General features: G+C 58.5%; 54 protein-coding genes and 1 pseudogene (2 of these 55 cut by a window edge). 28 read left to right on the plus strand and 27 right to left on the minus strand.

The annotated features are described in order from the left end of the window. From F8N21_RS03920 to fabI, 7 genes are all read left to right on the plus strand, one after another. Window positions 1-201, plus strand: the final stretch of a protein-coding gene (locus F8N21_RS03920) for a transglycosylase SLT domain-containing protein (protein ID WP_150640875.1). Its footprint begins 1218 nt before the window's first position; the window shows 201 of its 1419 coding nt (coding positions 1219-1419); its start codon lies beyond the left edge, outside the window; it ends in the stop codon at window positions 199-201. A gap of 225 nt (window positions 202-426) precedes the next feature. Beyond that, window positions 427-2256 carry an extracellular solute-binding protein gene (locus F8N21_RS03925; RefSeq protein WP_150640876.1) on the plus strand — a complete coding sequence of 610 codons (1830 nt, stop codon included), beginning with the start codon at window positions 427-429 and terminating at the stop codon, window positions 2254-2256. Beyond that, on the plus strand, window positions 2253-4106 hold the full coding sequence (locus tag F8N21_RS03930; protein ID WP_150640877.1) for an extracellular solute-binding protein: 1854 nt from the start codon (window positions 2253-2255) through the stop codon (window positions 4104-4106). Before F8N21_RS03925 ends, F8N21_RS03930 begins: the two co-directional genes overlap by 4 nt. 1 nt (window position 4107) lies before the next feature. Then, window positions 4108-5181, plus strand: a complete 1074-nt coding sequence (locus F8N21_RS03935) for a microcin C ABC transporter permease YejB (RefSeq protein ID WP_150640878.1) — start codon at window positions 4108-4110, stop codon at window positions 5179-5181. Window position 5182: 1 nt separating this feature from the next. Continuing rightward, window positions 5183-6202: an ABC transporter permease gene (locus F8N21_RS03940; RefSeq protein WP_150640879.1), complete on the plus strand. Its 1020-nt coding sequence runs from the start codon at window positions 5183-5185 to the stop codon at window positions 6200-6202. 1 nt (window position 6203) lies between these two features. Continuing rightward, window positions 6204-7814: an ABC transporter ATP-binding protein gene (locus F8N21_RS03945; RefSeq protein ID WP_150640880.1), complete on the plus strand. Its 1611-nt coding sequence runs from the start codon at window positions 6204-6206 to the stop codon at window positions 7812-7814. 20 nt (window positions 7815-7834) lie between these two features. Beyond that, entirely contained in the window at window positions 7835-8629 is a 795-nt protein-coding gene (fabI, locus tag F8N21_RS03950) for an enoyl-ACP reductase FabI (RefSeq protein WP_150640881.1), read from the plus strand. 178 nt (window positions 8630-8807) lie between these two features. Here fabI and F8N21_RS03955 read toward each other — a convergent pair whose 3' ends face one another. Together F8N21_RS03955 and F8N21_RS03960 are read right to left on the minus strand one after the other, a co-directional pair. Next, window positions 8808-9773 carry a sensor domain-containing diguanylate cyclase gene (locus tag F8N21_RS03955; RefSeq protein WP_150640882.1) on the minus strand — a complete coding sequence of 322 codons (966 nt, stop codon included), beginning with the start codon at window positions 9771-9773 and terminating at the stop codon, window positions 8808-8810. Between the two features lie 42 nt (window positions 9774-9815). Then, on the minus strand, window positions 9816-10166 hold the full coding sequence (locus F8N21_RS03960; protein ID WP_150640883.1) for a hypothetical protein: 351 nt from the start codon (window positions 10164-10166) through the stop codon (window positions 9816-9818). A gap of 234 nt (window positions 10167-10400) precedes the next feature. Between F8N21_RS03960 and F8N21_RS03965 the strand changes: the two genes are divergently transcribed. Then, the gene (locus F8N21_RS03965; RefSeq protein ID WP_150640884.1) at window positions 10401-10904 is read left to right on the plus strand and encodes a VOC family protein; all 504 of its coding nucleotides are present in this window, start codon (window positions 10401-10403) and stop codon (window positions 10902-10904) included. Window positions 10905-10941: 37 nt separating this feature from the next. Continuing rightward, on the plus strand, window positions 10942-11775 hold the full coding sequence (locus tag F8N21_RS03970; protein ID WP_150640885.1) for an AraC family transcriptional regulator: 834 nt from the start codon (window positions 10942-10944) through the stop codon (window positions 11773-11775). Between the two features lie 230 nt (window positions 11776-12005). Here F8N21_RS03970 and F8N21_RS03975 read toward each other — a convergent pair whose 3' ends face one another. Next, on the minus strand, window positions 12006-12593 hold the full coding sequence (locus tag F8N21_RS03975; protein ID WP_150640886.1) for a LysE family translocator: 588 nt from the start codon (window positions 12591-12593) through the stop codon (window positions 12006-12008). Between the two features lie 231 nt (window positions 12594-12824). On the opposite strand from F8N21_RS03975, the gene F8N21_RS30730 reads away from it, so the two are divergent. Next, a complete protein-coding gene (locus F8N21_RS30730; protein WP_150640887.1) occupies window positions 12825-13109 on the plus strand; it encodes a hypothetical protein in 285 nt (94 codons plus the stop codon). A 96-nt stretch (window positions 13110-13205) separates the two neighbouring features. Here the strand turns inward: F8N21_RS30730 and F8N21_RS03985 are convergent, their stop codons facing one another. The 17 genes from F8N21_RS03985 to F8N21_RS04065 form a co-directional block, all read right to left on the minus strand. Further along, complete coding sequence (locus tag F8N21_RS03985) at window positions 13206-13682, minus strand: hypothetical protein (RefSeq protein WP_150640888.1); 477 nt, start codon at window positions 13680-13682, stop codon at window positions 13206-13208. Between the two features lie 89 nt (window positions 13683-13771). Then, complete coding sequence (locus F8N21_RS03990; RefSeq protein ID WP_150640889.1) at window positions 13772-14986, minus strand: hypothetical protein; 1215 nt, start codon at window positions 14984-14986, stop codon at window positions 13772-13774. 12 nt (window positions 14987-14998) lie between these two features. Then, on the minus strand, window positions 14999-17032 hold the full coding sequence (locus F8N21_RS03995) for a hypothetical protein (protein ID WP_150640890.1): 2034 nt from the start codon (window positions 17030-17032) through the stop codon (window positions 14999-15001). A gap of 8 nt (window positions 17033-17040) precedes the next feature. Continuing rightward, window positions 17041-17895 carry an SH3 domain-containing protein gene (locus tag F8N21_RS04000; protein ID WP_150640891.1) on the minus strand — a complete coding sequence of 285 codons (855 nt, stop codon included), beginning with the start codon at window positions 17893-17895 and terminating at the stop codon, window positions 17041-17043. A 24-nt stretch (window positions 17896-17919) separates the two neighbouring features. Next, entirely contained in the window at window positions 17920-19179 is a 1260-nt protein-coding gene (locus tag F8N21_RS04005) for a hypothetical protein (protein ID WP_150640892.1), read from the minus strand. A gap of 329 nt (window positions 19180-19508) precedes the next feature. Further along, the gene (locus tag F8N21_RS04010; protein ID WP_150640893.1) at window positions 19509-20087 is read right to left on the minus strand and encodes a TerD family protein; all 579 of its coding nucleotides are present in this window, start codon (window positions 20085-20087) and stop codon (window positions 19509-19511) included. A 99-nt stretch (window positions 20088-20186) separates the two neighbouring features. Then, on the minus strand, window positions 20187-20762 hold the full coding sequence (locus F8N21_RS04015) for a TerD family protein (protein ID WP_150640894.1): 576 nt from the start codon (window positions 20760-20762) through the stop codon (window positions 20187-20189). 31 nt (window positions 20763-20793) lie between these two features. Beyond that, entirely contained in the window at window positions 20794-21828 is a 1035-nt protein-coding gene (locus F8N21_RS04020) for a TerC/Alx family metal homeostasis membrane protein (RefSeq protein ID WP_150640895.1), read from the minus strand. Window positions 21829-21839: 11 nt separating this feature from the next. Further along, complete coding sequence (locus tag F8N21_RS04025; protein ID WP_150640896.1) at window positions 21840-22289, minus strand: tellurite resistance TerB family protein; 450 nt, start codon at window positions 22287-22289, stop codon at window positions 21840-21842. Between the two features lie 47 nt (window positions 22290-22336). After that, window positions 22337-23518, minus strand: a complete 1182-nt coding sequence (locus F8N21_RS04030; RefSeq protein ID WP_150640897.1) for a TerD family protein — start codon at window positions 23516-23518, stop codon at window positions 22337-22339. Further along, the gene (locus tag F8N21_RS04035) at window positions 23518-24102 is read right to left on the minus strand and encodes a TerD family protein (RefSeq protein WP_150640898.1); all 585 of its coding nucleotides are present in this window, start codon (window positions 24100-24102) and stop codon (window positions 23518-23520) included. The genes F8N21_RS04030 and F8N21_RS04035 overlap by 1 nt, the downstream gene beginning before the upstream one ends. An 89-nt stretch (window positions 24103-24191) precedes the next feature. After that, window positions 24192-24863 (minus strand): HAD family hydrolase, encoded by a 672-nt coding sequence (locus tag F8N21_RS04040; RefSeq protein WP_150640899.1) that lies wholly within the window; start codon window positions 24861-24863, stop codon window positions 24192-24194. Next, the gene (locus tag F8N21_RS04045) at window positions 24860-25810 is read right to left on the minus strand and encodes an HpcH/HpaI aldolase/citrate lyase family protein (RefSeq protein WP_150640900.1); all 951 of its coding nucleotides are present in this window, start codon (window positions 25808-25810) and stop codon (window positions 24860-24862) included. The genes F8N21_RS04040 and F8N21_RS04045 overlap by 4 nt, the downstream gene beginning before the upstream one ends. Beyond that, on the minus strand, window positions 25810-26904 hold the full coding sequence (locus tag F8N21_RS04050; protein WP_150640901.1) for a cysteine protease StiP family protein: 1095 nt from the start codon (window positions 26902-26904) through the stop codon (window positions 25810-25812). The genes F8N21_RS04045 and F8N21_RS04050 overlap by 1 nt, the downstream gene beginning before the upstream one ends. Beyond that, entirely contained in the window at window positions 26897-27655 is a 759-nt protein-coding gene (locus tag F8N21_RS04055) for a trehalose phosphatase (RefSeq protein ID WP_150640902.1), read from the minus strand. Before F8N21_RS04055 ends, F8N21_RS04050 begins: the two co-directional genes overlap by 8 nt. Further along, window positions 27645-28772, minus strand: a complete 1128-nt coding sequence (locus tag F8N21_RS04060) for a phosphoribosyltransferase domain-containing protein (protein ID WP_191624183.1) — start codon at window positions 28770-28772, stop codon at window positions 27645-27647. The genes F8N21_RS04055 and F8N21_RS04060 overlap by 11 nt, the downstream gene beginning before the upstream one ends. Before the next feature lie 197 nt (window positions 28773-28969). Beyond that, window positions 28970-29968, minus strand: a complete 999-nt coding sequence (locus F8N21_RS04065; protein ID WP_150640904.1) for an ATP-grasp domain-containing protein — start codon at window positions 29966-29968, stop codon at window positions 28970-28972. Between the two features lie 507 nt (window positions 29969-30475). On the opposite strand from F8N21_RS04065, the gene F8N21_RS04070 reads away from it, so the two are divergent. Further along, on the plus strand, window positions 30476-31015 hold the full coding sequence (locus F8N21_RS04070) for a DUF1523 family protein (RefSeq protein WP_150640905.1): 540 nt from the start codon (window positions 30476-30478) through the stop codon (window positions 31013-31015). 284 nt (window positions 31016-31299) lie between these two features. On the opposite strand, the gene F8N21_RS04075 is transcribed toward F8N21_RS04070, so the two are convergent. Beyond that, a complete protein-coding gene (locus tag F8N21_RS04075) occupies window positions 31300-32070 on the minus strand; it encodes a phytanoyl-CoA dioxygenase family protein (RefSeq protein ID WP_150640906.1) in 771 nt (256 codons plus the stop codon). Between the two features lie 157 nt (window positions 32071-32227). Between F8N21_RS04075 and F8N21_RS04080 the strand changes: the two genes are divergently transcribed. Next, window positions 32228-32440: a DUF1059 domain-containing protein gene (locus F8N21_RS04080; protein WP_150640907.1), complete on the plus strand. Its 213-nt coding sequence runs from the start codon at window positions 32228-32230 to the stop codon at window positions 32438-32440. Window positions 32441-32594: 154 nt separating this feature from the next. Continuing rightward, window positions 32595-32789: pseudogene (locus F8N21_RS04085) on the plus strand (EamA/RhaT family transporter); the annotation flags it as partial. Window positions 32790-32874: 85 nt separating this feature from the next. Here F8N21_RS04085 and F8N21_RS04090 read toward each other — a convergent pair. Beyond that, window positions 32875-33225: a BON domain-containing protein gene (locus F8N21_RS04090; protein WP_150640908.1), complete on the minus strand. Its 351-nt coding sequence runs from the start codon at window positions 33223-33225 to the stop codon at window positions 32875-32877. A 264-nt stretch (window positions 33226-33489) separates the two neighbouring features. On the opposite strand from F8N21_RS04090, the gene F8N21_RS04095 reads away from it, so the two are divergent. The 3 genes from F8N21_RS04095 to F8N21_RS04105 all read left to right on the plus strand — a co-directional run bounded on the left by F8N21_RS04095 (window position 33490) and on the right by F8N21_RS04105 (window position 34962). After that, window positions 33490-34107: a DNA-3-methyladenine glycosylase family protein gene (locus F8N21_RS04095; RefSeq protein ID WP_150640909.1), complete on the plus strand. Its 618-nt coding sequence runs from the start codon at window positions 33490-33492 to the stop codon at window positions 34105-34107. Next, window positions 34104-34367 carry an Ada metal-binding domain-containing protein gene (locus F8N21_RS04100; protein WP_224788155.1) on the plus strand — a complete coding sequence of 88 codons (264 nt, stop codon included), beginning with the start codon at window positions 34104-34106 and terminating at the stop codon, window positions 34365-34367. Before F8N21_RS04095 ends, F8N21_RS04100 begins: the two co-directional genes overlap by 4 nt. Window positions 34368-34473: 106 nt before the next feature. Then, window positions 34474-34962, plus strand: coding sequence for a GFA family protein (locus tag F8N21_RS04105; RefSeq protein WP_150640911.1), 489 nt, complete (start codon window positions 34474-34476; stop codon window positions 34960-34962). Between the two features lie 43 nt (window positions 34963-35005). Here the strand turns inward: F8N21_RS04105 and F8N21_RS04110 are convergent, their stop codons facing one another. Beyond that, on the minus strand, window positions 35006-35614 hold the full coding sequence (locus tag F8N21_RS04110) for a tRNA-(ms[2]io[6]A)-hydroxylase (RefSeq protein ID WP_150640912.1): 609 nt from the start codon (window positions 35612-35614) through the stop codon (window positions 35006-35008). Window positions 35615-35840: 226 nt separating this feature from the next. Between F8N21_RS04110 and F8N21_RS04115 the strand changes: the two genes are divergently transcribed. Continuing rightward, window positions 35841-36704 (plus strand): universal stress protein, encoded by an 864-nt coding sequence (locus F8N21_RS04115; RefSeq protein WP_150640913.1) that lies wholly within the window; start codon window positions 35841-35843, stop codon window positions 36702-36704. Between the two features lie 64 nt (window positions 36705-36768). Here F8N21_RS04115 and F8N21_RS04120 read toward each other — a convergent pair whose 3' ends face one another. After that, window positions 36769-37242 (minus strand): DUF1289 domain-containing protein, encoded by a 474-nt coding sequence (locus F8N21_RS04120; RefSeq protein ID WP_150640914.1) that lies wholly within the window; start codon window positions 37240-37242, stop codon window positions 36769-36771. A 406-nt stretch (window positions 37243-37648) separates the two neighbouring features. Between F8N21_RS04120 and acnB the strand changes: the two genes are divergently transcribed. Then, window positions 37649-40249: a bifunctional aconitate hydratase 2/2-methylisocitrate dehydratase gene (acnB, locus tag F8N21_RS04125; protein ID WP_150640962.1), complete on the plus strand. Its 2601-nt coding sequence runs from the start codon at window positions 37649-37651 to the stop codon at window positions 40247-40249. A 180-nt stretch (window positions 40250-40429) separates the two neighbouring features. On the opposite strand, the gene F8N21_RS04130 is transcribed toward acnB, so the two are convergent. Next, the gene (locus tag F8N21_RS04130; RefSeq protein WP_150640915.1) at window positions 40430-41710 is read right to left on the minus strand and encodes a serine/threonine transporter; all 1281 of its coding nucleotides are present in this window, start codon (window positions 41708-41710) and stop codon (window positions 40430-40432) included. Between the two features lie 395 nt (window positions 41711-42105). On the opposite strand from F8N21_RS04130, the gene F8N21_RS04135 reads away from it, so the two are divergent. From F8N21_RS04135 to F8N21_RS04165, 8 genes are all read left to right on the plus strand, one after another. Further along, window positions 42106-43056 (plus strand): 2-hydroxyacid dehydrogenase, encoded by a 951-nt coding sequence (locus tag F8N21_RS04135; RefSeq protein ID WP_150640916.1) that lies wholly within the window; start codon window positions 42106-42108, stop codon window positions 43054-43056. 158 nt (window positions 43057-43214) lie between these two features. Beyond that, window positions 43215-44282 carry a phosphotransferase family protein gene (locus F8N21_RS04140; protein ID WP_150640917.1) on the plus strand — a complete coding sequence of 356 codons (1068 nt, stop codon included), beginning with the start codon at window positions 43215-43217 and terminating at the stop codon, window positions 44280-44282. Window positions 44283-44320: 38 nt separating this feature from the next. Further along, window positions 44321-45088, plus strand: coding sequence for an SDR family oxidoreductase (locus tag F8N21_RS04145; protein WP_150640918.1), 768 nt, complete (start codon window positions 44321-44323; stop codon window positions 45086-45088). A 342-nt stretch (window positions 45089-45430) separates the two neighbouring features. Continuing rightward, the gene (locus F8N21_RS30735; RefSeq protein WP_224788156.1) at window positions 45431-46552 is read left to right on the plus strand and encodes a hypothetical protein; all 1122 of its coding nucleotides are present in this window, start codon (window positions 45431-45433) and stop codon (window positions 46550-46552) included. Window positions 46553-46561: 9 nt separating this feature from the next. Then, a complete protein-coding gene (locus F8N21_RS30740) occupies window positions 46562-48043 on the plus strand; it encodes an S-type pyocin domain-containing protein (protein WP_224788157.1) in 1482 nt (493 codons plus the stop codon). Next, complete coding sequence (locus F8N21_RS04155; RefSeq protein ID WP_150640919.1) at window positions 48040-48318, plus strand: bacteriocin immunity protein; 279 nt, start codon at window positions 48040-48042, stop codon at window positions 48316-48318. The genes F8N21_RS30740 and F8N21_RS04155 overlap by 4 nt, the downstream gene beginning before the upstream one ends. A gap of 136 nt (window positions 48319-48454) precedes the next feature. Next, window positions 48455-50314 carry a bacteriocin immunity protein gene (locus F8N21_RS04160; protein ID WP_150640920.1) on the plus strand — a complete coding sequence of 620 codons (1860 nt, stop codon included), beginning with the start codon at window positions 48455-48457 and terminating at the stop codon, window positions 50312-50314. Between the two features lie 384 nt (window positions 50315-50698). Beyond that, window positions 50699-51814 (plus strand): Gfo/Idh/MocA family protein, encoded by a 1116-nt coding sequence (locus tag F8N21_RS04165; RefSeq protein ID WP_150640921.1) that lies wholly within the window; start codon window positions 50699-50701, stop codon window positions 51812-51814. Between the two features lie 71 nt (window positions 51815-51885). Here F8N21_RS04165 and F8N21_RS04170 read toward each other — a convergent pair whose 3' ends face one another. After that, a complete protein-coding gene (locus F8N21_RS04170) occupies window positions 51886-53169 on the minus strand; it encodes a Zn-dependent hydrolase (RefSeq protein WP_150640922.1) in 1284 nt (427 codons plus the stop codon). Between the two features lie 274 nt (window positions 53170-53443). Next, window positions 53444-54931 carry an NCS1 family nucleobase:cation symporter-1 gene (locus F8N21_RS04175; protein WP_150640923.1) on the minus strand — a complete coding sequence of 496 codons (1488 nt, stop codon included), beginning with the start codon at window positions 54929-54931 and terminating at the stop codon, window positions 53444-53446. Between the two features lie 632 nt (window positions 54932-55563). Between F8N21_RS04175 and hydA the strand changes: the two genes are divergently transcribed. After that, window positions 55564-57003 carry a dihydropyrimidinase gene (hydA, locus tag F8N21_RS04180; RefSeq protein ID WP_150640924.1) on the plus strand — a complete coding sequence of 480 codons (1440 nt, stop codon included), beginning with the start codon at window positions 55564-55566 and terminating at the stop codon, window positions 57001-57003. A 192-nt stretch (window positions 57004-57195) separates the two neighbouring features. Beyond that, window positions 57196-57314 carry the 5' end (the start) of an NAD(P)-dependent oxidoreductase gene (locus F8N21_RS04185; protein WP_150640925.1) on the plus strand. The gene runs 1249 nt beyond the window's last position, so only the first 119 of its 1368 coding nucleotides appear in the window; it begins with the start codon at window positions 57196-57198; its stop codon lies beyond the right edge, outside the window.

A 57314-nucleotide genomic window follows, 5' to 3' on the forward strand; every position in this document is an offset into this window, starting at 1 on the left:
ATGCAGGACACTGGCAAAGGCAAAGGCAACAACGTTGCCAGCAACAAGAAGTCGACCCAGTACAAGGTCAAGCAAGGTGATTCGCTGTACATGGTTGCCAAGCGTTTCAATGTCGAGATGCAACACCTCAAGCGCTGGAACCCGCGCACCGGCCAGGCACTCAAGCCAGGGCAGATGCTGACGGTTTATCTGCCGCATTGAGTTGATGTGTGGCCGAAAAGATCGCAGCCTGCGGCAGCTCCTACAGGGATTTACATGCACCCACAACATCTCGGGTGTATTCGGTCGGCGCGTAGGAGCTGCCGCAGGCTGCGATCTTTTTGAAGCACCCCCAGGTGCTTCGGTGCACAGTCTTTTTCCTGTCGATACAAGCTGTTACTGTACCGATCACTAAGCCCAAGCCGCCCGGATCGGATCTCTGACTTGATGCGTCCCCTCCTCCTGCTCCTAATCAGTCTGGCCTTGAGCTTTCCCGCGAGCGCAACAATCAGCGAAAGCCACGGTTACGCGCAGTTCGGCACGCTCAAGTACCCGGCCAAATTCACCCATTTCGATTGGGTCAATCCTGCAGCGCCGAAAGGCGGCACTTTGCGGGTCATGGCATTTGGCACCTTCGATACGCTCAATCCCTATACCTTCAAGGGCTCCAGCCCGGTTTCGACGTCCAATTTCCTGCAATACGGCGTCAACGAGCTGAACGAAACCCTGATGGTCGGCACCGGCCAATACGCCCCTTCGGGTGACGAGCCGACTGCCAGCTATGGGCTGATCGCGCAATCGGTGGAATACAGCGAAGACCGCAGCTGGGTGGTGTTCAACCTGCGCCCGCAAGCGCGCTTTCACGACGGCACGCCGATCACCGCTTACGACGTGGCATTTTCCTACCGCCTGCTGCTCAAGGAAGGCCACCCGCAATACCGGACCAACCTGCAGGAAGTCCTGCGGGTCGACGTGCTCAACCCGCAACGCGTGCGCTTCGTGTTCAAGCGTGCCGGCAATCCGCTGCTGATCCTGCGCCTAGGTGAACTACCGGTACTGCCCCGGCACTACTGGAAAGACCGCGACTTCAAGGCCACCACCTTCGAACCGCCACTGGGCAGCGGGCCTTACCGTATCACGCAGGTGCAACCGGGCCGGCAACTGCGGTTCGAGCGGGTCAAGGATTACTGGGGCAAGGACCTGCCGGTCAATCGCGGCAAGTACAACTTTGACCGGGTCGAGGTGGAGTTCTATCGCGACAGTGATGTGGCTTTCGAAGCGTTCAAGGCCGGCGAATTCGACATCTATATCGAGCACCAGGCGAAGAACTGGGCCAATGGCTACAACTTCCCCGCGGTCCGGCGTGGGGAAGTCATCAAGGCGCAGATCGCCCATCAGATTCCGACCCAGACCCAAGGGCTGTTCATGAACAGCCGCCGCAGCACCTTCGCCGACATCAAGGTGCGCGAAGCACTGGGCATGATGTTCGATTTCGAGTGGACCAACCGCACGCTGTTCAGCGGCGCCTATAAACGCGCCATGAGTTACTACCCCAACAGCGAGTTTTCCGCTACCGGGCTTGCGGTCGGCCATGAATGGCTGCTGCTCTCGCCGTACCGCAGCCAGTTGCCGGCCAACCTGTTTACCCAAGCCTTCAGCCTGCCGCAGACCGAGGGTCGAGGCATTCCGCGGGACACCCTGCGCCGCGCCCTCGGGCTACTCGACGAAGCCGGCTGGAAGCTTAATGGCCAACGCCTGCAGAACAGCGCCGGCCAGCCCCTGCGCCTGGAAATCCTGCTGGTCAATCCCAACCTGGAACGGCTGCTGCAACCCTACGCCGAGAATCTTGCCAGCATCGGCATCGAAGCACGTCTGCGCACGGTGGACCGTGCCCAGTACAAACAGCGCCTCGACCAGTTCGATTTCGACATGATCCTGATGACCCTCGATCAAACCCTCAGCCCGGGCCTGGAGCAATGGCAGTACTTCCACTCCAGCCAGGTCGGGGTCAAGGGCAGCAAGAATTACGCGGGCGTCGCCAATCCAGTGGTCGACCATTTGCTGGAACAGTTGCTCGCGGCGAAAACCCGCGACGAACAACTGGCCGCCGGCAAGGCCCTGGACCGGGTCCTGCTGTGGCAGCACTACATCATTCCCAACTGGTACATCAACTATCATCGTATGGCGTACCGCAACCGGTTCGCCTTCGTCACTACGCCGCCCTACACCCTGGGCCTGAGCGCGTGGTGGCTGAAGTCTTCGGAGAAAGCCCAATGATGCCTTTGCGTGCCCTGCTCCTGCGGGCCTGCGGCCTGTTGTTCACGGGACTTGCGTGCGCCGCCCAAGCCGCCCCGCAGCATGCCCTGACGCTGTACAACGAGCCGCCGAAATACTCGGCCGATTTCAAACATTTCGATTACGTCAACCCGGATGCGCCCAAGGGCGGTATCTTCCGCCAGGCCGGTTTCGGTGGCTTCGACAGCCTCAACCCGTTCATCAACAAGGGCGTACCGGCCGACGATATCAATCTGATCTACGACACCCTGGCCAAACAGAGCCTGGACGAACCCTTCACCGAATACGGACTGATTGCGGAAAAAATCGAAAAGGCTCCGGATAACAGCTGGGTGCGTTTTTACCTGCGCCCCGAGGCCCGCTTCCACGACGGTCACCCGGTGCGTGCCGACGATGTGGTGTTCAGCTTCCAGACCCTGATCAAAAGTGGCGCGCCGCTGTACCGCGGGTACTACGGCGACGTCGAAGAAGTGATCGCCGAAGACCCGCTGCGGGTCCTGTTCAAGTTCAAGCACACCAACAATCGCGAATTGCCGCTGATCCTCGGGCAACTGGCGGTACTGCCCAAACACTGGTGGGAGAGTCGTGATTTCACCAAAGGCAATCTTGAGATGCCGCTGGGCAGCGGTCCTTACAAAGTCAGCGCGGTGAAGGCTGGACGCTCGATTCGCTACGAGCGGGTCAAGGACTATTGGGGCAAGGACCTGCCGGTCAATCGTGGCCAATACAATTTCGACGCCATGACCATCGACTACTACCGCGACAACACCGTCGCACTGGAAGCCCTCAAGGCCGGTCAGTTCGACTACTGGATGGAGATGGCGGCGAAGAACTGGGCCAATGCCTACAACACCCCGGCAGTGGCCGAAGGCCGGCTGATCAAGGAACAGATCCCCAATGGCAACCCTACCGGCATGCAGGGCTTCGTCTTCAACCTGCGCCACCCGGTGTTCCAGGATGTGCGGGTGCGCGAAGCCCTGAGTCTGTTGCTGGACTTCGAGTGGACCAACAAGCAGCTGTTCAACGGCGCCTACGCGCGCACCCGCAGTTATTTCGAGAATTCGGAAATGGCCGCCACCGGTCTGCCGGATCCGGAGCAACTGGCGATACTCGAACCGCTGCGCGGAAAAATCCCCGAGCAGGCGCTCACCGAGGCCTTCCAGCCCTCGAAGACCGACGCCAGCGGCATGATCCGCGCCCAGCAGCGCAAGGCCTATCAGCTATTGCAGGAGGCCGGCTGGCGCATCGTCGACGACAAGATGGTCGACGCCACCGGCAAACCGGTGACCATCGAGTTCCTGCTGGCCCAGACCGAGTTCGAGCGGGTATTGCTGCCGTTCAAGCGCAACCTGAGCGACCTGGGGATCGAGTTGGTGATCCGCCGGGTCGACGTGTCTCAATACATCAACCGCCTGCGCTCACGAGACTTCGACATGGTCGTCGGCAGCTTCCCGCAGTCCAGCTCACCGGGTAACGAACAGCGCGAATTCTGGAAATCGGAAAGCGCCGACAAACCTGGCAGCCGGAACTACATCGGCCTGAAGGATCCGGCCATCGACCAGCTCGTCGAGCAACTGATCAATGCCGATTCGCGCAAGAGCCTGGTGGCCCATGCCCGCGCCCTCGACCGGGTCTTGCAGTGGGGCTACTACGTGATCCCGAACTGGCACATCAAGACCTGGCGCGTGGCGTACTGGAATCATATCGGTCACCCGAAAGTCTCACCCACCAACGACGTCGGCATTTCCACCTGGTGGATCAAGCCCGACGCCGCACCGGCGGTAGAAATTCAAACCCAGGTGCAAGCCGAACCCGCAGGCGGGGAGCAATAAGATGCTGGCGTATATCTTTCGGCGACTGTTGCTGATTATCCCGACCCTGTTCGGCATTTTGCTGATCAACTTTCTGATCATCCAGGCCGCCCCCGGTGGCCCGGTGGAGCAGATGATCGCCAAACTCGAGGGCTTCGAAGGCGCCACCAGTCGTATCGCCGGCGGCGGCGCCGAAGTCTCGGTGGCCGGCTCCAGCTACCGTGGCGCCCAAGGCCTGGACCCGGCGCTGGTCAAAGAGATCGAGCATATGTATGGCTTCGACAAATCGGCGCCGGAACGCCTGTGGATCATGATCAAGAATTACGCCAGCCTGGACTTTGGCGACAGTTTCTTTCGCGACGCCAAGGTCATCGACCTGATCAAGGAAAAAATGCCGGTGTCCATTTCCCTCGGGCTCTGGAGCACGCTGATCATGTACCTGGTGTCGATCCCGCTGGGGATCGCCAAAGCCACGCGGCACGGCAGCCATTTCGACGTCTGGACCAGCTCGGCGATCATTGTCGGCTATGCGATCCCGGCGTTCCTGTTCGCCATCCTGCTGATCGTGGTGTTCGCCGGTGGCAGTTACCTGGACTGGTTTCCGCTGCGCGGCCTGACCTCGAATAACTTTGACGAGCTGAGCTGGAGCGGCAAGATCCTCGACTACTTCTGGCACCTGGCGCTGCCGGTGACCGCGCTGGTGATCGGCAACTTCGCGACCATGACCCTGCTGACCAAAAACAGCTTCCTCGACGAGATCAACAAGCAGTACGTGATTACCGCCAAGGCCAAGGGCCTGACCCAGCGCCGGGTCCTTTATGGCCATGTGTTCCGCAACGCCATGCTGCTGGTGATCGCCGGTTTCCCCTCGGCCTTTATCGGCATCTTCTTCACCGGTTCCTTGCTGGTGGAGGTGATCTTCTCCCTCGACGGCCTGGGTCTGATGAGTTTCGAAGCGGCGATCAACCGCGATTACCCGGTAGTGTTCGGCACCCTGTTCATCTTCACCTTGCTGGGTCTGGTGGTGAAACTGATCGGCGACCTCACCTACACCCTGGTCGATCCGCGCATCGACTTCGAAAGCCGGGAGCATTGAGATGACTCTATCCCCCCTCAATCGCCGCCGTTTCGAACTGTTTAAAGCCAACAAGCGGGGCTGGTGGTCGCTGTGGCTGTTCCTGATCCTGTTCGGCCTGAGCCTGGGCGCCGAGCTGATCGCCAACGACAAACCGCTGGCGGTGCATTACGACGGCGACTGGTATTTCCCGGCGCTCAAGCGCTACCCGGAAACCGCCTTCGGTGGTGAGTTCCCGCTGGAGGCCAACTACAAGAGCCCGTACATCCGCGAACTGCTGAAGGCCAAGGACGCCTGGATCCTCTGGGCACCGATCCCCTACAGCTACCAGAGCATCAACTACGACCTGAAAGTCCCGGCCCCCGCGCCACCCTCGGCCGATAACTGGCTGGGCACCGACGACCAGGGCCGCGATGTGCTGTCCCGGGTGATCTATGGCTTTCGGGTCTCGGTGCTGTTCGCCCTGACCCTGACCATCCTCAGCTCGATCATCGGCGTGATCGCCGGGGCCTTGCAGGGTTTCTACGGCGGCTGGGTCGATCTTGCCGGGCAGCGCTTCCTGGAGATCTGGTCCGGGCTGCCGGTCCTGTATTTGCTGATCATTCTCGCCAGCTTTGTGCAGCCAAACTTCTGGTGGCTGCTGGGGATCATGCTGCTGTTCTCCTGGATGAGCCTGGTGGACGTGGTGCGCGCCGAGTTCCTGCGCGGGCGCAACCTTGAATACGTGCGCGCCGCCCGAGCGCTGGGCATGCAGAACGGCGCGATCATGTTCCGGCACATCCTGCCCAATGCCATGGTCTCGACCATGACCTTCATGCCGTTCATCCTCACCGGCGCCATCGGCACCCTGACCGCCCTGGACTTCCTCGGTTTCGGCCTGCCGCCTGGCGCACCGTCCCTCGGCGAACTGGTGGCCCAGGGCAAATCCAACCTGCAAGCGCCGTGGCTGGGCATGAGTGCCTTCGCCGTGCTGGCGATCATGTTGAGCCTGCTGGTATTTATCGGCGAGTCCGCTCGCGATGCCTTCGACCCGAGGAAGTAAAATGAATCAGAACACTCTGATCGAAGTCCGCGACCTCTCCGTCGAATTTATCGTCGGTGAGCGCCGTCAACTGGTGGTCGAAAACGTCAGCTTCAAAATCAGGCGCGGTGAAACCCTGGCCCTGGTGGGCGAAAGCGGTTCAGGCAAATCGGTGACCGCCCATTCGATCCTGCGCCTGCTGCCCTACCCCTTGGCCCACCATCCGACCGGCGCCATCCTGTATGCCAACCAGGATTTGTTGAGCCTCAGAGAGAAAACCATCCGCCACATCCGCGGCAACCGGATCGCGATGATCTTCCAGGAGCCGATGACCTCGCTGAACCCGCTGCATTCGATCGAGAAGCAGATCAACGAAGTGCTCGGCCTGCATAAAGGCCTGACCGGCAAAGTCGCGACCAGACGCACCCTGGAATTGCTCGAACTGGTGGGCATTCCCGAGCCGCACAAACGCCTCAAGGCCCTGCCCCACGAATTGTCCGGCGGCCAGCGCCAGCGCGTGATGATCGCCATGGCCCTGGCCAACGAGCCGGAACTGCTGATTGCCGACGAGCCGACCACCGCCCTGGACGTGACCGTTCAGCTGAAAATTCTCGAATTGCTCAAGGAATTGCAGGCGCGCCTGGGCATGGCATTACTGCTGATCAGCCACGATTTGAACCTTGTGCGAAGAATTGCGCATCGCGTATGTGTCATGCAGCGTGGTTGCATCGTCGAACAGGCATCATGCGAAGAATTGTTCCGCGCGCCGAAGCATCCTTACACTCAGGAACTGCTGGCAGCGGAGCCCAGCGGCAAGCCTGCGAACAATGTCATCGGCCCGCCGCTGCTGGAAGTCGAGGACCTGAAAGTCTGGTTCCCGATCAAGAAAGGCTTTCTGCGCAGCACCGTCGATTACGTGAAAGCGGTGGACGGCATCAATTTCAGCCTGCCTCAGGGTCAGACCCTGGGGATCGTCGGTGAAAGTGGTTCCGGTAAATCCACCCTGGGCCTGGCGATCTTGCGGTTGATTGGCAGTAATGGAGCGATCCGTTTCGAGGGCAAACAGCTAGACTGCCTGACGCAGCAACAGGTTCGACCGCTGCGGCGGGAAATGCAGGTGGTCTTTCAGGACCCCTTCGGCAGCCTCAGCCCAAGGATGTCCGTGAGCCAGATTGTCGGTGAAGGGTTGCGGATCCATAAGATGGGCACGGAGGCAGAGCAGGAACAAGCGATTATCGCGGCACTGGTGGAAGTAGGTCTGGACCCGGAAACCCGGAACCGCTACCCCCACGAGTTCTCCGGCGGGCAACGGCAAAGAATCGCCATTGCCCGGGCATTAGTGCTAAAACCGGCGTTGATTCTGCTGGACGAGCCCACTTCGGCGCTCGACCGGACAGTCCAGCGCCAGGTGGTGGAGCTGCTGCGCAAGCTGCAAACCAAGTACAACCTGACATATTTGTTTATCAGCCATGACCTGGCGGTAGTCAAAGCGCTCAGCCACCAGTTGATGGTGGTCAAGCAAGGCCAAGTGGTCGAACAGGGTGACGCGCAAAGTATTTTTGCCGCCCCGCAACATCCCTATACACAGCAGCTGCTGGAGGCCGCTTTCCTGGCCCCAACAGCTGTCGAATAACCTGAAGAGAGGAGCAACACATGGGTTTTCTCGCCGGTAAGCGCGTACTGATCGTCGGTGTCGCCAGCAAGCTGTCCATCGCATCCGGCATCGCTGCCGCCATGCATCGCGAGGGCGCTGAGCTTGCCTTCACTTATCAGAACGACAAGCTCAAGGGTCGTGTCGAAGAGTTCGCACAAAGCTGGGGTTCCAACCCTGACCTGTGCTTCCCGTGCGACGTGGCCAGCGATGAAGAAATCACCAAGGTTTTCGTTGAGCTGGGCAAGAAGTGGGACGGCCTGGATTGCATCGTGCACTCCGTCGGCTTCGCCCCGGGCGACCAACTGGACGGCGACTTCACCGAAGCCACCACCCGTGAAGGTTTCCGCATCGCTCACGACATCAGCGCCTACAGCTTCGTGGCCCTGGCCAAGGCTGGCCGCGAAATGATGAAAGGCCGCAACGGCAGCCTGCTGACCCTGTCGTACCTGGGCGCCGAGCGCACCATGCCGAACTACAACGTCATGGGCATGGCCAAGGCTTCCCTGGAGGCTGGCGTGCGTTACCTGGCCGGCTCCCTGGGCCCGGATGGCACCCGCGTCAACTGTGTGTCGGCTGGCCCGATCCGCACCCTGGCCGCCTCCGGCATCAAGAACTTCCGCAAGATGCTGGCCGCCAACGAAGCGCAAACCCCGCTGCGTCGTAACGTCACCATCGACGAAGTCGGCAATGCCGGCGCCTTCCTGTGCTCGGACCTGGCGTCCGGCATCAGCGGCGAAATCATGTACGTGGATGGCGGCTTCAACACCACCGCCATGGGTAGCCTTGAAGAGTGATGCCCCTGCTGTGAAAAAACCCGCCGATTGGCGGGTTTTTTTATGGCTGAAAGATCAAAAGATCGCAGCCTGCGGCAGCGAGTCACCCGCGACGTTCGGTTGAAACTCGATCCGTAGGAGCTGCCGCAGGCTGCGATCTTTTGGCCGCCCACGCAGGACCAAGCCTGAGGATGAGGGACTAACGTCTTCTGAAAACTTGCTTATGGGCATGTATCGCCCAGTCGGCATCGGCCAGCAGACCCTCGATCGATTCGTGGCGCTGCAGGTCATATTCGATCTGGCCGACGCTGAAGCGGATGGCGTAGTCGCGCTGCAAGGTCGAGTTACGCTCATCCAGAATCTTTTGCAGGCGCGCCATGATCACTGAAGTCTCCACGTGATGGGAGCCGGTCAGCAACGCCACGAACTCATCCCCATCCAAACGGCCGATCACATCGCTTTCACGAAACGCGATGCGAAGCATGTCAGCGAAGGTTTTAAGCGCGTTATCACGCTCGGCATGGCCGTACAGGTCGTTGATCTGCCTGGAATCGTCGAGATAAAAAAATAGCAGCGTCGCCGGTTTTTTCAACCGTTCACAGGCGCTCAACCCGTGTCGGGCCAGGGCCTCGAAACCATGGCGATTGGACAGCAGCGTCAGTTCATCCATGCTCGCCACCTGCACTGCCGCCAACTCCTGCTCAGCCATGCGCGCAAGCTCTCGTAGCAACTCGCGCTCTTCGTCGTCCAGTTGGCGGGGTTTCGTGTCGATCAAGCACAAAGTGCCGAGCGTGCTGCCATTGGCGGCGGTCAGCGGGCAGCCTGCATAAAAACGAACGCCTGGATCGCCGACTACCAGCGGGTTGTCATGGAAGCGCTCATCGTGCTGCGCATCCGACACCATCAGGATGTGGTTCTCGAGGATCGCATGGCCACAAAAAGAAATATCACGCCCAGTCTCACTGGCCGCCAGCCCATCACAGGACTTGAACCACTGCCGGTCTGCGTCCACCAGACTGACCAGGGCGATCGGCACATTGAACACGCGCCTGGCCAAACGGGTCAGGCGATCGAAGCGCTCCTCCGGGGAAGTGTCGAGGACATTCAGCGAGCGTAAAGTCTCTACGCGGGCATTCTCATTGACAGGTTTGATTGGGGTCAGCATCACGCACTCCCTTGGCATGTATGTTCCTTTGACCAGTCCACACTACTCCTCGACATCTCTCACACTTGGCTGGGTCGTCTCCAGGCCGAACTGCAACGGCGAGTCGCCGGGGATGTGGCAGTTCTGGCAGCGCGGGCTCTGGAAGACTTTCTGCACAGTGGTAAAGGCTGCCAACGCCGCCTCATTGGCGGCAAACAAGTCCGGGGCATAGCCGCCCAGGCCGATTAACATTATCGATCCGAGAAACAGATGTCTTTTCATCTCACACCCCGCCAGTTGCAATGGCAATTCGCGCAGGCGTTGACCGGTCAAGGCAAACACCGCGCTGGCCACCACCGAAGCCGGGATGACACAGGAGCGCAACGGTGCGCCATTGCGCCATGCCACAGCCAAACGTGGTGCCGTGGCCGTTTCCGGTCTACGCGCGCATTGGGTTATCCATACAGCTAAGCGCACTTTGCTGCGCAGGCCACCTTCATCGACCATCGGTCATGCCAAGGCCGCCTTATTCGGGCGGTCTTTTTTCACTCAGGGGTGAAGCTGCCTTTGTCGATCTACGGCACGGCCAGACGACTATCCGCAGGCTACGCTTTACTTCAGCGTGCCTACCGGAAGAGGGAAACCGCCATGCAACGCATTCAGAAGATCACTCCATGCCTGTGGTTTGACGATCAGGCCGAGACCGCTGCCCGGTTTTATTGCTCGTTGTTCGATCACTCGAAAATCACTGGCATCACTCACTATGGCAAAGCCGGATTGGAGATTCACGAGCGGCCCGAAGGTTCGGTGATGACTGTCAGTTTCGAGCTCGATGGTCAGACGTTTACCGGGCTCAATGGCGGTCCTGTGTTCACCTTCAGCGAAGCCATTTCGCTGCAGGTCAATTGCCAGAACCAGGAGGAAGTCGATCATTTCTGGAACAGCCTGTCTGAAGGCGGCGACAAGCAGGCTCAGCAATGCGGCTGGCTCAAGGATAAGTTCGGTTTGTCCTGGCAGATCGTTCCAGTCGCCATGATGGACATGCTCAAAGATCCCGACACGACAAAGTCGCAACGGGTCATGCAAGCCATGCTGCAGATGAAAAAGCTCGACATCTCCACGCTCCAGCGAGCCTTTACCGGTGAGAGCTAATACACTGCAGAACCGGCCTGCCGATGGACGCCCGACGATGACCCGAAACCTTGCGAAAGAGGCCGCCAAGGCGCCGCGCTTCTGGCGTGACCCAGCCCTGCCGTTCATCGAGGCGCGCTCCATCGCGGACGGCCGCGAGGTCTGCTATTCCCGGCATTCCCACGAGCACTTTTCCATCGGTGCAATCACCGCGGGGCAAAGTACGTATATCCATGAAAACAGCCAGCTGCGGGTCGGCGCCGGCACGGTGGTGCTGATGAACCCTGGCGATGTCCACGCCTGCAATCCGATTGACGACCAGCCCTGGTCCTATCGCATGTTCTACGTCGATACGCCGTGGCTGACCGAGCTTCAGCACCGACTGGGTCTCAGCCCGGAGCTGGGCTTCAGGGCCTTTTCAACCACCCACAGCACCGACGCCCGCCTGTATGCAGGGCTGAACCGGCTGTATGAGGTGCTGATCGACGAACAGCTTGAAACACGGCACAAACACAAGGCCGCGGTGGCGTTTTTTGCCGAACTGCAGCAAAGACTCAACCCGGTAGAGCTCCCCGCTCGCGAAATCAACCTCAAGCTGGAACGGGCCGCAGCCTACATTCGCGACAACTGTACGTTGGCTTTGAAGCTCGAAGATATCTGCGAAGCGGCACAGCTCTCGGCCTCCTACCTGATCCGCGCCTTCAAACAGCACTACGGCATGACGCCCCATGCGTTCCTGGTTAACACCCGCATCCAGTTCGCCCAGGCGCAACTGCGCAGCGGCAAGTTGATTGCCGATGTCGCACTGGAGGCAGGGTTTGCCGATCAGGCGCATTTTCAACGAGCCTTTAAACAGCACATGGCCGCGACGCCGGGGCAGTATCGGGGTTGAGCCACACCCGAGATTTCACTGGTACAGCACAAGACCTTGTGGCGAGGGGGCTTGTCGGAACGCCGCACCGCCCCGTTGGGTCGCGCAGCGGCCCCAAAACCGCCCACCGTGATTCTTCAGCTAAAATGCATCAGCCGGATTACGACTACTTCGTAGCCGAGCGGGAGCAAGCTCCCTCGCCACAGGGGGCAGCGTACAACTTGGTTTAATTTGCCCAGAGCTCTCTGCGCCTACGGCAACACCAAATAAACCGCACTCGCCGCCAGCAACAATGCCATCAACCGATTGAACAACCGCATCCCCTTCGGATTGCTTAAATAGTGCCGCAGAAAAGTCCCTGCATAAGCCCAGCACCCCACCGAGACATAACAAACCACCAGATACACCGCGGCAAATTTCCAGATCAGCGACGCCTCGCCATTCGCCGCGAACGCGCCCATACCCGCCACGCAAGCCAGCCAGGCTTTCGGGTTGAGCCATTGCATGAGCGCACCATAGAACATCGACGGCGCCCTGCCCGTTCCATCCGTACTCAGCCGGCCATCGTCGATGGCCAGTTTGAAGGCCATGAACAACAGAAACGCCACCCCGGCCAGCTGCACCACTCGCCTCAACGACGGCCAGAGCAGCAGCACTTCATGCAGGCCCAGGCCCATCAGGACCAACAGCAGAACAAAGCCCAGGGTCGCGCCGGCCACATGCCGCAGGCTGGCGCGAAACCCGAATTGCGCGCCCGAACTCAAGGCGATGATATTGACCGGTCCAGGGGTAATCGAGGAGGCCAGCGCAAACGCGGCCATGGAAACAATCAAGCTCATTGCACACCTTCTTCACTTCAGTGGAGGGTTATTCCTGAGCTCAAGTTAAAAGAGCGCTGCACCACCTGTATTGAAGAAAATACCCCTCGGGGCCCGGCAGCGAACGTGCCCCATACACTGATGTCTAACTATTGGATGGGATCGCGACCAGGCAAGGGCCTTAAGCTTACTTCAATCCGTCAACCCGGCTGCGAATCCCTGCACCGCACTCACTGCGAAGGAGATTCACAGATGGTTACCCACTACAGGACCGCCGGGCATCTTGCCTGCGGTCACCATGGCGACAACCTCAGCTCCACCACTGAATTTGCGCGGGTCAAATGCCGCAGCTGCCGCAACACCGACGCCTTCAAAAATGCTCGAAAAGATAGCCGCAACGCAGCGCGCAGGGCCGCTCGCAAAGCCAAGATCCCTCATGCAGCGGTTGACTGGCGCGTGTCCTGGATACAAAGACTTACCGACATGCCCGGCCAGCAACGCCTCCCTAGAGGTTTCAGTGGTCAGCCTTACGTCTAGCGTCCATGCACACATTCACCGGCGGAATGAGTGATGCCCGCCATCCATGAAAAAGCCCGGCGATTCGCCGGGCTTCAGAGACAACGAACCGCCAGGTCAGCTGCGGGATTCATTGTTCAGGTCGGCCAGCTCTTCCTGGATGTCCTCATCGACATCAGTGAACGCTTTCTGCATATCAGCCATCAGACTGTTCTGAACCTTCACGGCTTTCTGGGCAAGCGCACGCCCATCCTCGGAGTTCATGATTATTGCCATCGCATTCGCCGGATCCTTGTTGGCCTTGATGATGAGTTCGAGCTCATCGTCATCGAAACTGGATGCATAGGACTCTACGAAAACGTCCTTCAAGTCGTCTTTGGATACGTGTTCCTGGATGACCTTCTTGATCGATGCCGCGGGCACATGGCTGTATTGGGTGGAGTAGCCAGCAGTTGCCATATTGACAACCATCTTGTACTGCCCGTCCATATCGAGGCTGTCGGCGAGCTTTTCTGCTGTGTCAGTACTGCCGCCGCAACCAGCCAGGAGCGCAGCACAGAGTGTCGTCAGCGCCCATTTGGAAATATTGATCATGAAAGGTCCTGTTCTTTGGCTTGCAGGGATTAATGATGTGCGCCCGGGAGCCCGGAGAACCGCGCTCCCGGGATTGCGACTTGAGCCGATCAGTTCGTCTCAAGGGTGTAGCTTTTGCTGACGAACAGCCCGGCGAAGAGCGACTTGTCTTCCTTGAACATATAGCTCTCTTCGAACTTGCCCTCGGTGACAAGCTTCCCGGCGATCGCACACTCCGAGTCACTGTGGTCTTTACCCTTGGCACCGAAGTCGTTCTGGAACGTCGAAAGGCCGGCTTGCGCACAGTAGCCAGCGAAATCCTGTTGCTTGGTCGCCGTCTTGTACTCGTCGAACCCGTCCTTCAGCTGGTCGAATCCTTTGTAGGTCAACGAGTAGTTGGCCACCTTGGCTTTGCGCGCAAAGTTGCTGGTGGCATCGGCGAGGACTGATTGTCCCATGGAGGTATTGTAAGCCCCCATGATGAAGCCACTGAAGGCACCCTTGAGCTGTTCCTGTACGTCGTCCAGCTGCGCAATTGACGCGAACTCAGCCTCGCGAACAATCCGGCCAACTTCGCTGCCGTCGTTGCGGTGAACAACCACGAACTTCATGGAGCCGGCGCCATCGTCCGACCGTTTGATAGTGAAGTCGAGGTCAACCTTTACTCCGATATCGCCAGTAGCGCCGTTCAGGAACGCCCCGGTGAACGGCAGGCGGGCGACCATGTTGCTGCCCCACGAATAGTCGGAATTCACTACACGGCCGTACTGATCGACTTCGGCCCGCGGCTGGATCTCATCGCTGACTTCAGACACCAGAACCACATCAGCGCCTTTGTGGGAGATGTAGGGGTTGCTCATGTCCATGCCCAGCAGTTGGACATGGATCTCGCCGTCCTTGCTGTCACCCGATCGGCTGAGCTTCAGGGCGTCGGCTTTGAGGTAAACCCCGCCAGCACGGCCACCACCGGTTGAGGAGTTGAGCAAGTACCGGGACCAGGCTGCCAGACCGGTTTCGGTAGTCGACCCGTTTGTCCCGCCCAGCAATGCCAGCATGCCCTTCAGGAAAGTTTCGGCGCCGTTCGTTTGTGCTGCAACCAAGCGAATCTCCGGCGATTCCACAGTGAGGTTGCCAGACAAGAAGGAATACGACACCTCCCCCTCAGTCAGGACGTCATCAAGGAAGAATTGCTCCTTCAGTTCCTCGTAGTAGCTCAGCGTTTCCTTCTTCCCGGCGCCCGACAGCATCGAACCCGCAATGCCAAGGACGACAACACCGGCGGCCGCAGCGGCAATGAGAATTTGCTTCTTGTTCATCGATTTCATAGTGGCGTGGCCTCACTCAATTTGGGCAGATGCTTGCTGCCAGGCAGTCACGTACTGCTGGGAAACTTCCGGGGTCCAACTGAAGTCGATGCCGGCGTTCGGAAATTCCTTGGCCAACACCGCGCCGAAGGACACTCGGTCTGCGCAGTGATCCTGCTTGCAGGCCTCAGGGGGGCCGGCGGCATACACGCGGAAGGTCGCAATTGCACGGCCGTCTTCGAGAGGAAGATACGGGGTCATGTTGGCGGCATGAATCACGTACCACTGATTTTCCAGATCGGCGTCAGCCTGTACCCGGCCTTTACGCGGAAAGTCGATCTCGTAGAAATCGCCGCTTTTGCCCGTGACGTGGATCATCATTGGCGTCGCCGACTTCGAGGTCGACGGGTCGAGCATTGCCATCGGGGACGGGAACGTAACACTGATGCCTGCCATCTGGGCCAGGGCTTCAGCCTCACGGCCTGCGAATTCCTTCATCCCTTCTTTCAGCTGCTGGTAACGATTGAGCACGCGGGTGTGCAGTTCAGCCTTCTGCTCTTGCAGACGGCGGGCTTCACGCAAGCGGACTTCTTCACGACGCAGCGCGTAGTTGGTCCCTTCGCGGACGTCAAAGAAGAACTCGCCACGGTTTTCACCCATACGGTTGCGAACGATCTTTAAACTGTCACTGGAGGAGTAGCCGGAGTCCGGATAGAGGGTTTCCAGGGTTTTCGCGATGTACAGGTTCTGGACGTCCACGGTCGATGGCGAGGTCGCCTTCACCAATTGATACACCTCAAGCACTGCTCGCTTGTACTCGGCCGGATCAAGGGCAAAGTCTTCGTTAACCGTTTCTACTACATAGTAGGGGTCGCTACTGAACGGTGTGAGTATGCGATAGGTGGGACGCTGGAATGCCAGGTAGACCTTCATGCGCCGGGCTGGAATCTCGCCCAGCAGGAAAAGGGCCTGGTCGGCGTTGCCACTCAGATAAGACAGTGACTTGCCTTTCACTGCCGAACTGATGGATTGGTTGAACATCAGGCCGCTCGGGTGGACATATGTCCGGGACCAGGAATCGCCGCGATAGGTGTTCGGGATCGACCAGCGCAACTTCTCGAACGGACCTTCGGCATAACCGGAGGCAGCACACGGCATCACAGGCGTGGAGGCGAAGGCGAAGCTCGGTTCACTCTCGTCAATCGCCGACTTGCTGACCAGCCATTTGCAACCGGCGCCGTCGGTGATTCCAATAAGGTTCTTGTTGGCCAGAGCCAAAGAACGGCCGAAGTCAGCGGTCGGTACTGCAGCAATGGCGGCCTGTGGCGCTACTGGCGCAGCAGGAGCTACTGGTGCTGCAACAGTTGGTGAAGAGGCCACCGGTGCTGCAACGGTAGGGGCTGGGGCTGCAGGTTCTACAGGAGCTGGAGCTGCTACTTCTTTTGCTGGGGCAGGAGCTACCGGCGCAACAGATACTGGGGCAGTGGCCGCTGGCACTGCAGGAGCTGATGCGGGCTCTACCGGCTGGACGGCAGTAGAGGCCGGGGTCGCTGGTGCTGCAGGTGCTGGAGCTGGTTCTACCGGCGTGGCAGGAGGTGCCGGGGCTACCTGTGTTGGTGCTACCGGTGCGGCTGCTACTGGTGCAGGAGCTGCTGGTGCTGCTTCTGCTGGTGCCGGAGCTGCTGCTGCTGGAGATGGTGCTACTGGCGCGGCAGCAGGTGCGGGCGGTGCAGTCAAAGTGGCGATGCCCAGGTTGGTCGCATTGCCCAGCCCAGTGGCGTAAACAGCCCCCTTCGCGTCGACAGCTTTCCAATTGACCTTCGCGGTCGGACATTCTTGTCCAAGGATGAAGGGCAGCTTACTGAGCAGCGTATTCAACGGCTTCTGGTCATCCCAGGCTGGCCGCTGGATGGTGATGGCAACTTCTGGTTTGCACCAGTTGGTTGCATCACCCTCAACGATGACGTGGATCTGCTCTGTTTTCGAATAGGCAAGCTCGTGTGCAAATGCTTGCGGCGCGATGCCGCAAGCACTCACTACAGCGAGAGCGAGTGCGCGGTTTTTCATGGAGATCCTTAGATGAGTTCCCAGGTGCCGTTGGCTTGCTTGCAGAAGGTGTTATTTTCCTGCTGGCTATTACCGTCTGCCGCTTTCAGGCTCACAGTCACCGGACGGCAGGAGGTTTCTGCTGCAACTTGCTGCGTTGGCAGGGTCGGGATCGAATCCAGGTCGAAAGCCTTGGTTTCTTTATCAGCGGCCACGTTCATTTCGTCGAGGTTGTGGGCCGGTTTGACGTTCCTGGCTATAGCGTCAGCTTTAGGGGTAACGAGATCCTTGTGTATGTAGCCTACGGTCACACCCTTACGGCCTACCAGAATCCAATCGCCGGTGGAGCCAACTGCAGTGAACTCTGTACCGGACTGCAGACCACCGACCTTGTCGGCACTTTTGTCTGGTGCGGCACGCACGTTCGAACTGCTCTTGGTCAGATACGGTTCGTTGATGAGCTTCATCGACGGGACCGCTGCGATCTTCGGAGCGCGCTTCACTTCAACAGTTTTGGTCTCGGTGTATTCTTTGCCCTGGACGATCTGCGCAGTCGCGCCCGAGTGCGCAGAGGTCCAGGTGACCGGTTGGGCCGAAGCACTTGTCGGCAGGCTCAGGGCTTCCTGAGTGCGCAGTGCCAGCGCTTGCTTGTCCTTGTCATCGAGCATTGCGCCAATTTTATTTCCGATGTAGCCACCGATCGCACTGGTGAGCAGAACAGCAACAATCTGACCATTGCCTTTACCCATGAAGGAGCCCGCAACCGCCCCGGCAAGGACGCCAATCGCAGTACCGGCCTGTTGCTTGTTGATGCCCAGTTGGGCACAGCCAGAGCTTGCTCCGATAGCTACTGCCAGGATGGAAACGATAAGCTTTTTACGCACGGTGAATCTCCCTTTTGTGTGAGTTCACTCTGCTTTCAGCAGAGGCTTTGTCAGGTTGTAAAGCATTGCTTCTGAGGACATGGCCCAGTTGAATACCGAGGCCAGTAGTAGGGGTTGCTTGCCCAGACTTTGGAACGCATCCCGGTATCCGGTGCTTTCGACAATCCCATTGCCGACGGCTAGCGGGAATATAACGATCGAAGCAATTGCGATCGGGCGCACAAAGCGAATTCGACGCGGCCTGCTCCGCAGGGCTTCAACACCCGAGATGATCAGAACCACAAGACTGATGGCACCGAAGAACAAACCGCTCAGAAGTGAGAACGGGATAAACCACATGTTCTTCACCACATTCAGGCCTTCTGCACCCTGGATGTCGGTATGCGCTACGTCGAACGCCATGTTGTCGGCAATGCCGGGGAGGTAGCTCTGAAATTGCTGGCGGGTCGCCAACAGATTCATACCTCGCACATAAAGAGGGCCTAGAGCGCTCTTGGCCATGTAGCGGACTTCGGTAGTGTTGGCGAGAGCGTCCCGGCTTCTTACACCCGGATTGATCGATCTGGCGTACTCGTCAATGCCTGGTTGATAGCCCAGGTCCACCCCGGCACTTGGCCACTGGATAGGTTTCCATTCGTTCCCGGGAATTCCAGCCGCGCGAAAGCCTTCAAGCTTTGCGTACGTTCTGATGATGTCGTCGATGTTGGGCACAACGGTTTCTTGCAGGCGCTCGTAGAGAGCATCTCCATTTCGGGACGTATAGCCCCGGAATACAGCAGCGCAGAAGCCTCGGAAGTTTTTGTCGATGCGCTCGACATACGCACCTTGAACGCTCATTAGAACCCCAAGGTTTGCGATGAATGCCTTGCCCTCACCCTGGTCTTTGTATTCCTTGTAGGGAATCTCGGGAATGTTCAGCGAGTCGTAGAGCAGACCCTTTTTGGTGACGTATGCGTACAGACTGCTGACGCGCAGCGATCCAGGGAATTTTTCGGCTATCCAGTCGGGGGCTGCACCCTGGAACGACCAGGTGGCAGGAGCGACGATCACAGTCGAAGCGGCAAGCCAGTACCAGAGCACCCTGCCCTTGCCTTGATAGCGGCGATAGCAGAGGCGCCACACAAGCAGGCACATACTTGTGGAGGCCAAAACCTGGCTATAGGTCTCAAGGACTTCGAGTTTTTTCAGCGGAATGTCGGCCCCCGCCATGTTCAAAAGTTCAGCATTGAACAGGAGGCTGCAGATCAGATAGATCGCGTTCAAAACAACAAGTGCGACGAGCATCCAACTGTTCCTTGTCAGAATTCAAGCGTTAGACCCTGGATGATCAGGGGTACGCAAAGAGGTGTAGCATATTGCCATCTTGGAAAAGGACGCACCACCCAAAATAGGCTGGAAATACGTAATCCAGAGGGTTTAAGTCGATTTTTATCCAGTATTCGCGGGGGCGAGTTCAGGAAGTCGTCAATCGGCTGAGTTCCCGACCTGGATCAAAGAAGCCACAGCGAAAGGCATCATCCAGTAACGCCCCTCCCCTCGGGTATTCCCGCGCCGGCATTTCTGCAGGCAAGAAAAAGCCCCCGTCTCCGGAGGCTTTCTCAACCCTTTTCGGGTTAGCCGATGCTCACACCGTGGGATTCAGCCAGAGGCTTCAGGCCGCCGGCGAAACCTTGGCCGATCGCCTTGAACTTGAACTCTTCACCACTGCGATACAGCTCGCCAAAAATCATGGCGGTCTCGGTCGAGGAATCTTCACTCAGGTCATAGCGAGCCAGCTCTTTGCCGTCAGCCTTGTTCACAACGCGGATGTAGGCATTGGAAACCTGACCGAAGCTCTGCTTACGCTCTACCGAGTCGTGGATGGTCACAGCGAAGACAAGTTTCTTCACTGCAGCGGCCAGGCCATTCAGCTTGACGGTGGCTTGTTCATCGTCGCCTTCGCCGTCGCCCGACTGGTTGTCGCCCATGTGCTCGACCGAACCGTCGGCAGACTTCTTGTTGTTGTAGAAGATGAAGCTATTGTCGTCGAGAACCTTGCCGTTCTCGCCAACGATGAAGATCGAAGCGTCGAGGTCGAACTTGGAGCCATCAGTAACGCGTGGGTCCCAGCCAAGGCCAACGGTTACTTCGGTCAGGCCCGGGGCTTCTTTGGACAGCGAGACGTTACCGCCTTTAGACAGACTTACAGCCATTTTCAGATTCCTTGTTCCGTGGGTTCGATCAAGCTTTCATGCCGGTGATCTCGCCAGCGACTCTAGGCCGATAGCGAAATATTGTCCAACGGCACTGATTCAGAAATTCATGCCAAACGAATTCGCAAGCGCCTTCAGGCCGCCAGCGAAGCCTTGGCCAACGGCACGGAATTTCCACTCGCCGTTGTTGCGGTACAACTCTGCGAAGATCATCGCAGTTTCGGTCGAGGCATCTTCGGCCAGGTCGTAACGAACGACCTCAGCGCCGGTCACTTCGTTGGCGATGCGGATGAACGAGCCGCCCACTTGGCCGAAGTTCTGCTTGCGACCATCTGCATCGTGGATGGTCACGATGAATGCGATCTTGTCTACGTCAGCCGGAACGCGGCTCAGGTCGACCTTCAACACTTCATCGTCGCCATCACCAGCACCGGTACGGTTGTCACCGGTATGCTCAACCGAGCCGTCGGTGCTCTTCAGCTGGTTGTAGAAGACGAAGTCAGCTTCACTGCGTACCTTGCCGTTTGCACCCAGTAGAAAGGCGCTGGCGTCCAGGTCAAACTCAACGCCATCGGTGGCGCGAGGATCCCAACCCAGACCGATCAGAAGCTTGTTCAAGCTTGCATCGGTTTTCGTGAGAGACAGATTGCCGCCTTTTTGAAGTGTCAGTGCCATGGGTAGAGCTCCTTGTGGTAAATGCTATTGCTCAGTTGCTTTCGGGTTGGGTTTCTTCTTTCTCAGGGAAGATCCAACTCGCGACGACGCCGATAACCAGGACAATCATGACGATCAGCAAGCTGGTGTTCGCGTCAATGTTATAGCCGTGGTGGAACATGTGGTCGGTCGCATTCAAGCCGAGCTTGACTGCGATGAAGAACAGCAGTGCGACGACCGCTTTCTCCAAGTGGACCAGGTAGCGTTTTGACGCTTCGAGGACGAAGTACATCGTCCGCAAGCCGAGAATGGCGAACAGCATGGCCGAATAGACGATCAGGGGCTCACGGCTCACCGCGATAATCGCCGGCACGGAGTCAAATGCGAACAGCACATCAGACACTTCAGCAACCACCAGGCAGAGGAACAGCGGGGTAGCGAAAATTGTGCCTTTTGCCGCCAGAGTCATACCTTTGTTTTCGGGTTTCTGGAGTTCTACCTGCAGGGCCTTGCGAGTCACAAAGAAATTGTGACCGTACAGCTTTGGCCATACCGGGAACAGCTTCTGTGCGAAGCGATACGCCATGTGCTTGGAATAGTCTTCTTCCTCTTCGGCATCGCCGCCGGCGCGCAGCATCATGACTGCAGTCCACGCAACGATCAGCGCAAATACGATCTCGACCCAGGGTCCGAAGGCCAAGAGGCCGGTGCCGATGGCAACGAAAATGCCGCGGAACACGATAGCGCCGATGATGCCCCAGTACAGAACCCGGTGGCGCAAGCCATCCGGCACTTTGAACCAGGCGAAGATCGCCATGAATACGAACAGGTTGTCCACGCTCAGGACTTTCTCCAGGGCGTAGCCGGTTACGAAAAGACTTGCGACTGCCGGGCCATGCTGGACGTAAAGGAAGCCTGCAAACACCATCGAGATGGCGATCCAGAACACCGACCATATCGAGGCTTTAGCCAGCGAAATTGGCTTGTCGCCACGGTGAGTGACCATATCGAGCAGAAGCGCTCCGAGCGCGATCCCGACGAATACAGCCATGGTCAGCGGAGGGAATCCGATTTGAGTAGCTTCCACGGTACGGCTCCTTAGAGTTCGAAATCAGCTGGGTTGAGGCCCAGCTCAAGGCAGATCAAACGGCAGGCCGCTTTTTCCTTGTCGTCGAAGTTGCCATCCGAGGCGCCGACAGAACATACGACACGTACCAACAGGCGAGCAGCGCCATCGTTGCCTTTGAGCTTGCCGACAACCTTCAGAGCTTCAGCCCGACCGATCTGTAGGTCGAACTCGAACTTCGCGCAGTGGTCGTTGAAGGAATTGATCACGTCCTTGAGGTCGAAGACTTTCAGTTCAGGCGAGTTGGTGATAAATCCAACCATCTTCGACTTCTCAACCGCCGAGATGTCGTCATCAGCCGCAGCGACAATTGCGCAACCCGCGGTGGTGGCGTCCATGAACTTCTGGTTCTTGAATTTCGCGACCTCAGTGGTCAGCGTGTCACGGGCTTTCGCCGCGTTCGTTTTAAGCCATGCAAGCATTTTGAGTTCCCCTCAAAAGGCGGGGTCAGAGGACCCCGCCAAGATTTTTATTTCGAGCCAGAGGACCAGCGCATGCCCCAGTCATATGCTTTGTCCATCACAGCTTGCCCTCGGTGGAAGTCCACCCGCCGGGAGACCTTGACGGCACCGTTGACATTTTCCAGCAAAGCGATAGCGCACGTGCCTTCACGCCCACCCTCCTCGTTAAGCCTTACCTCAATGTCTGGCTGGCCAGGGATGTAGATGGTCACAACTCCATCGGTCTCTTTCCAGTCAGGTACCCCTTCGTAAATGAAGGCGTAGATCAAGATGCGCCGGACCTCACTCCACTGCGTCCCGTTAATGTGCAGCCACTCCCCTCCCGCAACAGAGCCGGTACGGTCGTCGCCCATGAGTTGGATATAAGGCTCGCGTTTCAGGCTACCAAATGCTTTGCCCAAGGCTTGCACCACGCCCTTGCGACCATCCTGAAGTTCATAGAGACAGCCGACGTCGAGGTCGATGGATTTGCTACGGCTGAAGAAACCGCCACCTTTACCCTGGTTCCAGTTCAAGTTCACTTTGATCTCGCCGAAACCAGCAGCGGTTTTCTCGAGGCTGATCGAGGAGCGTGTCTTGTCGAGCGTGACCTTGCTCAGGCTGATCGAAGACTTCGGTGCGGCCGGCGGGACCGGGGCAGGCTGGGGAGCGGCTTGAGCGGGCGCAGGTGTCGGAGCTGGAGCTGGAGCCGCGACTTCAACACCAAAATGCTTGGCCAAGGGTTCCAGGCCACCAGCGAAGCCTTGGGCTACGCAGCGGAACTTCCACTCGCCCTGGCGGCGGTAGAACTCGCCGAGGATGAGTGCAGTTTCCTTCATGCCACCGGTGGGAAGCTGAGCTTCAATCCCGCCTGACACCGCTACCGAGAGCTGCGAGACACGGTCGAAGCTGGCCTTGTTTTCGTAGATCGTGGCAGTCAAAGCCACTTTCTCGACAACAGCTTCCAGACGGCTCAGATCAAGGGTGAACACTGCGCGACCGGCAGACGACTCAGTCATCTGCACCGCGCCGCCCAGCACACTGGTTTGCCCGTAGAAGCACATATCGCCGTCGCCGCGGACTTTGCCTGCAGCGCCCAGCGCAAAAGCCGAGACATCAATTTCAGCCCCGGGAATCGGCGAGTAGTTGATATCGACGCGAAGCTGGCCGGTGGCAACCGACGCATTACCGCCAGGTACGAGAGTCGCCATTAGCGCACCGCCTGAACAGCCAGACTCACCAGGTCATCGGCAGTGCGGCCGTTGGTAACCTTGCCGATTGCCTTGAACTCCCAACCGCCACTTTCGCGTGCCAGGCTCGCCATGACGATGCCGGTGTGACCGCCTCGCTCGGACAAGTTGAAGCGCGCCAGCTCCGACTTATTGCCAGCGTTCACGATACGGCAGTAGGCGTTTTCTACTTTCTCGAATGTCTGCCCGGTGAAGCTGTTTACGGTGAACACCAGATATTTAACCGATGCAGGCAGGCGCTGCAGGTCAACGTGAATGGTTTCGTCGTCACCATTGCCGTCACCGGTGCGATTGTCGCCCGAGTGCTTGATCGAACCGTCCTGGGACTTCAGTTGGCGGAACCAGACCAGATCAATGGATTTCAGGTCGCTGTCGAGGAGGATGCAAGAAGCGTCAAGATCGATCTCGCCGCCGTTCCCCATCAACTTGCCAAGGAAGCCGGCTTTCACCGGATCCCAACCGAGGCCGAGGCTGATATTGGTCAGTCCGCCACCGGCGGTTTTTTCCAGGGAGATGGATTGGTTTTTGCTCAGGGTAAGTGCCATCTTTACGCTCCTTGTTGATCTGCTATGTTTGCGAGGTGATCCGGTTTGACCGTTACTCGCAGGTTGATGAGCGCAACATCGCTCACACCTTAATTCCCGACTTTGGTTCCCTGCTGGCGTCCACGACGCCACGCAGGATGAAAATGTCGCCAGTGTGCTTCTTGTGCCGCGGCCAGCAGTTCATGATCGCCACGGGTGTCACCCCATGCTTTGAGCTGGTATTGACTCAGCGGTCCATAGACAGCCTCAAGCCTGAGTACCTTGTTCTCGCACCTGCAGTTGTTGCCCGTGATGCGCCCCGTCAGCAAACCATCGACAACCTCAAGCTCCGTGCCGATTAGCTTGACGCCAAGGCGATCAGCGAAAGGTTGAAGCACCAGGGCGGGAGATGCAGAGCACAGAGTGACCACCGCACCGGCTTCCACCTCGGCAACGAGGGATGGTAACCCTGAAGGGCGCATCAGCCGGGTCCAAAACACCGTACAAAATATTTCTGCTTGTTGCTGCAGCCATTCCGCTTCAACGCCGGTCAGAAACGTGCTGACCAAATGTGCTTTGAGTTGGTCTCGGTTCATTCGCCGCGCGAGGAAACGAATGCTGGGTAGCGCGAGCAGCAGAATGCGCCGGCTGAACTCTCGCGTTCCGAAGGCAAACCTAAGGAATGGGACGAAGCTGTCATGCCGGGTAAGGGTGCCGTCGAAGTCAAAGACCGCCAGCACCCTCTTCCCTTGTACATCAGCCTCGAGCGATTCCTGTGTCATCGAGCTGCCTCGGCCAGGCGAATCGGCGGCTCACCGCCGCCAACTTCTGCTTGCTTCACGCCGTGCCACTGTGCACGCTCGAGGATCTTGACTGCCCACTTGTAATGGGTCGCAGGCTCACACATCACATCGTTGTGCCTGAACACGGCCGGGGCAACGTCACTCACGATCAACTTCGCGCTGTTCAGGTCTTCGAGGCTAACGCGCAGCGTGTCCTGGATGATGCTGATCTGGCTTGGATGAATCGCTGTCTTGCCTACAAGACCATGCGCGATATCCAGCTCCAGCTCCTCTTTGAGCAAGTCCGGTGTAGCGAGCTGCTCAAATACCGGAGCGGTCAGGGCGAAGCCCTGCGAGCCCATAATCCCGGCCAGCATCGGTATGACGAAGCTCATCGGGGTCTGGTATAGCGTTGTGGTCGGGTTGCGCCGAAGGCCCAGGCACCCCATCAGATCGTTCCCGCCAATGCGCAGGGCGATGATTCGCTGGTCGAGGTTTGCCTTGAGCGCCTGGCCCAATTCGACCATTGCCCCCGGGTTGAATACGTCGTGAGTTTCCAGGGTCGGCATGAGGAACAAGTCAGGATTGGTTACCGCCTGCTCCCATGCGCCCAAGTTACGAAGCGTCAGTTTTGGGACGACGAACCCGTCAACATGCCGCATCAGCGGCCAGTCATTCAGTACGGCCGCCATCTCCGAATCTCGGGGACGGACGAACAACAGTGGACCATCCGCCGGGCGGCCACCCCGTTGGTCAATCGCAGTCAGCAGGATATGCAGATTGCGCAGCGCTGTGTCGACATCAATGTCCGCCACTGCGTCTTCCAGGCAAACCACCAACGAACGAAGTTCTGGCAGCCTGGTGCGAAAAACCACGTCAAGCAGATCCACTCGCGTGGCCGGCATGTAGAGCGTGGCCCCAAGGGCGTATGGAGAACGTCTCTTCATCAGCTCAAGCTCCGAATGATAGTCACCGCCCTGTAAGGCCCCAGATCGGAACCGACCTCTTCCACGGTAACGCCCGCGGCCTCAGTGAGGTGCAGCAGCAGTTGAACATCACTGTCGCTGCGGTCCCGGACCAAGACCTGGTCAGGTACGCGGCGCAGTACGGCGCGGGTTGCCTCGGCGATCCCCGGTTTCACCCGGTTCAAATTCGTGATGTCAAAGCGTTCGGCCAACAACTCGACTACGTATGAGGCGGCTGCCTGGAGTTCCAGTCTTTGACTGTCTGTCCACGGCGAAGCGTGGGCTACTTGTCCCAAGGCCCGGCGCTTTACCTCAATCTGCTCGATGAACTCACGGGTCACATCGTGTTCATGCAGGTGGTCGTAGACCACGCAGCCGTGCAGTCCGCCGTCGGCAGGCCAGATAGAACGAGAAACGAGGCCGGAAACTGTGGCGCCCAAAATGCCCGACGGAATAACCCAGTCCTCTGCCGAAGCCGCCAGCCAGGCTCGGCCGCAAGGGTCAGCCAGCACCACCAGTCGCGGTTCTTCCGGGAAGCGAGAGTCCCCGTTCAGGCTTCGCTTGATCTCGCCGCAAATCGCACCTTTGCCGGTCCAGCCGTCGACAAAAAAGATCTGCTCGGCGCCATGTGCCTGGATGATTGCTTCCAGCGCAACGGTGTCGATCCCGCGATCACGGACGATGCTGATTCCATAGTGGTAGGCGTTTCGGCCCATGTCGATCAGTGCCCGGCGCAGCAGTACACCCAGCGGGAGGCCTGCACGGACGAAAGACACCAGAATTATCGAAGGGCCCACGCAAGCGTCATTCAGCGCCAGAGCCAGGGACTGAACGTCCGTGGCCATACGGTTGCCGTTATGCGCGAGTGCCCGCTCGTAGAGCGCCTTGTGAACTTCAGTCGGAGCGCTCTCCAGACTGATCATCTCGGAGTAGTGCTTCTGCTTCGTTTGAATCAGACGCTCCTTCTCTTCGACATCCGTCACTTCCATCTGAACCGGCTGAAGCAGGAAGTGAACGTCGTCAGGTGCGTAGCTACCGCTGCCCACGGTTTTGAAGTCGCAAATAGCCCTAGCCATTAATCGCATCCCCGAAAAGCTTGGCCAGTTGGCTGCGCGCCGGGGTCGCCCACAGATGACACTCGTCCATGAAGCCCAGGTCGGTGATGCTGTCGCCAAAACCCAGCACCGGACGTTCGCCATTGACCTCGCGATCACGGCGAAGCCATTCCTGAACTGCCACGCGCTTCGACAGGCCTGCAGGCAGGAATGCCAGATTGTTGCTGTTCGCGTGAATGTGCATTCCGTCCAACAGCCCCTGGGCCTGGACTTCAGCGAGTACGGTGCTTAGGACATCGTCGTTGGATTCGTTGTGTTTGGTGACCACGTAGTTGCGCAAACCTTCCTCTTCAACCACCCACCCGCGCAACGAGATGCCAAGTTCCTTGCCGATTGCGAGCGTTGCTTCACTCAGGGCTGGCAGGCGACATTGGAAACCGTCGAGGATTTCACGCATGTGCGCTTGCCAGTCCTGATCGAGTTTCCCGTCAGGGCCCAGAATCACGCCGCCATGTGAACAGACGGCCCCGAAGCTAAAGGGCAGTTTCACCCGGCTGTAGGCTTCGACACTGCGTGCGGTAACCGGCACAACGTCGGCCGTCGAGAGCAGCCATTCGGCAAAGGACTTCTGAACCGGGCTCATGAAGCCGTTCGGTTGTCCATCCACGTCGAGGGTCGCTGGGTAACGTGGCGCCCCTTCTTTCATCTTGCGAGCGGTTTGGAACAGAGTGTCATCCAGATCTATCAACACCAGGGGGCGATTACTGCTCATTGATGATTACCTCCGCGCTCAAGGTTGCCAGCAGTTCAGCGGAAACGGCCTGCGCAGGGGTTTCGGAGCAGATCAGCACGCGGTCAAACTGGCCAGGGCGAACGTTGTAGAGGAAATTGGGAATGCCGAGACCATAGTTGTCCGAAAACGACAATGCGTGCTCGATGGCGTGGCCTAGCGCGATGGGTGAGCGACTCGTCGAGCTGAAATGCACGTCAGCGCCAGCACGTTCCAGGCGCTCCGCGAGGAGGAATGGTCGCCATACGAACTCACTGGTGCCCACCACCAGGATTCGTTCACCAGGCTTGACCGGCAGGTCCGGTGCCAGGGTGTCTTCCACGTTGCGCACGCCCAGACGGCCCCAGTCGTTGCGCGGCGACAGCGGCCACTCGCCAGGGGCGATAGTGCCTACGGACGGCATTTGCGGTAAGGGGGCGTCGGCGTCTTCGATAAAGCGGTAAGAGCCCTGCAACAGGGAAACCTGATGTGCAGATGCGCCAATGGTGTTGCGGACAGCGCCGCCGGACCAATCCGTCAGAACGCAGGTTACGACACGCTCGACCTTGGTCAGGCCCGCATCGACCAGAGCGCGGTGCAAATTGATGAAGGTCTTGCCAGTGGATGCCTCGTCGTCAACCAGCACCAGCGAACGGGCGTTCTGCATCATTTCCCGAACATCGGGTTCGACGGGCAAGTGGATCAGGTGCGCGCTGGCATGACTGTGCTCTTCTTCAAAGCGAGCAAACAGTTCGGTACCTGTCGGGTGGCGCGTACTGACTATGTAGACCGTATCAGGGCGGGTGGCGCTGAAGGCGCGATGAACACCGGCACCGAGGCCAACTGCAGTCTCGGCCATGCCGATAACGAGGACCGGTCCTGGCAAGTCATCAGGGATTTGCGCAGCCAGGCTTTCGAAGCTTGCGTTCATCACGGACGGTCGTACAGGAATGTGACGCCCCAACACTTTGGACACGAACAGAAACGCACGCTTCGGGTTACGGCGCTCGGCAAATCCGAACAGTGAGTCGGGGGCGATGACGGCATCATCAACTTTGACCTCGAGTCGCCCGCGCATCAGTTGCGCGCTAAGCGTTTTTGTAGCTGCGTTACGTTCCATGAACAACATTCCTAGATGGGCGGAGGTCGATAACCTGACGCCTCTTCCGTGGGTTTCAAGTCAAAGTGGGGTTATGGATTTCTGGCCTCGATCCGCCACAGCGAAGCCTGGGCTTCACGAGCCATCTCAGCAGTGGTGAGCTCACTGCGAGTGGCGCAATAAGGCACACAGTATCAATGGATGATGTCGGTTTAATATCATGCCGGTATTGGTATCGCAACCGTAATGGCTTTCACGCGCACGCCCGACCGCCAGACACTTTCTGGTTCTTTCAACCCCAGCCGGCGCGCAGCAAAGATACCTGGCAAGTTTGTTCCCGTAGCCCGCGTGTAACCGATCCCGCCTGAGTAGCGAGGGTTGATTTCCAGAAGGTGAGGCTTACCGTCTGCGTCATCACGGGTCTGCACGTTGACAATTCCGTCACACTTGAAGTGCCGGGCGGCCTTGAGTGCCAGCTCCACTGCCGCACCGTCACGTGCGAACGACTGATGCAGCCCTTCTTTGCGGCGACCGACGAATGCCACCGGACGACCAGCCTCACAGACCATGTCCACCGAACATTCGCTCCCGGCCATGTAAGGCATTACAAGCATCGCAGGGGGGGTGGTCCCCGCGCAGTACGCCTGCATGTAGGTCTCGAAGTTCACTTCACGCGCATCCGGGTTCGCAAAGCAACGGAAAGGGTCCGCCTCTTCCTTGAACCGCCAGAAGCCCTGGCCGTAGATTCCGACCGCTGGCTTGATGCAGACTTCTCCCAGTGACGAAAGGGTCTCATAGGCCTTGACCAGCTCCTGAGCGTCAGTAGCAGTGATCGCAGGCACACAATCCAGGCCTGCCCGCTCTGCTTCGGCGGTGAACAGGCTCTTGTCGTCAACCATGTTGAAAGTGTCAATGGACATGCCACCGGTAACAAGGTCCAGGCCTGCAGCCTGGAATCGCGACCGCGCAATCTCGAAAACACTGCCCACACGACCGGCCAGGATGACCTGTATGTTGTGCGCCCGGGCGCTTGCGATCACCCAGTCGATGCGCTCCTGGTTGTCCTTCGGCTCCATGAAACTGACGTCAGCAAGCCCTGTTATTTCAGGGCGGTCCTGACGATGTGAGGCGAAGACTTTCACTTCTGGCGGCAACGCCTCGCGCGCGCCCATGATGACGTCGCGCTGACTTGATTGCCCTTCGAGAAACCAGATCATGGTCGAACTCCCTGATAAATATGCATTCCGGCAGCTGACCTGCTCTGCGGCAGCTGCTGGACTCCAATGGTAGGGACGATAATGGTCCGATGTGTAGATTCAACGTTAAGCGTGGCGGCCGGTACCGGCGTATGACTGGATGCAACGCCAGGCTAGCCAGGTATGGCGGGCAGAAGAATGAATGAATGCACCTGAGCCACCTCAAAAAGACTTGGAGAGCCAGTGCCCCGGCAATCCGGAAACATGCCCCACACAAGTGTCCTTTTGACTGATGTACTCGCTGATAATATCAGGTTGGTGCTTGTCAACGCGGCCAGCAAAACCTTGTATCAATTATCTGTGATCACTGCACAAGCTACGGAATAAGCCTCTTGCCACCCGTTCTTCACTGGTCTTGTAGATCGCCATGAATCGCCCTGGGCTTTCCCCATTCATTCAGCGACTAATATTTGCCATCGATCTACCGAATTGGGGCAGAATTCCGACGATCTAAACTGGAGTATTTACATGAAGTGGTTCAAGGGGTTGATTCTGGGTGCGATCTTCCTGGTGGCCGGTGCTGGCGCACTAGGTCTTTACTATGTGCTACCTCAACACGAGGTGGTGATGGTCACAGGTGTTGAAGTCAAACGGGTCGACCACGATGGGGTCATCAATGCAGAAAACCCGGCCGACGGCCCCACCAGGGACGTGTATTTCATCAACACCGAGGATCCAGACTCAAAGGAAGTCATGGTTTATCGTAACGAAAATACCGGCTGGAGTTTTCCCTGGTATTTCAAGTTTGACTCGGCCGACGTGCAGGCGAAAGCCCAGGGTTACTCCCGTGATGCTCAACAGTTGGCGCTCATTCGCTACTACGGCTGGCGCATTCAGATTCTGTCGGTCTTCCCCAACATTACGCACATCGAAGCAACGACAAGCCGCGACCAACCGTTCCCATTGTTCAACACGATATTCTTCAGCGTGACCACATTATTGTTACTGCTTGTAGCCCTTGCTGTAAGGCGTCGTCTGAAAGGGCGTAGCGAGCTTGTGTCGAACTGACCATCAAGGACCAGGCTGCCCGCAAGAGCAGCCGATTGGTCTGGCCAGATGGCAGACTGAATCGACTCATTGCTTCGATGCCGAGTAATTGCCATTAATGATGGTGATACATTTAAGTGTTTTGATGTTGCTAACAGACAGCACAAGATTCCCATGGCCCATATAGATACTCCCGAAAAGACCAGCCATATGGAACTAAAGCTCGCCGAGCGTTTTTGCTCTGTCCAAGCAGCAAGCGAACTTCCTGAGACCACCCGGAAATCGATTTTGCCTGCCCGGGCAGTTCAGTCATATTCAGCCTCCAAATGGTCGCCCAGCAGCCGCAGTTGGCGCGCAGTGGCGGCGGCCAGCACGTCAGGATTGAAGCGCCAGTGCAGGTAAGGCGCGAATTTTTGCGCCACCATTCGCCGCCCGTAATGCACCTGCAGCAGGTAGCGGCTGCGGTCTGGGGTCCGGTTGCTGCTGCCGGCGTGCCATAGCTCGCTGCGAAACATCAGGGCATCACCGGCCCGGCACAATACCGGCTGCGCAGCACGACCCTGCCACTGAGTTTCACCTTTGCCTGGCGCGCGGCCAGCCCGATGACTGCCGGGGATCACGTGGGTGGGACACAGATCAGCGTCAATATCATCCAGGTAGAGGTGAACGGTGCAGATCTGCATCGGCAACTCAAAGCCCGGATCGGCCAGCAGGCCGGCTGGCAGTTCCATTACCAGATAGTCCAGGTGCAGCGCCAGGCCGGTGAAGCCGGGATGGCAACGCCAGGCCGTCTGGCCAATCAGGTGGCAATCGTCGCCGAGGGCCGCTTCGGCCAATTCAATGATCCCGGGCAGGTCGAGAAACGGTAGCCACAGCGGGTCGCGATTGAACACGCAGGCGTAGTGCTCGAGCAGGCCGCTGTAGTCCCAGTGCTGTTGCTTGAGGCGATCGATGGCAGCACGCAGGGTTTCAATCTGCATGCCATTGAGGATCCTGGGCAACAGGACAAAACCGTCTCGGTGCAAGGCCCGCAGACGCCTGCTGGTCAGGCGTGGCGAAACTTCAGTGGTGGCCATGGCAGGCACCCGGCAAGCGCAAATCACTCCAGGCATCCTTGCACGGCGGGACTGTCGCGCCAAGTACCCTCGGGTCGGCTCGAATCAGCCGATTTGCCCCCTGGGATATACTTCAAGTACCGCCACTCACTCGATGCGCCACGCCGAGGAGAACACCATGACCCGCAAATACATCGATTGCCGCGAATATCCGAGCGATATCAATTGCTCGGTCGCGCTATCGGCAGACTCCGAAGACGAACTGCTCGAGGCGGCCGTACAGCATGCGATGGTCGCCCATAAGCATAGCGACTCGGCGGAACTGCGCGCCCAGCTCAAGCAGCTGTTTCACGACGGTACACCGCCTGTCGAAGCACCCCGTCAAGGGTAATACGGCGTGATGCGGTAGTTGGCCTGCGATTTGCTCCACCGAACCTGCAAAACCCGACGCTGGAAAAGACCACGAGCGGAGGGCTCAACGGGTTCATCGGGGTACTCATCTTCAGCGGTTCGCTGCCGGCAACACCGTGGCGGTACTGGAATTCGTCGGTTTCGTATTCTGGTATCGCGGGCTCGCCGAAGGGGGTATTGCCGCCGTCGGCCAGCTTCAGCTTCTACAGCCGTTTTTGGGCTTGGCGCTGGCGGCCACGCTGCTTCACCAGCGAGTCAGCATGGGCATGCTGGGGGTTACCGTTGCGGTGATCCTGTGCGTTGCTGGAGCGAGAAAATTTTCCAAGTAGACGTTGATCGCAACACCAGGTGCAGGAGCCAGTAATGCGCCTGCCTTTGCTGACCAGCAACGCAGCTCTCACCAGGTCGCCATGGTCATTTATCGTCCATCCTGGTTGACGATTGTGACCGACTCTCAGTGCTCTCTTCGGCGTTGGGAGCTTCTGGAAAACTCCCTGGCGTGAACACGTGGGTCTGCAAGTCGCTGGCATCGACTTCGGCGACGCCATGAACCGAACGGGCCAGACCAATAGCCTTTTCACACTGTCTATGGGTGTTGACGCGGCCGCTCAACGCCACCACACCCGCATGGGTCTTGACATTGATATGCAGGCCAAGGGCTGGTTCGGCAAAGGCCAAGGCCGACTTCACTTTGGCGGTAACCCACGTGTCGTGAACGGCCATTTCCAGATCATGAGAGTAATGCTGGAAGGAGTGATTTTTCATGGCTGAACCCTCTATCACCTAATCAGATCTGCTGTCCGTCCCATTTGCTGTGCTGTCATACATCGCTCAGGCGGGCGTTATGGACACCTGATTCGTTTTGGAGTGCTCGCCACGCAAATATGGACACACATTAATTATAGTGCGGCTGTTGTTCCCGTGGGCGTTCGCTTTGGCCGCTCAGTTTGAACGCAAGAGACGGGGTGCGGCCTTGCTGTCTCAGGTTCAGACTGCATGGGGTGACCGCTGCCCTGTCTCAGGAACCCTATGCCCGACATCTACCATCACGCCAGTGCATTCCTGGCCTCGATCGACGAGGACTGGGCGCGGCATATCGCAGCCATCGGCCCTTGCCTGCACCAGCCAAAACCTGCACGTGATCCCTATGAAGCACTGGTGCGGGCGATTGCCTATCAACAGCTGCATGCCCGCGCTGGCGATGCGATTCTCGGTCGTATGCTGGGGCTATTTCCTGGACAGGATTTCCCGAGTGCCGAGCAGCTTCTGGCGATAGAGTTTGACGTGTTGCGAGCCTGTGGTTTCTCCGCAGGCAAGATCGCGACGATTCAAGGCATTGCCCAGGCCGCGCTCAATGGCGTGGTCCCGGACTATCCGACAGCGCTGGGGATGGACCACGAAGCGCTGATCAAAAGACTCACCAGCCTGCGAGGCGTGGGTCGCTGGACCGTGGAAATGCTGCTGATCTACAGCCTGGAACGCGCGGATATTCTGCCCGCCGACGACTTTGGCGTACGTGATGGTTATCGTCGCCTCAAAGGCCTGGAACAGCAGCCAACCCGCAAACAGATGATCGACCTCGGCCAGAGCTGGAGCCCCTACCGGACGGTAGCAGCCTGGTATCTGTGGCGAGTGCCAGGCCGTTGAGCCGCCCGTTCCTGTTGCTCGGTCCCCAGGGCCAGCCCGTGCAAAGCACTGAACCCGGAACCCTCGGCGGTCATCGCCAATCACGAATCTACGGTCGCCTGGACTGCCCCGCCGCCTTGCGTGCGATGGCCCGAGGTGGCTACGTGGCCCATAGAGTGTTTTTTCTCGATGAAGCCACAGCCCGCAGCGCCGGTTATCGACCTTGTGCGGTGTGTATGCCTGGCGAGTATGCCAAGTGGAAAGTCCAATACAGCATGTAAAACCTGCGATCGGTTTGCGGCACAGCATCTAAGATCAAAAGATCGCAGCCTGCGGCAGCTCCTACGCACACACATGGGGACGCCAATTGCCCTGTCGGAGGTTCCCATGCAGCTCGAAGGATCCTGTCATTGCGGTGCGGTCAGGTTCAGCCTGAGCAGTGCCCACCCCTACCCTTACCAACGCTGCTATTGCTCGATCTGTCGCAAGACCCAGGGCGGTGGCGGTTACGCAATCAACCTGGGGGGCGATGCCAACAGCCTGAAAGTCCGCGGCCGCAAGCAGATCGCGATCTATCACGCGCGGCTCAAGGACGAGGGCGACAGTCGCGCCCACCGCAGCACGGCCGAGCGGCATTTCTGCAAGCTGTGCGGCAGTGCGCTCTGGCTGTTCAGCCCCGAGTGGCCGGAGTTGATCCATCCGTTCGCCTCGGCCATCGACACGCCTCTGCCGGTGCCGCCGGAACACACCCATCTGATGCTTGGCTCGAAAGCTGCCTGGGTTGAGGTCGAGGCGCATCCCGGCGACCAGCAGTTCGAGGTCTACCCCGAAGAATCCATTGCCCAGTGGCATGAGCGGCTTGGTTTGAGCGGATAAGCAATCGGCAGCAGGATCAAAAGATCGCAGCCTGCGGCAGCTCCTACGGAAACGAGGGCACGCCGCTATGAAAGCGGAACTCGACGTCCGGCGACTCGATCAACTCCTGCTCCGCCGCCCTGACCTTGTCGATCACCTGGGCAATGTCCTTGGCATCCCCGTACTGGTAAGCCAGTTTCAGATAGCCCTGGAAGTGCCGGGCCTCGCTTTTCAGCAGGCCGAAGTAGAACTTGCCCAGCTCTTCATCCAGATGCGGCACCAGCGCTTCGAAGCGTTCGCAGCTTCGCGCCTCGATAAAGGCCCCGACCACCAGGGTATCCACCAGTTTTACCGGTTCGTGGTTGCGCACCACCTTGCGCAGCCCCGAGGCATAACGCCCGGCGGAGAGCTGGCGCAGCTCGGTCTTGCGCTTTTTCATCAGGCGCATGACCTGTTCATGGTGAACCAGCTCTTCCCGGGCCAGGCGTGACATCAGGTTGATCAGATCGACGTGGGAGTGATACTTGGCGATCAGGCTGAGCGCGGTGCTGGCGGCCTTGAACTCGCAGTTCTTGTGGTCGATCAACAGGGTATGCTGATCCGCCAGCGCGGCCTGGATCCAGCCATCGGGGGTGCGGCACCCAAGAAACTCATGAATTTCCGGAAGAATCATTGGCACACTTCCGCAAGTTCAGGAGCGTGGCAAGGCAGGACGGTAGCGACTTCAGCGATCAGTAACATGAGGCTCACGAAAGAAAGGTTCACAGCGAAGGGCGCTGATTATACCGGCCGGGCCGCAGACCACCAGTCGGCCGACTTGACATGCATCAACATCACGCGCGGCGCACAGCAACTATAGTTGTGCAACGCAGCGTCTTTTCACTAAGGAGATCCCGATCATGCAAGCCATTCGCAGCATTCTGGTGGTAATTGAGCCCGAGCATTCGGAAAGCCTCGCCCTCAAACGCGCCAAGTTGATCGCAGGGGTCACCCAGGCGCATCTGCATCTGCTGGTGTGCGACAAGAAACATGATCACGCAAGCCTGCTCAGCGTAATCAAGAGCGGCTTGCTGGAGGAAGGCTACAGCGTCACCACCGAACAGGCCTGGAATGAAAGCCTGCACGAAACCATCATCGACGTGCAGCAGGCCGAGGGTTGCGGGCTGGTGATCAAGCAGCATTTCTCCGATAACCCGCTGAAAAAGGCCTTGCTCACTCCAGCCGACTGGAAACTGCTGCGTTATTGCCCGACGCCCGTGTTGCTGGTCAAGACTGCCAAGCCCTGGACCGGCGGGGTGATTCTGGCGGCCATCGACGTCGGCAATACCGATGGCGAACATCGCAACCTGCACGCCAGAATTGTCGATTACGGCTTCGACATCGCCAGCCTGGCCAAGGCGCAACTGCATGTGATCAGTGCCCATCCGTCACCGATGCTGTCGGCCGCCGACCCGGTGTTCCAGCTCAAGGAAACCATCGAGGCCCGCTACCGCGAGCAGTGCAAGGCGTTCCAGGCGGAGTTCGACATCGATGACTTGCACCTGCACGTCGAGGAAGGCCCGGCAGATGTGTTGATTCCCCACATGGCCCACAAACTGGAGGCATCGGTCACTGTTATCGGCACAGTGGCACGCACCGGCTTGTCCGGGGCTTTGATCGGCAATACGGCGGAAGTGGTGCTCGACTCGCTGGAAGGCGATGTGCTGGTGCTCAAGCCGGACGAAATCATCGACCATCTGGAGGAGATTGTTACCAAGCATTGAAAGCCGGAAGATTAAAAAGATCGCAGCCTGCGGCAGCTCCTACACAGGCTGCGATCTTTTGCATTCAATCAGGTGCCAAGGCATCCCTGAGAAACCCTGGCGCGATGTAGCGCTGATAATGCGCTTCAGACAGCAGGAAAAATTCCCGATCGATGGCATCGCGCAGCTCCGGCAGGTTCCAGTCGCGAAACTCCGGTAACAGCACCATCCCGTAGGCATCCAGATTGTTGATAACCCGCGCACCACGGGCGATCAACTGATAAGCCCAGCAATACTCGGACTGATGGGGTACGAAGCGGATTTTTCGCTGTTCCAGCTGCAGGCGCAGGCGCTGGGGGTCGAAAATCTCCAGTTTGCCGGCCATCACCTGCACCAACAGCTGTTCCAGGCGCAGCCACACCGCACGTTTTTGTTCCTCGTTGTAGCCGTTCCAGTGAATCACTTCATGGTGGAACCGCTTGCAGCCACGGCACACCAAATCACCGTACACAGTGGAGCAAAGGCCGACGCAGGGGGTCTTGATAGTCTGATTGGGCATAGGTAGCCAGAACGCGGGAAAGCAAAACAGATGCCCATGTTAGCCCTTTGTCTAACATTGATCACCCCTCAAACTTCAGCAGCTAACTTACCTTTAGAAAATTTTTGCCGTAGAATCAGCCAGCCTTTTAAGGCGCCAATGTCCGTTAGAAGCTGTTTTCAAAGCGTCACGAGCACAGTCGTTCCTTCAGAGCGGTGTTGGCGAGGGGTATTTCCAGCGGGGAAAACTCAGCGCCAACCCTCATCAGCTCCGTTCTGCAGGCGTAAAACTTTGAAAGCAGCTTCTGTGAGGAATTCCGGCAACTCTGGCCAGGTGGCTCAAAAAGCCCCCAGGGCGCATGCGTGCCGTGAGTTTCTGGATGAGCGTCCCGGACACCCATTTGGGACCACTGATGAGGGTAATAACTGTGCTTGAAGCCTACCGCAAACATATCGAAGAGCGCGCAGCACTGGGTATCGTTCCCCAGCCGCTTAACGCCGAACAAACTGCAGGCCTGGTCGAGCTGCTGAAGAATCCCCCGGCTGGCGAAGAAGCTTTCCTCGTTGACCTGATCACCAATCGCGTGCCGCCTGGCGTCGACGAAGCCGCCTATGTAAAGGCCGGTTTCCTTTCCGCATTGGCCAAAGGCGAAGCCAACTCCCCTCTGATCGACAAGAAACGCGCTGTTGAACTGCTCGGCACCATGCAAGGCGGCTACAACATCGTGACCCTGGTCGACCTGCTGGAAGACGCCGAACTGGCGCCAGTCGCGGCCAAGGAACTCAAGCACACCCTGCTGATGTTCGACGCCTTCCACGACGTCGCGGAAAAAGCCAAGAACGGCAACGTTCACGCTCAAGGCGTGCTGCAATCCTGGGCTGACGGCGAGTGGTTCCAGAAGCGTCCGGTGCTGGCCGACAAGATCAGCCTGCGCGTATTCAAGGTCACCGGCGAAACCAACACCGACGACCTGTCCCCTGCTCCCGATGCCTGGTCCCGTCCAGACATCCCGCTGCACGCCCTGGCCATGCTGAAAATGGCCCGTGACGGCATCGTTCCGGATGAGCAAGGCGTCACCGGTCCCATGAAGCAGATCGAAGAAATGCGCGGTCAAGGCTTCCCGATCGCCTACGTCGGTGACGTGGTCGGTACCGGTTCTTCGCGTAAATCGGCAACCAACTCGGTACTGTGGTTCTTCGGCGACGACGTTCCTTTCGTGCCGAACAAGCGTGCCGGTGGTTTCTGCTTCGGCAACAAGATCGCTCCGATCTTCTACAACACCATGGAAGATGCCGGCGCACTGCCGATCGAATTCGACGTGACCAACATGAACATGGGCGACGTGATCGACCTGTATCCGCATGCTGGCAAAGTCACCAAGCACAACAGCGACGAAGTCCTGACCACCTTCGAAATGAAGACTCCGGTTCTGTTGGACGAAGTCCGTGCCGGCGGTCGTATCCCGCTGATCATCGGCCGTGGCCTGACCGAGAAGGCTCGCACCGAACTGGGTCTGCCACCTTCGACCCTGTTCAAGCTGCCCGAAGCACCGGCTGAAAGCACCAAGGGTTATACCCTGGCGCAGAAAATGGTCGGCAAGGCGTGCGGCGTAGCTGGCGTTCGTCCAGGTACCTACTGCGAACCGAAAATGACCACCGTCGGCTCCCAGGACACCACAGGTCCAATGACCCGTGACGAACTGAAAGACCTGGCGTGCCTGGGCTTCTCGACCGATCTGGTCATGCAGTCCTTCTGCCACACCGCGGCCTATCCAAAGCCGATCGACGTGACCACCCACCACACCCTGCCTGACTTCATCATGACCCGCGGCGGCGTTTCCCTGCGTCCGGGCGACGGCATCATCCACAGCTGGCTGAACCGCATGCTGCTGCCGGACACCGTCGGCACCGGTGGCGACTCCCACACCCGTTTCCCGATGGGCATCTCCTTCCCGGCCGGTTCCGGTCTGGTAGCGTTCGCTGCAGCCACTGGCGTCATGCCACTGGACATGCCGGAATCGATCCTGGTGCGCTTCAAAGGCAAGATGCAACCGGGCGTCACCCTGCGTGACCTGGTTCACGCCATTCCTTACTACGCGATCCAGGCTGGCCTGTTGACCGTAGAGAAGAAAGGCAAGAAGAACGCTTTCTCCGGTCGCATCCTGGAAATCGAAGGTCTCGACAACCTGAGCATCGAGCAGGCTTTCGAACTGTCCGACGCCTCCGCCGAACGTTCCGCTGCCGGTTGCACCATCAAGCTGTCGAAAGAGTCGATCACCGAGTACCTGAACTCCAACATCACCCTGCTGCGCTGGATGATCGGCGAAGGCTACGGCGATGCACGGACCCTGGAACGTCGCGCACAAGCGATGGAAGCCTGGGTTGCCAACCCTGAGCTGATGGTTGCCGATGCTGACGCCGAATACGCCGAAACCATCGAAATCGACCTGGCCGACATCAAAGAGCCTGTGCTCTGCGCGCCAAACGATCCGGACGACGCCCGTCTGCTCTCCAGCGTTGCTGGCGAGAAGATCGACGAAGTGTTCATCGGTTCGTGCATGACCAACATCGGTCACTTCCGCGCTGCCGGTAAACTGCTGGAAAAAGTCGAAGGTGCGTTGCCAACTCGTCTGTGGCTGTCGCCGCCGACCAAGATGGACGCTCACCAGTTGACCGAAGAAGGCTACTACGGCATCTACGGCAAGGCTGGCGCGCGCATGGAAATGCCGGGCTGCTCGCTGTGCATGGGTAACCAGGCGCGCGTTGAACCGAACTCCACCGTGGTGTCGACGTCGACCCGTAACTTCCCGAACCGTCTGGGTGACGGCGCGAACGTCTACCTGGCTTCGGCCGAGCTGGCGTCTGTGGCTTCGATCCTGGGTCGCCTGCCGACCGTCGAGGAGTACATGGCCTACGCGAAGGAAATCGACACCATGGCCAGCGATGTCTATCGCTACCTGAGTTTCGACCAGATCGCCGAGTTCCGTGAAGCTGCTGCGAATGCCAACATTCCGGTCATTCAAGCTTAACGTTACAACGCCATAAAAAACGCCGCCCATCGTGAGATGGGCGGCGTTTTTTTATACCCCAGAATCAAAAGATCGCAGCCTGCGGCAGCTCCTACAGAATTTATATACACCCGCAATATCACGGGTGTACTCGGTCGGTGTAGGAGCTGCCGCAGGCTGCGATCTTTTGATCTTGTTTTTCTAGGCCGTCAACGAATAGATCAACGCGGTAATCGCCACCAGCCCCACCAGCGTCACAAAGACGTTGGAAGCCTGGCCACGATACCGCGCCATGGCTGGCACCTTACGGATCGCGTACATCGGCATCAGGAACAGGATTGCCGCGATGATCGGGCCACCCAGGGTTTCGATCATGCCGAGGATGCTCGGGTTGAGCGTAGCGACGATCCAGCACACCACCAGCATGAAGGCTGCGGTCATGCGGTCCAGGGTCTTCGGTGCCGGGCGACGACCGCTCTTGACGACCAGACCCTTGAGGCCTTCGCTGGCGCCGATGTAGTGCCCCAGAAACGACTTGGAAATCGCCACGAACGCAATCAGCGGTGCCGCAAAGGCAATCGTCGGGTTGCTGAAGTGGTTGGCCAGGTACGACAGGATCGACAGATTCTGCGCCTTGGCTTCGGCCAGTTGTGCCGGCGACAGGGTCAGCACGCAACTGAAGACGAAGAACAGCACCATCACCACCATCAGGCCGTGGGCGCGGGACAGAATCTGCGAGCTGCGCTCTTCGGCGTGCTCGCCATGCCGACGCTTCTGGTCCACCGCAAAGGCCGAGATGATCGGCGAATGGTTGAACGAGAACACCATCACCGGAATCGCCAGCCACAGGGTGTGCAGCAAGGCCGAAGGCTCAGGCACTGTGCTCGCGGTGGCGAGAATGCCGCCGTTCCAGTGCGGAACCAGGAACACCGCGAGGAACAGCAATGCGACGATGAACGGATAGACCATCAGGCTCATGGCCTTGACGATCGCCTGTTCACCACAGCGCACCACCGCCAGCAGACCGAGAATCAGCACCAACGACAGAACCACCCGCGGTGGCGGCGTGATGTGCAGTTGATGTTCGAGGAAACTGCCCACGGTGTTGGTCAGCGCGACGCTGTAGATCAACAGGATCGGAAAGATCGCAAAGAAATACAGCAAGGTGATCAACGCCCCCGCCTTGATCCCGAAATGTTCTTCGACCACTTCGGTGATGTCGGCGCCGGCCCGGCCCGAGAGCACGAAGCGGGTCAGGCCACGGTGCGCATAAAAAGTCATCGGGAACGCCAACAGCGCCAGAATCATCAGCGGCCAGAAGCCACCGAGGCCGGCGTTGATCGGCAAAAACAGGGTGCCCGCACCAATTGCAGTACCAAACAGGCCCAGCATCCAGGTTGTGTCATGGCGATTCCAGCTACTGAGACTCGCTGGTGTCGCCGCTTCATAGCGTTCGTCGACGCTATTGGCCTGATCATTCATCCGGTCGGATCTCCGCATTTCCAGTCATGTGCCACACAGTCGGAGCGAGTCAGAAAAAGCTGACAGGCAGCGCCCCGGCCATAATAGGGGCGCGATTGTCCGGGATTAGCCAACAGAAGCAAAGACTTAGCTGAGGAGCGGTCAGGCGGACCAGGCGTTTCTCGCAGCGCGCATTAACGTAATGCCCCCGTAGGAGCTGCCGCAGGCTGCGATCTTTTGACTTTGCTGTTGCGCGGCGCTGCGATCTTCGGCCCCACACCCCACCGCGCCAGCTACCCTTGTCAATCATCTCTCTAGCCAGCAGTCTGGAATCTTTCAGAGATCTCCCAGGGATGGGCAACACACTCATTACAACTTCGGCAAATCCACCGATTGAAATTTTTCAGGAGCGCAGCATGCCCGTCACCGTTCTGGTACTGGTTGAAACCATTAACGACTACCTGCCGATCCTCGAACACAGCGGTTTTCACCTGATTCTTGCGCCTACGCCGGCCGAGCGGGCCCAAGCCATCAGGACCCACGCCAGCCAGATCAGGGCCGTACTGACCCGCGGTCCGCTTGGCTTGACCGCCGAAGAAATCGCCGCCCTGGCGCATCTGGAAATCATCTGCGTGATCGGCGCCGGCTACGAACACGTCGACCTGCAGGCTGCCAGCAACCGCGGGATCCGCGTGACCAACGGTGCTGGAGTGAATGCTTCGTCGGTGGCCGACCATGCCATGGCGCTACTGCTGTCCCTGGTACGCGACATTCCCCGGGCAGATGCCGCGGTCCGGCGCGGTGAGTGGCCGAAAATCATCCGCCCTTCCCTTGCCGGCAAACGCCTGGGCATTCTCGGCCTCGGTGCCGTCGGCACGGCCATCGCCAAACGCGCGGCCAAAGGCTTCGATATGATGGTCAATTACCACAACCGTCAGTTACGCAGTGACGTGCCCTATAGCTTTTGTTCGACCCCCACCGAGCTGGCCCGGGCCTCTGACTTTCTGATCATCGCCACTCCCGGCGGTGTCGGCACGCAGCACCTGATCAACAGACAGGTGCTGGACGCCCTGGGACCCAACGGTTTTATCGTCAACATCGCCCGGGCCAGCGTGATAGTCACCGCCGACCTGATCTCGGCGCTGGAACAACGACGGATCGCCGGTGCCGCCCTCGATGTATTCGATGCCGAGCCGCAAGTGCCGCAAGCGCTCAAGGTACTGAGCAACGTGATCCTCACTCCGCATGTCGCCGGGCTGTCTCCGGAAGCGACCCAGGCCACCGTCGAACTGGTGGGAGAAAACCTTCTGGCGTATTTCTCCGGGCGCCCATTATTGACCCCTATCGACCTGCCGCCAGCGAAATGACCGGAGGTGGCTGCAGGGCATTCAAACGCTTGTATCAAAAGCAATGATTGCCCGGCAACACGCTCACCTATAACGGCTTGCCGCGGTTGTGGGCTCCGGGCAGGCACATTAGATTAGACAATAATGTCGGGCCTCCAAAATAAGCAGAAGGGATAAGCATGGCGCTTACTGATCAGTCCACCGATGTCCGCTGCGGCGAAGAACTCGAGGTCAACCTCATCGATCCGTACCTCAAGGCGCATATTCCCGGCCTGAGCGGGACGCCACGGATCAGCCAGTTTCCGGGCGGGGCTTCGAATCTGACCTACCTGCTGGAATACCCCGGGCAGGAGTTCGTCCTGCGCCGGCCGCCGTTCGGCCACAAGGCCAAATCCGCCCACGATATGGGCCGCGAGTACCGGATTCTCAATCAGCTCAAGGACGGCTTCCCGTATTGCCCGAAAGCCTATGTGCATTGCACCGACGAATCGGTGATCGGCGCCGAGTTCTATGTGATGGAGCGGGTCAAGGGCATCATCCTGCGCTCCGACTTGCCAGCGGAACTGGGCCTCGATGCGCCGAAGACCGAAGCGCTGTGCAAGAGCTTCATCGACAAGTTCGTCGAACTGCATCAGGTCGACTACAAGGCCTATGGCCTGGCCGACCTCGGTAAACCCGAAGGTTATGTAGCGCGGCAGATTCGTGGCTGGAGCGACCGCTACGAAAAAGCCCTGACCCCGGATGCGCCAAAGTGGGAAGCGGTCAAGGCCTGGCTCAACGACAAGATGCCCGCCGACCATCCGACTTCGAGCATCGTGCACAACGACTATCGATTCGATAACGTGATCCTCGACCCGCACAACCCGATGCAAATCATCGGCGTGCTGGACTGGGAACTGACCACCCTCGGCGATCCGCTGATGGACCTGGGCAACACCCTCGCCTACTGGATCGAAGCCGCCGACCCGGCACCGGTGCAACTGATGCGCCGCCAGCCGAGCCATGCGCCCGGCATGTTGACCCGCCGCCAGTTCGTCGATTACTACGCCGAACGCGCAGGCATCCAGATCGACAACTTCGATTTCTATTACACCTACGGGCTGTTCCGCCTGGCGGGTATCGTGCAGCAGATCTATTACCGCTTCTTCCATGGCCAGACCCAGGACAAACGCTTCGCGCAGTTCATTCAGATGAACAAACTGCTGGAGCAGATGAGCCTGCAAGTCATCCAAAAATCCAGCCTCTGACTGCGCACCTCGCGCCTGGCATACAACAAGGAAAAACCATGTCCAAGACCCAGTTGTTCGACCTCGACGGCAAGATCGCTTTCGTTTCCGGCGCCAGCCGCGGTATCGGCGAAGCCATCGCCAAACTGCTGGCCCAGCAAGGTGCCCACGTGATCGTCTCGAGCCGCAAACTCGACGGTTGCCAGCATGTGGCCGATGCGATCATCGCCGACGGCGGCAAAGCCACGGCCGTCGCCTGCCATATTGGTGAAATGGAGCAGATCAGCCAGGTCTTCGCCGGGATTCGCGAGCAATTCGGGCGCCTGGACATCCTGGTCAACAACGCCGCGACCAACCCGCAGTTCTGCAACGTGCTGGATACCGACCTCGGGGCGTTCCAGAAAACCGTCGACGTGAACATCCGCGGCTACTTCTTCATGTCTGTGGAAGCCGGCAAACTGATGCGCGAAAACGGTGGCGGCAGCATCATCAACGTCGCCTCGATCAACGGTATTTCGCCGGGCATCTTCCAGGGCATCTACTCGATGACCAAGGCCGCGGTGATCAACATGACCAAGGTCTTTGCCAAGGAATGCGCGGAGTACGGCATCCGCTGCAACGCCTTGCTGCCAGGCCTGACCGACACCAAGTTCGCTTCGGCACTGGTGAAGAATGACGCGATTCTGAATACCGCGCTGCAGCAGATCCCACTCAAGCGAGTGGCTGCGCCGAGTGAAATGGCCGGGGCGGTGTTGTACCTGGCAAGTGAAGCGTCGAGCTATACCACTGGGGTTTCGCTGAATGTGGATGGTGGGTTTTTGTCCTGATTGCAGCGGGTTCTGGGTGAGCAAGAGGCAGCCTTCGGGCTGCCTTTTTGGTTTGGTTGAAATGCATATCCATGGTGCACCCAGATCCCTGTGGGAGCGGCGGTGCGGCGATCCGACTTGCCCGCGATATAGGCGACTTGATGGCTGGCCTATCGCGTTGCAGGTGTACCCAATCCAACTGTAGGAGCTGCCGCAGGCTGCGATCTTTTGATCCTGGCTTTCAGGCGGCGTACACATCCATTCCTGCGAACCTCCTCGATATCAATTTCAACCCATAACTATATACCGCACCTGCCCAGTGCTGAATCGTCACCCTGCGCCATACAGACAAGGAGAGACTGTATGGCTAAACAAACCTATCAAGATGGATCAACAGGGGACGTCGTTATCAGGCCGGGCCCGCCGCCCGCGAGTGGAGGTGGCGGCGAAGGCTTTTTCGGCATTGGCGGTGGTGGCGGGTTTTCCGGAGGCTTCGGCGGATCAAGCAATAAGCGCAGAAAAGCCAGGGCACGAGCCAAGAAGGCTCACCTCCTCGCTCAGGAGCAAGCCCGAGCGCAGGCCGCCGCTCAAGAGCAAGCGGCGGCTCAGGCACAAGAGCACGCTCGCGCCCAGGCAGCCCTTCACCAACACCTCGCCACGCTGACGCAACGCCATGACGCCATAAGGGCCGAGGTTGATCGAACCTTTGCAGCCAGATCTGAAAGACTCGCAGAGTCGATTCAAAGCGAAATTTCGGCCGCCACAAAGCCACCCGATAACAAGTCGACCGAGCGTTGGCAGCTTTACCTGATCAGCAAGGAAAAAGACGAAATCGATGGGCTGATTGCCCGAAAAAACGCTGAACTCAACCCAAAAAAAGTGCTCGCCAGATCCTTCGATGGGCACGATCCACTCACTCGTTCGGCAAACGATTACCTGACACGACTGGCGGAGTTCGGCACGGCGCTCAACGACAGCCATCAGTTGTGGGAAAACGCTTATAACGCGGCCCATGAAGCTCGGCTTCTGTCCACACAGATACAAGCACTCACGGATAAATCCAACGCACTTGCCAGGCATCACGCGGAGCAGACAATAGTCTGGCGTGACAGGGAACAGGTATGGGAGCGTCATCGGCAGAACGCCGAACAACGGGACGCGCGCATTCGTTTCAAGCAACAGGCCGATGAAGATGTGCGTCATGAGCGGGTCAGAACGGCCAATACACTGACAGTACCCGCTACCTCTGTGGCTGCTGGCGGGATGGTTTTAACCCGCGGTGGGGCATTTGTTGTCGAGGGCGCCGCAGTCGCGCTGGAAGCGTCCATCTCTAGCGCTATAGCTGAAATCCTGCGCATTGCAGCGATACGTGCAGGCCAGTTAGCCAGCTTGTTTGTCAGTTCGATGCTCTACTCGCCGGTGCTGGGCGATGGCGAGCTTACGGCTGAGCAGCGCCGTCATCTGTTTCAAGGGATCGGCGTCTGAGCCGACCTCATGGGGCTGCCCGAGGGTCGGGACCTGCAAGCCATCGCCGATGCTGGCGGTTCGGTGGAGGTGACCTATCGCATCAAACCTGAAACCGTGCAAGGCGGCACTGCGATTATCGTAGCCAGTACCGGTGGCCAGTTATCGGCCAGCGTTCCGGTGGTAAACGCAGTTCTTGATCCATTGACGGGTACCTACACCGCCGAGATCCCGGGCGCTCCGGCAAGACATTTGCAGTTCACGCCAGACGCGATGGTCAGCCCTTCAGCGCAAGGATCCACGCCAAGCTATCCAGGATTGTCGATAAGTGCGCCGCAGGCACAGGACATTCCGGCAGGCGTAGATACTCGTATCAACGACTGCATCGTCTGCATCCCTGGGCTGGCGCCGACCTATCTATCGTTTGGTTTGCCGCCAGTGGGCTCGGGCATCGTGACAGGCAACGGGCAGCCCGCCACTGAAGAATGGTGGAAGGCTGCCTCCCAGGAAAGGGGCGCGCCCATCCCAGCGCTGATCGGCGACCAGTTTCGCGGCCGTGAAATCAAGTCGTTCGGGGCGTTGGAAGCGTTGATGTGGCGCACCGTCGCCGAGAATTCGACGCTCGCCTCAGCCTTCGATGAGGTAAACAAAAAACGCATCGAACAAGGTTTCGCACCCTTTGCACCGAAAAACACCTGGGTCGCTGACCGCCGCGAATACGAGATCCGTTATCAGGAAAGCGCCGCCCTGGGAGCGAACCCTTACAACCTCGACAAGACCAGCATCACCACACCCCAAAGCACTCACGGCACGCGCGGCGTGGTGCCGGTATTTGCGCCCTGGTCTGTCGAGTTCGCCAATCCGGAGGCGCAACGACCCACCGGTACCCGGACCTGGACGCCACTGTTGCCCCCGGGCATCGAGTCGCTCGGCTCGACGACATTACCGATAACGCCGTCACTGCCTGGCGTTTATCCAGGCGGCATTACCAGCCCCGTCCTACCGAAAAATGAAACGTTTCCGACTGTTGACGAAAAGGATATCGGTGCCAGTATTCCTGGATATCCGGCGGATCCGGATCTGCCGTCGCCTGATGTTCTGTTTCTGGACCGGCGAGATGATCCAGGAGTTGCGACCGGGTTTGGGCAACCGATCTCAGGAGTATGGCTTGGCGAGGCTGCACGAGGTGCGGGTGCGCCGATTCCATCGCAGATTGCGGATCATTTGCGAGGGCGGGAGTTCAGCAACTTTCATCGGTTTAGAGAGGCATTTTGGAGAGCCGTTGCGGCAGATACCAACTTGAAGCAGCAATTTAGTGAGTCCAATCTGGTCAAGATGCGAAATGGTGCAGCTCCTTATCCAGGCCGCTCGGATCAGGCGGGGGGTCGCAGGAAATTTGAAATCCACCATGAAATAGAGATTGCCAAGGGTGGAGCGGTTTACGATATGGAAAACCTTTTAGTGTTAACGCCAACACGCCATATTGAAATTCATAAAGGTAAAAAAGAATGATTAAATTAAAGGGCAAGCTGGAGGACTATACAGAGGCTGAATTTTTACTGTTTATAGCGGAGTTTTTCGAAAATAGGAGTGGGTTAGAAGGAGAGGCGCTAAGTAACTACACAGATAGGCTTCTTGATCACTTCGAATTGATTACCGATCATCCAGGAGGATCAGATGTGATTTTCTACCCCAAAGAAGGCCAAGAAGATAGTCCGGCAGGTGTGCTGAAGGAAGTCAAAGAGTGGCGTGCACGAAATAACAAGCCTGGATTCAAAACGTCATAACGATATTGAACCTTTCGTCTTCTTAGCATTGAAAATCTGGGGCGCTAAGTTCTTACCTACCGGCCCAGATGAAAGCCTTAAACCAAAGCTATCTAGTTGCAATGTGTTTTTAAGAATTAAAAGGATAATATTAAAGATGGAACTTAAAGAAAACCTCCAAGACTACACCGAACCAGAATTCCTGAATTTCGTGGACAAAATCTGGGCCGTAGACGTTCACAAACAAAATCATGATCGACTGGTCAATCACTTTGATCGAATTGTGGGACACCCCAAAGGTGCGGACCTGCTGTTCTACCCGGACGACCGATCATTCAATAATCATTCCGCATATGGCGTCGTGTACTCCGTAAAGAACTGGCATGCCAGGCGGGGCACGGCAGCGTTCAAGGGTGGGACAGTTCCCGGTCCGGTTCCGGCCAGGCCGGCGGTGTTAAGTGCAAGAGAGAGAGTGCTGAAGAGTTCAAACGAGAACCTCGAAAAAGTACAGAAGCTAGCCGCCGACATAAGCTTTGCAGAGCAGACCGTCGAAAGTGCGTTCGCTCATTTTGATCAGCTCCTGGGGGCATGGGGCAAGATCCCGACATCAGGCATCGACGAGCTGGAACGCAAGATCTCGTCATTGGAGGCCGCACAACAGGATGCGTCGATAGCGGTCAGGAAGTTCGAATTTCTGCAAATGACCATTCAGTTTGCCAGGGATGATGCGCAACGAAGCCTTGGAAATTCGTTTTTGGACGCACCGTTGCAGCAGACGGTTTTTCAGAACATGACTCGAAGTCATGATCAATACATCGCCCGGCTTCCCGTCATCGCCCAGCGTCATCGTGAACTTCAATCCCGGGTTGAAGCAGTGCTGGTTAGCGCCGAGGAACAGCTTGTGCGCATGCGTTCACAGGCCGGAACGGGCCCGACCAGGACCAGCTCTTCGGTTTTCGCGCCTGCAGCCGTCGCCAACGCGTGGCCCTATGTCCTGTTGAACGGTGCATCACCACTGGAAGGAAGTCAGTTTGTGGATCTGCAAAAATCCATACGTTCGGCAGTCGCTGAATTCACCTGGTTGATCACCACTGGAACCGAAGAACACAAAGGGCAATATGCGGCTGTCCTGCGATTCGACTTCATCAGCCGGGTGGCTGATCAGCGGTTTGGCCTAAGTGTGCCGCTTTCGGAGCTTTTGCAGATCGAGGGACAGGATTGGCAAGCCGTCGCGGCAGCGAAAGCCGAAGTCGATATGGCGTTCAGGATGAGCACCGGCACCGTCGCTGCCAAACCCGGCACGAAATTCAGGCACTTGAAAGAAATTCAGGAGCTCGCGCAGGTGTACATCACCCCCACCAATGGCAGCGCTCTTACTTCAAAGGTACGAGTAAGAGTCGCTACCTGGGATGAGCCTCTGAATCGCTACAGTTTTACCGCCGATGGTGTGGCACCGACCACCGTGTCCTGGACACCGCCCATCGACCTCGAAAACACTCCACCGGTTGAGCGCAACCTGCCGAACAGGATGGGATTCATTGAATCGCCACCCTTGCCACTACTGGAAACCTTCGTTGCGATTGAAGAAGTTCAGTTTGACGATTACATCGTGGTCTTCCCCTCCAATTCCGGGCTGGATCCCGTTTATGTCATGTTCAAGGACCGTCGAGACTACCCCGGTGTCGTGAGTGGCAATGGCCAGCCGGTCGCAGACGACTGGCTGGCCAAGGCTTCAACCGATGATGGTGCTCCTATTCCGTCGCGCATAGCCGAGCAGTTACGCGGGCGCATATTCAAGAGATTCGAGGCTTTCATAACAGCGTTCTGGAAAACAGTTTCGGCGACTCCAGAGCTGAATGCCCAATTCAACGTCACCAACCAAGGATTGATGGCGAGCGGCCTTCCTCCTTTGAATGAGCAGCAAGAGGGGGAGCGCATACTCCTTATTAGTCACAAGCTGGATTTCACAGAAGGCGGCGAGGTGTACGACATGGATAACCTGATTATTTGGTGTTAGTACGAAAGGTTGCATGGGAGGCACCGCGTAGGAGCTGCCGCAGGCTGCGATCTGTTGATCTTGCTTTGCAGCACTCCCGGCACAGCCGGAAGATCGCAGCATTCGCCGGCTGCAACGGGGAATGCGCCGAGCCTGAAATCCCTTCGAAAGCCAAGATCAAAAGATCGCAGCCTGCGGCAGCTCCTACAAGGGGATTGGGTACACCCGAAAAGCGACAGGTTGGCTGTCGGGCCGCCATCGCAAGCAATAGAGCGTTGGTCGGCTGCTCCACAGGGGATGGTCATTGATCCAATAAAATGAATATTTATTCCACCTATTGAATATTGAGAATATTTATTCCATTAATAGTCCTCCCGAAAATAATAATCCACGAGGACCCCCACCATGCGCGAACTCGGAATCGGCTTGATCGGCACAGGCTTCATGGGCCGCGCCCATGCCCTGGCCTTCCGCAACGTCAGTGCGGTATTCGAACTGCCCATGCACCTGCGCCTGGCCGCCCTGGCCGACGCCGACAGCCAGCGCGCCGATTACTGCGCCAACGCCTGGGGCTTCGAAAAAGCCCATGGCGACTGGCAACGACTGATCGACGACCCAAAGGTCAATGTCGTCGCCATCACCACGCCCAACCACCTGCACTATCCCATGGCCATGGCCGCCTTGGCCGCGGGCAAAGCGGTGTACTGCGAAAAGCCACTGGCCGTCAGCCTCGACCAGGCCGACCAGATGCGCCGCGCCGCCAAGGCGGCGGGTGTGGTGACGCGGGTCGGCTACAACTATCAGCACAACCCGATCATTGGCCTGGCCCGTGAATTGATTCAGGGCGGCGAACTCGGCGAGATCATCAGTTTTCAGGGCGAGTTCAGCGAAGATTTCATGTCTGACCCGCAGTCACCCTGGTCGTGGCGTTGCGAAGCGCAGCATGCCGGTGGCGCTCTGGCGGATCTGGGCAGTCATTTGCTGGCGATGGCCCGCTATCTGGTCGGTGATGTGGAAGCGGTGTGTGCCGACACCCAGACAGTGCATCGCCAGCGACCCGCCAGCACTGGTAGCCTGGATCAGCGCAGCATCGCCGTGGATGATCAGGCCCATGCCCTGCTACGTTTTGCCAACGGTGCGCGCGGTACCTTCAGCAGCAGTTGGCTCAAACACGGCTACAAGAATCACCTGAGCTTCGAGATCAGCGGTACTCGCGGCACCCTGGCGTTCGATCAGGAGCGCTTGAATGAATTGCGCCTGTGCCGCGCCGGTCAGGACGGTTTTCAGCGTTTGCTGGCCGGCCCTTCCCTGCCCGGCTACGCGGCCTTCAGTCCGGCAGCGGGTCATCAGTTGGGCTACAACGAGTTGAAGACCCTGGAGGTGCACGAGCTGATCATGGCGCTGGCCGGGCAAGGTTCGGCCGGGACCGACTTTGAACAAGCCTGGGAGGTGGAACGGCTGGCGACCGCCATTCGCCTGGCCGCGCTGGAGCAGCGTTGGGTCAAAGTGAACGAGGTGTAACCGAGGGTGGTGGGATTCGAAGCAACTTGTACTTCGAATCCCACTTGCCAATCCCAGCAGATTTCAGTCATTCAAGCCGCCAACTGGCCGTCGGCAATCGCCGCCGACGCCGCGAGCATCGCCCGCAACAGCACCGCACAACCGGCCGCCAGATCGTCCGGTGTGGCGTTTTCGATTTCGTTGTGGCTGATGCCGCCTTCGCACGGTACGAAGATCATCCCGGCCGGGCCCAGTTCCGCAAGGAAAATCGCGTCATGCCCGGCACCACTGACAATGTCCATGTGCGACAGGCCCAAGCCTTGGGCGGCATTGCGCACGGCATCGACGCAGCCCTTGTCGAAATACAGCGGCGGGAAATCGGCGGTCGGTGTCAATTCGAAACTCAGACCGTGTTTCTGGCAGGTGATGTCGATCACCTGCCTGACCTCGGCAATCATCGAGTCCAGCCGCGCCGGTTCGAGATGGCGGAAGTCCAGGGTCATGCGGACTTCGCCGGGGATCACGTTACGCGAACCCGGGTAGGCTTGCAGGCAACCGACGGTGCCGCAGGCATGGGGCTGATGGCTCAAGGCGACGCGATTGACGGCCGAAACCACAATCGCCGCGCCGACCAGCGCGTCCTTGCGCAAGTGCATCGGCGTCGGACCGGCGTGGGCTTCGACGCCCTTGAGTTTGAGGTCGAACCACTTTTGCCCCAGCGCGCCCATCACCACACCGATGGTTTTGCGCTCGTCCTCAAGGATCGGCCCTTGCTCGATATGGGCCTCGAAGTAGGCACCGACCGCGTGGCCGCTGACCTGGCGACTGCCAGCATAGCCAATGGCGTTCAGCGCTTCGCCGACGGTTATGCCTTCGGCATCGGTCTTGGCCAGGGTTTCCTCCAGGGTGAATTTCTCGGCAAATACCCCAGAGCCCATCATGCAGGGAGCAAATCGCGAGCCTTCTTCGTTGGTCCAGACCACCACTTCCAGTGGCGCTTCGGTTTCGATACCGAGGTCATTGAGGGTGCGCAACACTTCGACTCCGGCCAACACGCCGAAGCAGCCGTCGAATTTGCCACCGGTGGGCTGGGTGTCGATATGGCTGCCGGTCATGACCGGTGGCAGGTCCGGATTGCGCCCGGGGCGGCGGGCGAAGATGTTGCCGACGGCGTCGATGCTCACGGTGCAGCCGGCCTCCTCGCACCATTGCACGAAGATGTCGCGGGCCTGGCGGTCGAGGTCGGTCAGGGCCAGGCGACAGACCCCGCCCTTGACCGTGGCGCCGAGTTTGGCCAGTTCCATCAGCGACTGCCACAGGCGGTCGCGGTTGATGTGCTGATGGCTGGACTGCAGAACGTCAAGGGCAGCGTTCATGATGATCTCCTCAGGCAATTATTCTGGTTTTCTCAGGCGAATCCGGAGTCTCGGGGCTCACTGAAATCCACATAGCTAAAGGCTGGAATTCCCGTAGCAGCTGTCGAGTAGAACGAGGCAGCGTCCGAGGACGGAGTCCTCGTAAAATCTGTGCTCGCGGTTTATCTGAAGCACCGAAGTGCAGGGTTTTACGGCTGCTTCGCAGCCGAACGCTGCCTCGCTCTGCTCGACAGCTGCTACAGGGAGCGAGGCTTGCCCGCGAAGCTTCTAGCCATCACACCGGTGTCTTGGCCACCGCCGTGTCACGACGACCCATCATGCACAGCCCGTAATACAACAACCCGCCCAACACCGAGCCGGTGAACCAGCCGTAGCTGTAGAACCAGCTGAAGGCGTCGCTGCCCAACGACATCACGGTCAGCGCCACTGGGACGCCGAAGGCGATAAAACCGTTCCAGTTCCACGCCGGGTACACGTCGTCGCGGTACAGGCCAGCCAGGTCGAGCTGTTGTTTCTTGATCAGGAAATAGTCCACCACCATGATCCCGGCGATCGGCCCGAGCAAGCTGGAATAACCTAGCAGCCAGTTGGAATAGACGGTTTCCAGGCTGATATCGGAGACCAGCAGGCCGAGTTTTTTCAGCAGTTCGTGGGCCATCAATGCCAGGCCCACCAGCCCGGTCAGCATCACGGCCTTGGTCCGGTTGATCAATTTGGGGGCGATGTTCTGGAAGTCATTGGTCGGCGAAACAATGTTCGCCGCGGTGTTGGTAGACAACGTCGCAACGATGATCACAAACATCGCCAGCGCCACCCAGAGCGGGCTTTGAATATGCCCGATCAGAGTCACCGGATCGGAGACCGTCACCCCCACCAGCCTGGCCGAGGCCGCGGTCATCACCACACCCAGCGAAGCGAACAGGAACATGGTCAGCGGCAAACCGATGATCTGCCCGACGATCTGGTCCTTCTGGCTTTTCGCGTAGCGGCTGAAGTCCGGGATGTTCAGCGACAGCGTCGCCCAGAACCCGACCATGGCGGTCAGCCCGGCCATGAAGTAACTCGTCACTCCAGCGCCTTCCGGGCGTTTCGGCGGTTGCGCCATCAGTTCGCTCAACGAGACGTTCGGCAAGGCCCAGAACAACAAGCCCGCACCCACCAGTACCAGCAGCGGTGCGGACAGGGTTTCCAGCCATTTGATCGATTCTGCTCCGCGCAGCACCACCCATAGATTGAGTACCCAGAACAGCATGAAGCCGATCACCTCACCGGTGCCGCCCAAGGCCTTCCAGCCCTCGAACACCGAGCCCAGAAACAGGTGTATGGCCAGGCCGCCGAACATCGTCTGGATACCGAACCAGCCACAGGCCACCAGGGCCCGGATCAGACACGGCACATTGGAGCCGATTACCCCGAACGACGAGCGCAGCAGCACCGGAAACGGGATGCCGTACTTGGTGCCGGCGAAGGCATTCAGAGTCAGGGGGATCAGCACGATGATGTTGGCGAACAGAATCGCCAGCAGCGCCTCACCGACCGACAGCCCGAAATACGCCGTGAGCACCCCGCCGAGGGTATAGGTCGGCACGCAGATGGCCATGCCGACCCAAAGCGCCGTGATGTGCCATTTGTTCCAGGTTCGTTCGTGCACTTTGGTCGGCGCAATGTCGTGGTTATAACGGGGACTGTCGAGTACGTCGCTGCCGGCCTCAAGCTCGTACAAGCCGTCGCGCTCGGTCACTTGCGATCTGATCTGGTGCATGGCCGCTCCACTGTTCTTTTGATTATTGTGCTCATCGGGCTGGTTGACGGGTTGACCCGAAAACCGGGCGATGGCCGGAGTACTGACGACTTTCACGGACCGGCCAACGTCGCAGCGGCGGCACTCAATAAACGTGCCGGATACATTGCTTGCGCGCCTGCCAGTTTCATGAAATCCATGTAAACAACTGATGTTTATCAGTTTTATTCGGTAACTAACTGAATCCAGGGTTACTTGCTTCATGGCTCAATCGCAATGTCAGGCAAGTTGACCGATCAGTCGGGACTCAATCTGGTGCATCAATATTTTTCAAATGTTTCCACATGCCCATAGGCATAGCTCAAGCAGCTGATTTCACATAAGAAATCTTGACCATATTTGGAACCTGTCAAGTGCGTCAAAATGGTGAGAGGCCTCACCATTTTGCTGCATTTGTAATTAAATCTATATTTTTCAATATGTTATTACGAATATAAGCTTATAAAAAATAATCTTGATCAATCCAATAACTCCAGCTAGCGTCTATTCCTGACAGCGCTGACAGCGCTGACAGGAATATAACTTCCCGCAGCTTGCCGCAACTACAACACCAAGAACTGGCATCAGCCGGTCAAGCCCGTGAGGAACTCGCAATGTCACTGTTGATCCGTGGTGCCACCGTTGTTACCCATGATGAAAGTTACCGCGCCGACGTGCTCTGCGCTGACGGTTTGATCCAGGCAATCGGCAATAACCTGGATGTTCCGGCGGACTGCGAAGTGCTCGATGGCAGCGGTCAATACCTGATGCCCGGCGGCATCGACCCCCATACCCACATGCAACTGCCCTTCATGGGCACCGTTGCCAGCGAAGACTTTTTCAGCGGCACCGCGGCCGGACTGGCCGGTGGTACCACCTCGATCATCGACTTCGTGATTCCCAACCCGCAGCAATCGTTAATGGAGGCTTTTCACCAGTGGCGCGGCTGGGCCGAGAAGTCCGCCGCCGACTACGGTTTTCACGTCGCCATTACCTGGTGGAGCGAGCAGGTTCGCGAGGAAATGGCCGAACTGGTCAGCAATCATGGAGTGAACAGCTTCAAGCATTTCATGGCCTACAAGAACGCTATCATGGCCGCCGACGATACCCTGGTGGCGAGTTTCGAACGCTGCCTGGAGTTGGGTGCGATACCGACGGTGCACGCGGAAAACGGCGAGTTGGTCTATCACCTGCAACGCAAGCTGATGGCCCAGGGCATGACCGGCCCCGAAGCCCATCCCTTGTCGCGGCCCTCCCAGGTCGAAGGCGAAGCCGCCAGCCGGGCGATCCGTATCGCCGAAACCCTGGGTACGCCGCTGTATCTGGTCCACGTCTCGACCCGCGAGGCGCTGGATGAAATCACCTATGCGCGCCGCAAGGGCCAACCGGTCTACGGCGAAGTCCTGGCCGGGCATCTGTTGCTGGACGACAGCGTCTACCAGCACCCGGACTGGCAGACCGCCGCCGGTTACGTGATGAGCCCGCCCTTCCGCCCTCGCGGCCATCAAGAAGCGCTATGGCAGGGCCTGCAATCGGGCAACCTGCACACCACCGCCACCGACCATTGCTGCTTCTGCGCCGAGCAGAAAGCCGCCGGCCGCGACGACTTCAGCAAGATCCCCAACGGCACCGCCGGTATCGAAGACCGCATGGCCGTGCTCTGGGATGAAGGAGTGAACAGCGGGCGGCTGTCGATGCAGGACTTCGTAGGCCTGACCTCCACCAACGCGGCGAAGATCTTCAACCTCTACCCACGCAAAGGCTCGATTCGCGTCGGCGCCGATGCCGACCTGGTGCTCTGGGACCCGGAAGGCACCCGGACCATTTCGGCCAAGACTCACCATCAGCAGGTCGACTTCAACATCTTCGAAGGCAAGACCGTGCGCGGCGTACCCAGCCACACCATCAGCCAGGGTCGACTGGTCTGGGCTGACGGCGACCTGCGGGCCGAACGCGGTGCCGGGCGCTACATCGAGCGCCCGGCCTACCCCGCGGTGTTCGATCTGTTGAGCAAACGGGCTGAGTTGCACAAGCCGGTTGCTGTGAAACGTTAGGGCCACCCAACCGTAGGAGCTGCCGCAGGCTGCGATCTTTTGATCTTGATCTTGGCGATTGAGGCCGGAACCGTGGCGTCTGCTTAAAGATCGCAGCCTGCGGCAGCTCCTACGGGGACCGAGTTCAGTTTCAGCGATGTGTGCAAACCAATGCCCGTTAGAGGCACCCACAAAAAAAGTGAGGCCAACACCGTGATCAAGACCTTGAACCACCTCCCGCATCCCCACGAGGACGCGGTCGCCCTTGCCGGCCATTTCACTGATCTGGCGCCGCCGCTCAACGCCCGCCAGGCCCATCTGGAAGCCTCGCG

Origin of the sequence: Pseudomonas fluorescens, from assembly GCF_902497895.1 — a bacterium.
GTDB lineage: Bacteria > Pseudomonadota > Gammaproteobacteria > Pseudomonadales > Pseudomonadaceae > Aquipseudomonas > Aquipseudomonas fluorescens_BP.

Excerpts from the sequence above, each read along its gene's own strand:
- F8N21_RS03925 (WP_150640876.1), top strand. The coding sequence starts at position 427 with ATGCGTCCCCTCCTCCTGCTCCTAATCAGTCTGGCCTTGAGCTTTCCC.
- F8N21_RS03930 (WP_150640877.1), top strand. The coding sequence starts at position 2,253 with ATGATGCCTTTGCGTGCCCTGCTCCTGCGGGCCTGCGGCCTGTTGTTC.
- F8N21_RS03935 (WP_150640878.1), top strand. The coding sequence starts at position 4,108 with ATGCTGGCGTATATCTTTCGGCGACTGTTGCTGATTATCCCGACCCTG.
- F8N21_RS03940 (WP_150640879.1), top strand. The coding sequence starts at position 5,183 with ATGACTCTATCCCCCCTCAATCGCCGCCGTTTCGAACTGTTTAAAGCC.
- F8N21_RS03945 (WP_150640880.1), top strand. The coding sequence starts at position 6,204 with ATGAATCAGAACACTCTGATCGAAGTCCGCGACCTCTCCGTCGAATTT.
- fabI (WP_150640881.1), top strand. The coding sequence starts at position 7,835 with ATGGGTTTTCTCGCCGGTAAGCGCGTACTGATCGTCGGTGTCGCCAGC.
- F8N21_RS03955 (WP_150640882.1), bottom strand. The coding sequence starts at position 9,773 with ATGCTGACCCCAATCAAACCTGTCAATGAGAATGCCCGCGTAGAGACT.
- F8N21_RS03965 (WP_150640884.1), top strand. The coding sequence starts at position 10,401 with ATGCAACGCATTCAGAAGATCACTCCATGCCTGTGGTTTGACGATCAG.
- F8N21_RS03970 (WP_150640885.1), top strand. The coding sequence starts at position 10,942 with ATGACCCGAAACCTTGCGAAAGAGGCCGCCAAGGCGCCGCGCTTCTGG.
- F8N21_RS03975 (WP_150640886.1), bottom strand. The coding sequence starts at position 12,593 with ATGAGCTTGATTGTTTCCATGGCCGCGTTTGCGCTGGCCTCCTCGATT.
- F8N21_RS30730 (WP_150640887.1), top strand. The coding sequence starts at position 12,825 with ATGGTTACCCACTACAGGACCGCCGGGCATCTTGCCTGCGGTCACCAT.
- F8N21_RS03985 (WP_150640888.1), bottom strand. The coding sequence starts at position 13,682 with ATGATCAATATTTCCAAATGGGCGCTGACGACACTCTGTGCTGCGCTC.
- F8N21_RS03990 (WP_150640889.1), bottom strand. The coding sequence starts at position 14,986 with ATGAAATCGATGAACAAGAAGCAAATTCTCATTGCCGCTGCGGCCGCC.
- F8N21_RS03995 (WP_150640890.1), bottom strand. The coding sequence starts at position 17,032 with ATGAAAAACCGCGCACTCGCTCTCGCTGTAGTGAGTGCTTGCGGCATC.
- F8N21_RS04005 (WP_150640892.1), bottom strand. The coding sequence starts at position 19,179 with ATGCTCGTCGCACTTGTTGTTTTGAACGCGATCTATCTGATCTGCAGC.
- F8N21_RS04010 (WP_150640893.1), bottom strand. The coding sequence starts at position 20,087 with ATGGCTGTAAGTCTGTCTAAAGGCGGTAACGTCTCGCTGTCCAAAGAA.
- F8N21_RS04015 (WP_150640894.1), bottom strand. The coding sequence starts at position 20,762 with ATGGCACTGACACTTCAAAAAGGCGGCAATCTGTCTCTCACGAAAACC.
- F8N21_RS04025 (WP_150640896.1), bottom strand. The coding sequence starts at position 22,289 with ATGCTTGCATGGCTTAAAACGAACGCGGCGAAAGCCCGTGACACGCTG.
- F8N21_RS04030 (WP_150640897.1), bottom strand. The coding sequence starts at position 23,518 with ATGGCGACTCTCGTACCTGGCGGTAATGCGTCGGTTGCCACCGGCCAG.
- F8N21_RS04035 (WP_150640898.1), bottom strand. The coding sequence starts at position 24,102 with ATGGCACTTACCCTGAGCAAAAACCAATCCATCTCCCTGGAAAAAACC.
- F8N21_RS04040 (WP_150640899.1), bottom strand. The coding sequence starts at position 24,863 with ATGACACAGGAATCGCTCGAGGCTGATGTACAAGGGAAGAGGGTGCTG.
- F8N21_RS04045 (WP_150640900.1), bottom strand. The coding sequence starts at position 25,810 with ATGAAGAGACGTTCTCCATACGCCCTTGGGGCCACGCTCTACATGCCG.
- F8N21_RS04050 (WP_150640901.1), bottom strand. The coding sequence starts at position 26,904 with ATGGCTAGGGCTATTTGCGACTTCAAAACCGTGGGCAGCGGTAGCTAC.
- F8N21_RS04055 (WP_150640902.1), bottom strand. The coding sequence starts at position 27,655 with ATGAGCAGTAATCGCCCCCTGGTGTTGATAGATCTGGATGACACTCTG.
- F8N21_RS04060 (WP_191624183.1), bottom strand. The coding sequence starts at position 28,772 with ATGGAACGTAACGCAGCTACAAAAACGCTTAGCGCGCAACTGATGCGC.
- F8N21_RS04065 (WP_150640904.1), bottom strand. The coding sequence starts at position 29,968 with ATGATCTGGTTTCTCGAAGGGCAATCAAGTCAGCGCGACGTCATCATG.
- F8N21_RS04070 (WP_150640905.1), top strand. The coding sequence starts at position 30,476 with ATGAAGTGGTTCAAGGGGTTGATTCTGGGTGCGATCTTCCTGGTGGCC.
- F8N21_RS04075 (WP_150640906.1), bottom strand. The coding sequence starts at position 32,070 with ATGGCCACCACTGAAGTTTCGCCACGCCTGACCAGCAGGCGTCTGCGG.
- F8N21_RS04080 (WP_150640907.1), top strand. The coding sequence starts at position 32,228 with ATGACCCGCAAATACATCGATTGCCGCGAATATCCGAGCGATATCAAT.
- F8N21_RS04090 (WP_150640908.1), bottom strand. The coding sequence starts at position 33,225 with ATGAAAAATCACTCCTTCCAGCATTACTCTCATGATCTGGAAATGGCC.
- F8N21_RS04095 (WP_150640909.1), top strand. The coding sequence starts at position 33,490 with ATGCCCGACATCTACCATCACGCCAGTGCATTCCTGGCCTCGATCGAC.
- F8N21_RS04105 (WP_150640911.1), top strand. The coding sequence starts at position 34,474 with ATGCAGCTCGAAGGATCCTGTCATTGCGGTGCGGTCAGGTTCAGCCTG.
- F8N21_RS04110 (WP_150640912.1), bottom strand. The coding sequence starts at position 35,614 with ATGATTCTTCCGGAAATTCATGAGTTTCTTGGGTGCCGCACCCCCGAT.
- F8N21_RS04115 (WP_150640913.1), top strand. The coding sequence starts at position 35,841 with ATGCAAGCCATTCGCAGCATTCTGGTGGTAATTGAGCCCGAGCATTCG.
- F8N21_RS04120 (WP_150640914.1), bottom strand. The coding sequence starts at position 37,242 with ATGCCCAATCAGACTATCAAGACCCCCTGCGTCGGCCTTTGCTCCACT.
- F8N21_RS04130 (WP_150640915.1), bottom strand. The coding sequence starts at position 41,710 with ATGAATGATCAGGCCAATAGCGTCGACGAACGCTATGAAGCGGCGACA.
- F8N21_RS04135 (WP_150640916.1), top strand. The coding sequence starts at position 42,106 with ATGCCCGTCACCGTTCTGGTACTGGTTGAAACCATTAACGACTACCTG.
- F8N21_RS04140 (WP_150640917.1), top strand. The coding sequence starts at position 43,215 with ATGGCGCTTACTGATCAGTCCACCGATGTCCGCTGCGGCGAAGAACTC.
- F8N21_RS04145 (WP_150640918.1), top strand. The coding sequence starts at position 44,321 with ATGTCCAAGACCCAGTTGTTCGACCTCGACGGCAAGATCGCTTTCGTT.
- F8N21_RS30735 (WP_224788156.1), top strand. The coding sequence starts at position 45,431 with ATGGCTAAACAAACCTATCAAGATGGATCAACAGGGGACGTCGTTATC.
- F8N21_RS30740 (WP_224788157.1), top strand. The coding sequence starts at position 46,562 with ATGGGGCTGCCCGAGGGTCGGGACCTGCAAGCCATCGCCGATGCTGGC.
- F8N21_RS04155 (WP_150640919.1), top strand. The coding sequence starts at position 48,040 with ATGATTAAATTAAAGGGCAAGCTGGAGGACTATACAGAGGCTGAATTT.
- F8N21_RS04160 (WP_150640920.1), top strand. The coding sequence starts at position 48,455 with ATGGAACTTAAAGAAAACCTCCAAGACTACACCGAACCAGAATTCCTG.
- F8N21_RS04165 (WP_150640921.1), top strand. The coding sequence starts at position 50,699 with ATGCGCGAACTCGGAATCGGCTTGATCGGCACAGGCTTCATGGGCCGC.
- F8N21_RS04170 (WP_150640922.1), bottom strand. The coding sequence starts at position 53,169 with ATGAACGCTGCCCTTGACGTTCTGCAGTCCAGCCATCAGCACATCAAC.
- F8N21_RS04175 (WP_150640923.1), bottom strand. The coding sequence starts at position 54,931 with ATGCACCAGATCAGATCGCAAGTGACCGAGCGCGACGGCTTGTACGAG.
- hydA (WP_150640924.1), top strand. The coding sequence starts at position 55,564 with ATGTCACTGTTGATCCGTGGTGCCACCGTTGTTACCCATGATGAAAGT.